The sequence below is a fragment of the Stenotrophomonas sp. TWI700 genome, from assembly GCF_039673645.1.
GTDB lineage: Bacteria > Pseudomonadota > Gammaproteobacteria > Xanthomonadales > Xanthomonadaceae > Stenotrophomonas > Stenotrophomonas maltophilia_AA.
Genome location: NZ_JBDJMB010000028.1, coordinates 1 through 41,900, shown reverse-complemented (window position 1 = coordinate 41,900; position 41,900 = coordinate 1). Strand labels below are relative to the sequence as shown.

The window sequence follows — 41,900 nt, the reverse complement described above, 5'->3', positions numbered from 1 at the left end:
CCCCGGAGTCGATCACCGCGCGAGGAGCCGGCCAGCGGCCGGCACTACCGATGGCGTTACTTCGCTTTCAGGACCACCTTGGTGCTGATCGCGGTCTCGTTAGGGATCGTTTTGGTGTCGGCCCAGTCGCCGCCGCCCACGCCGAAGTCGAGGCGCTTGACCGTGGCCTTGCCGGCCAGCACGGGCTGCGCGCCCGGCGTCCAGGTGAAGGTCAGGGTGACCGGCTTGCTCACGCCGCGCAGTTCCAGCGTGCCGTCGGCGGCGTACTGGTTGTTGCCCAGCGAGCGGAACTTGGTGGCGCTGTACTTGGCCTGGGCGAACTTGCCCACGTTGAAGAAGTCCGCGCCCTGCAGGGTCGAATCGCGGTCGCTGTTGCCGCTCTTGGCGCCGGCCAGCGGAATGGTCACTTCCAGCTTGGCGTCATCCAGCTTGGCCGGATCGAAGCTGATCTTGGTATCGAAGCCCGGGAAGGTGCCGGTGAACACTTCGCCGTCGTACTTGGTGGCGAAGGCCAGTACCGAGCCAGGTGCCTGCACGTAATCGGCGGCCAGGACCGGGGCGGTGGCCAGCAGGCCGGCCAGGGCGGCGGCGACCGCGGCGGGGGAGGTGAGCTTGATGTTCATGGTCAATCCTTCTGGGGGGAGGCAAGCCAGCGCTGCGGGAGCATGCGCGCAAGCGTGGCATCGCGTTGGTAAAAATGGTGATAAAGCGCGGCACCGGCATGGGCCACGACCACGGCGATCAGCAGCCAGAAGCCCCACTCATGGATGGCGTGCGAGATCTGGGTGACGCGTTCGTCCGGTGGGCTCAGCTTCGGCACGTCGATCAGGCCGAACCAGCGGAACGGGCGCAGGCCGCTGGCCGAGTCGTACAGCCAGCCCGACAGTGGAAGGGCGAACATCAGCACGTACAGCAGCCAATGCGTCGCCGAGGCGATGCGCTCCTGCCAGGTCGGCGTGCCCGGCACCGGATGGGGTGCGCCGGCGTACAGGCGCCACAGCAGGCGGGTCACGACCAGCGCCAGCACGGTGATGCCGATCGATTTGTGCAGGGTGTAGACCCAGAAGTACTTCGGGGTCCTGGGCAGTTCGCCCATGGTCAACCCGACGATGCCGAGGGCGAGGATCAGCACGGCGATCAGCCAGTGCAGGGTCTGGCTGACGCCGCCCCAGCGGGTCGGAGTGTTCTTGGCGGTCATGGCGTGGTCTCCTGGACCGGCTGTGGGGTGTCTGAGTCGGCCGGGGCGGCCGGAGTTCCCGGCGCATCGGTGGGCGCGGCATCAGCCGGATCGCCGGCGTTGCGATCACGCACGGCTTCGGCCTCGATCCGCAGCTGCACCTCATCGCCGATCATCGAGGCCCAGCCATCCACGCCGAAGGCACTGCGGCTGAGCGTGGCGGTGGCCGAGAAGCCGGCGGTACGGCGGAACGGTGGCAGCGGGTGGCGTTTGAGCGCATTGAGGGTCACCGCCAGGGTGACCTCGCGGGTGACGCCACGCACGGTGAGCTGGCCGATGACGTTGGCGTGGGTCGGATCGATCGGTTCGACCCGGGTCGAGACGAACCGCGCTTCGGGGAAGCGCTCGCCATCGAGCAGGTTGCGCGCCAGCGTGGCCGTGTTCCATTTGGCGTCGCCCAGGTCCAGGCGCTGGATCGGCACGCTGACGTCCAGCCGCGCCGTGCGCCAGTCGTCCGGATCGAACACCAGCACGCCTACGCTGCCGGACACGGTGCCGAGTGCATGCGAGAAGCCGGCATGTTCGACCGCGAACAGCACGCGGGTGTGCACCGGATCGAGCCGATAGCGGTCAGGGGCGGCGATGGCCAGCAGCGGGGTGGCCGCCAGCAGCAGGGCAAGGGTCAGGCGCGTGAGCAAGGCGCTGGCTCCGTCGGGGTCTGGGGCGATCATACGCACAGCCGTGTGCCGGGATGCAGCGCATGGCTGCAACAGATCGTGGTGCGGCCGACAACAGCCGTTCCATCCACGGCAGCGCGGCCAGGATGCGGACACCGTCCTGATCGCTGTGTGACAATCCGTACCAACAGGGAGACCGGATCGATGAGCACGCGCCGCTGGGGTGCAGGCATCGTGCTGTTGGGGCTGTGGTTGTGCGCAGTGCCGTCAGTGTTGGAAGCCGCAGGGACATCGGCAGAAACGCCACGCTTGCGCCGCCTCGGCGCGGCCGAGGGCATGCCCTCGCGCATGGTGCTGGCCTTGGCCCAGGATCGGCAGGGATATATCTGGGCCGGTACCGATGATGGCCTGGCCCGGGTGGATGGCGTGGGCCTGCGGGTCTGGCGGAATGATCCGGCCGACCCGGGTTCGCTGCCCGGCAACGAGGTGGAAACGCTGCTGATCGATCCACTGGATCGCGTCTGGGTGGGCAGCAACGGGGTCGGCCTGAGCATGCTCGGTCCCGACCGCGCCGCGTTCACCCGCTTTCCTGCGTTGGGCGAGGCCTGCGAAGGCCAGTTCTGGTCGCTGGCGTATGCCTCGCAATCGTTGTGGATCGGCACCAACCAGCACGGCATCTGCCGGCGCGGCGAGGACGGCACCCTGGTCAGGTACCAGGCCGCCCCGGACGATCCGCGCAGCCTGCCCGACAACACCATCTACAGTCTGTTGGCCGATCCGCAGGGGCGGGTCTGGGTGGGCACCTCCAACGGCGTGGCCCGCTGGGATGGCGACGGCTTCACCCGCATCGCGCCGGCGCTGCTCGGCGGCAAGAGCGTGTTCCGCCTCACCCGTGAGCCCGACGGCACGGTCTGGGCGGGAACCGAAGGCGGCCTGTTCCGGATCGGTGCCGATGACCAGGTCCGGCCCGCGCCCTGGACGCTCAGCGCGGACGTGCGCGCGGCCACCGTCATCCACGATCGCAACGGCGGCTACTGGCTGGGGACGGCCGATGGCCTGTACCGCGGTGATGCGCGCACCGCACGCTTGCTTGCGGGCGATGCCGGCAGTGGCTTCCTGACCGCCCGCAGCGGCGTGCTGGACATGCTGCAGGACCACGAAGGCGGCCTGTGGGTGGCGATGCTGACCCAGGGGCTGGCGTATCTGCCACCGGACTGGAAGCGCTTCTCCAGCTGGTACCAGCTCGACGGCAAACCGCTGGACAGCGTCTATCTGCTCGGCGCGGCAGCGCTCGGCGACACCTATTACATCTCCGGTGCGCACGGCCTGTACACGTTGGATGCGCAGGGCCAGCTGCGGCAGATCGCCGACGACACGCAGATCGGTGTGGGCGCGACGTGGTCGCTGCTGCCCCGCGAGGACGGCGCGGTATGGCTCGGCCGCGCCGGTCGGTTGAGCCTGTACCAGCCCGCGACACGCACGCTGCGCGACTGGAAGATCGGGGGCGGCGCCGATGTGCGCCAGCGCATCGACCTGATCCGCCAGGCGCCCAACGGCGAGCTGTGGCTGTCGGTGATGAACTTCGGCATCCAGCGCCGCGATGCACAGGGCAACGTGCTCGATACCATCCGCAATGACCAGAACCGCGGATTGACCGAGAATCCGGTCGAGCAGATGGTGTTTGATCCGCGCGGGCAGCTCTGGGTGATGGGCGACGCGATGGGCCTGATGCGATGGCACAACGACCGCTTCGAGCAGGTGCCGGGCATCTCCCGCGGCAGCATCTACGACGCGGCGTGGACCGGCCAGGATGAACTGTGGCTGGCACGCCAGGGTGCGCTGGAGCGTTATCGCTGGGATGGCCTGAGCATGAGCCTGCGCGAACGCGTCGGGGCGGCCGAGGGACTGCCCGCGGTTTCGATGGGCGGCCTGGCGCTGGGTAGCGATGGGCAGGTATGGGCGACCACGCCACGCGGCCTGATCCGCTGGAACAGTGCCGAGCGGCGGCTGCGCCTGTATGGCGAGCGCGATGGCTTGCCGGACGTGGAGTTCAGCAATCGCCCGCCGGTGCAGGCGCGCGATGGCCGGGTCCTGGCGGTGACCGCGACCGGGCTGGTCGGCTTCGATCCGGATGCGGCGGACAGGGTGCTGCCGCCCTCGCAGCTGGTGATCGACAGCGTGCAGGTGCGCCGCGACGATGCCGAAGGCCAGCAGATGCTGCCGACCCAGGCGCCCATCGTGCTGGGACCGCAGGACCGCGACCTGATCGTGTCCGCCCGCCTGCTGTCCTTCGCCAATCCGCAGGGCAACCGCTACCGCTACCGGGTGTCCGGCTACGACCAGAATTGGGTGATGCAGGCCGCCGATGGGGAGCGGATGCTGTCGCGCCTGCCGGCGGGGCATTACCGCATCGAGGTGCAGGCGGCCACGTCGCAGGGCGCGTGGACGCCGCCGAGCACGCTGGAGCTGGAGGTGCGCCCGCCGTGGTGGCGCAGTGGCTGGGCGATCGTGGGCTACGTGCTGCTCGGCCTGGTCGGCATCGCGGTGCTGGCCTACGTGGCGCGTGCGCGCCTGCGCCGTCGCCAGCAATGGCAGTTGACGGTGCACAAGCAGCAGTTGGCCGAGCAGGCCTCGCAGGCCAAGAGCCGGTTCCTGGCCACGCTCGGGCATGAAGTGCGCACGCCGATGACCGGGGTGCTGGGCATGAGCGAACTGCTGCTGTCCACGTCGCTGGACGAGGTGCAGCGTGGCTATGCCGGGTCGATCCAGCACGCCGGCAAACACCTGCTGCGGCTGGTCAACGATGCGCTGGATCTGGCCCGGATCGAGGCGGGGCGGCTGGAGCTGGATCTGCGGCCGTTCGATCTGATGTCCCTGCTCGACCAGGTCGAGGCGCTGATGGAACCGATGGCCCATCACCGTGGGCTGGCCTTCGAACGCAGCTTCAATCTGCCCGGTCCGGTGCAGGTCAGTGGCGATGAGATGCGCGTACGCCAGATCCTGATGAACCTGCTCGGCAACGCGATCAAATTCACCGAGCACGGCCATGTCGGGCTCGGTGTCGAGCTGGCCGACGACGGCCGCACGATCATCTTCGAGGTCTCCGACACCGGGCCGGGGATCAACCAGGACCAGCAGGAGCGGCTGTTCCATCGCTTTGAACAGGCCGACGGTCCGCGGACCGCCTCGCGCTATGGCGGCAGCGGCCTGGGCCTGGCGATCTGCCAGGAACTGGCGGTGGCGATGGGCGGCCGCATCCAGATCGACAGCCGGCTCGGCGATGGCGCCCGCTTCACGGTATCGCTGCCGCTGCCCTGGACCGTGCAGCCGCTCGGCACGCCGCGTGATCCGGGTCAGGAGACGCGCACGCAGTTGCCGCCGCTGCGGATCCTGCTGGTCGAAGACGATGCCACCGTCGCCGATGTCATCGCCGGGCTGCTGCGCTCGCGCGGGCACGAGGTGGTGCATGTGCTGCACGGCCTGGCGGCATTGTCGGAGGTGGCAGCCGGCAGCTTCGATGTGGGTCTGCTCGATCTGGATCTGCCGGCGCTGGATGGCCTCGCGATTGCCGGGCAACTGCGCGCCATGGGCTATGAACTGCCCTTGATCGCGGTGACTGCGCGCTCGGATGCGTATGCCGAGCAGCAGGTGCTGGCGGCCGGATTCAATGGCTTCCTGCGCAAGCCGGTGACCGGCGACATGCTGGTCGATGCGATCGCACAGGCGCGCGCGGGCAAACCTCCCCGGTATTGAGCGGTCGCATGCTGTTGCGATTGCCGATTCGTCTTGATTCCTGATTGTTGATCTGAAACTTCACTGGTCATCATGTGACGTGGTCCCGTTCTGGACGGCTGCGTTCGCGCGGCGTTGACGTACCGTGCTGTTCAAGCAGCGGAGGCGGTCGGGGTGCGTGTGGCAGGAGGCCGATCCGAACCGGTGGGCCGGCGGTGGGTGGGGGTGATGCTGGGGGTCATCCTCTGGCTGCCAGCGCTTGCCGCCGCCGGCACCCTGGTCACGTTGCCGTGGCCGCGGCCGATGGGCCCTGCAGACGCGCTGCCGACCTCGGCCATCCGTGCGATCGGCGAAGACCGCGTCGGCTACCTGTGGTTCGCCAGCGATGACGGCCTGCTGCGTTTCGATGGCCATCGCTTCCGCGCGTGGCGCCGTGAGCAGGGGTTGCCGGACGTGGACCTGCGCGCGCTGCATGTCGATGCACAGGATCGACTCTGGCTGGCGACGGCCTCGGAGGGACTGGTCATGGTCTCCGCCGATCGGCGCGTGATCCAGCCGGTGCCGGGCGACGCGAGCGTGCTGTTGCCGCGCACCGGGATCGTGCAGATCACCAGCACGCCGGAGGGGATGCTCTGGGTCGGGACCAACGGAAACGGGCTGTTCGCGCGGCATGCCGATGGCCGTTGGCAGGTCGTGCCGCTGCAGCCGCAGGCCGTTCCGGTCGCGCGGGTGACCGCCCTGGTCACCGATCGCGATGGCCGGCTCTGGGTCGGTACGCCCGAGGGCGTGCTGCGGCGCGAGGGCGACCGCTTCCTGGCCGTGCCGTTGCCACCGGATGCGCGCGGTGATGTTCACTCGCTGTGGCCCGATCCCGACGGGGGCGTGTGGGCGAAAACGCGAGGGGGCGTGTATCGCTGGACGGCCGACGGTGCAGTACTGCCCCGGCCCGCGCACCCCGACATACCCCTGCTGCGCAGTACGGCGGGAGAACTGTGGACCAGCGGAGCTGCGGGCCTGCTGCGCCATGCGCGCGGCAAAGCGCCGCAGCCCGTGCCATTGCGCGGGCACGATGGCACCACGCTCAAGGCCGCCGCGGTCGGTCAGGCCCTGGAAGACCGGGTCGGGGGCCTGTGGTGGATCGGTCGCAGCCAGGGGCTGTGGCATCTGCCCGCGCGCTGGCACCAGTTCACGCTGCTGCCGGGCGCACGCGACGGCGGACCGGGACTGGACGGCGACCATGTCCTTGCGCTGGCACCCGCCGGCGACGCGCAGGTGTGGGTGGCCAGCGAGAGCGGCAGCGTGCAGCGCGTGGACCTGCGTACCGGGCGCGCCGACCGTGGCTTCGACTACCGCCCCGCGCGTCTGCGCACGGGTGCCGTGGGCATGGCCGAAGATCGCCGCGGCCAGGTATGGGTGACCAGCGGCAACACGTTGTCCCGTTACGTGCCCGGTACCGGCCGGTTGCGGCACTGGTTGCTGGGGTGGGAGGGCGGTACGGGCGCGGTGGACCTGCAGGCCTGCGGCGACGGCTCGCTCTGGCTGGCCCGCTCGGACCGCATCCAGCGACGCGATGCCGAGGGCGCGCTGCAGTGGTCCGCCGTGCCACAGACACTTGGCCTGGTGCCGCCGGCGCACGGCCCGCAATTGCTGTGTACCGACGATGGCGAGCTGTGGGCGGTGGATCGCAGCGGCGTGAAGCGCTGGCTGCCTGCACAGGAGCGCTTCGCCTCCGTCGAAGGCGCACCCCGTGACGAGGTGGGTGCGATCGCACGCGGCGGGCACGGCCACTATTGGATCAGCAGTCCGGGCATGCTGCGCCGCTATCGGTGGGATGGGCAGCGGCTGCGCATGACGCACGGTTTTGGTCCGGCGCATGGGTATCCGCAGCTGCTTGCACGCGCGCTGGTGATCGACGCGCGCGGTGTGGCATGGGCCGGCGACGCGCGTGGCCTGGTCCGCGTCGATCCGCATGCGGGCGGTGTACGTCGTTTCGGCAGCGACGATGGCCTGCCGGCGCATGATGTGTTGCCACGTCGGCTGGTGCGAACCGCCGGCGACCATGTGGTCGCAGCGGTGCATGAGGGCGGTGTGCTGTTCTTCGACCCGGTGGCCGTGCTGCGTCCGGCACGAACGCCGGGCCTGGTAATACACGCCATTACCGCCCGTCGCGGCAACGCGCAGATCAGCGTGCCGGTCGGCACCGGGCCAGTGCCGCTGTCGGGGGCGGACAGGCACATCCGCGTCGCCGCGCGCCTGCTCAGCGATGGCGATCAGGCCCATGTGCGCTACCGGTTCCGGCTGCAGGGGCATGATCCGGAGTGGCAGGAAAGCGGTGCCGCCGGGCTGCGCGTGTTCGAACGTCTCCCGGCAGGTCTGCAGGTGCTGGAGGTACAGGCCCGTCAGGGCGACGGAAGCTGGTCGCCGTCGCGCCGGGTCACCTTGCAGGTCGCGCCGGCGTGGTGGCAGACGCCGCTGGCGCGGTGGGCCGCCGCAGCCGCCGCGATCGGCGTGGCGTGGCTGGGGGCGTGCGGCTATAAAACGCGTCGCCGGCGGCAGCGGCGCTGGCGCTGGCTGCACGGTCGGCAGCAGCATGCCGAACGCGCATCCGTACAGCACACCCGCTTCCTGACCGCGCTGGGCGCGCGCATCCGCGTGCCGATGACCGCCGTGCTGGGCTGGAGCGAACTGCTGCTGCGCGCGCCGCTCGCCGCGATGGAGCGCAACCGGATCAACAGCCTCCATTACGCCGGCGAACACCTGTTGCGGCTGGTGGATGATGCGCTGGACATGGCCAGCATCGAGTCGGGACAGCTGCAACTGCAGCCGGCACCGTTCGCGCTCCAGGATCTGATCGAAGAACTGCATGCGCTGTTGTTGCCGGTGGCACAGGCCAAGGCGTTGGTGCTGGAGTGGTCCAGCACCATGCCGGCGTCGATCTGCTTCATCGGCGATGCGCGACGCCTGCGCCAGATCCTGCTCAACCTGGTGGGCAATGCTCTGAAGTTCACCGCGCAGGGCACGGTCCGGCTGGAAGCGCGGTGGGCGGACGGGCGTGATGGCGTGCTGCTGCGGGTGCTCGATACCGGTCCCGGCATGACGTCCGCGCAATGCCAGCGGCTGTTCCAGCGCTTCGAACAGGCCGAAGGTGCACGGACGGCCGCAGGCCATGGCGGTAGTGGCCTGGGGTTGTCCATCTCCCGCGATCTGGCGCTGGCCATGGGCGGCGACATCACCGTCAGCAGCCGTCCCGGCGAGGGCGCCTGCTTCGACGTCTGCCTGCCGTTGCCCTGCGTTGAGGCCGGTGAGGCAGGCACGCCGTTGTACGCGCGTGCAGAACCCATCGGTGCCGGACAGTTGCAGGTGCTGGTGGTGCATCCGTTGCCGGTGGTCGGCCAGGTGCTGCCGGCAACGCTGGCATCGCTGGGGCATTCGGCGCGATATGTGCCGGGGCTCGATGACGTGCCGAGCGCAGCGGGCGAGGGCATGGGCTGGGATGTGATCGTGGTCGACCCCGACCTGCGCGTGGGCGGTGAACGGGCGGGTGCGCGATTGTCGCGCTGCTGGCCGGGGGTGCCACGGATCGCCTTGACCCCGCGCGCGGATGCCGGGGCCCAGCGTGAGGCCATGGCAGCAGGTTTCGATGTGTTCCTGCGGCTGCCGGTGAGTCGGGCGGCGCTGGCCGATGGCCTGGCACGCTGCAGGCGCGTCGCATGAAGCACGGGCTGCGACGGCGATGGGTCGGTGTGCTTCTATGCGGGCTGCTGCCGGCGGTGTCGGCACTGGCGCTGCCGAGCCACGGTGCGCGCGTCACCACCGTGGACGGCCTGCCATCCAATGTGGTGCATCAGATCGTCGAGGACCGGCAGGGTTACCTCTGGTTCGCGACCGGCGATGGCCTGGCCCGCTACGACGGGAGTGGCTTCCGGGTGTGGCGCATGGAGCACGGCCTGGCCGACAACGAGGTGCGCAGCATGGCGCTGGATGCCCGCGACCAGCTCTGGATCGGGACCGCGAATGGCTACCTGCAGCGACTGTCGGCCGATCGCCAGCAGTTTGAGCGGTGGGCCGGGCCACGCGCGTCGGCCGCCGCGACCAGCCCGGTGCTGGCGATCCTGCCGATGGACGAGGGCAGCGTCTGGTTCGGCACCCGCGACGCCGGACTGTTCCGGCTGGGACCTGATCGCCGGCTGCGCCAGTACCTGCCTGGCGCCGGGGGCGGCGGCCTGCCGTCGGCACGGGTGAACCACCTCGCGGCCGATCCGCAGGGGGGGGTATGGATCGGCAGTGCGGCGGGTCTGGCGCGGTGGCATGACGATCGGTTCCAGACGCCGGCGATGCTGGGCGCCTCCCTGCTGCCGGTGACGGCGCTGGGGCGCGATGCGCAGGGCGCGATGCGTGTGAGTACCGCCGACGGCACCGAGGTGCGGTACCCGCCCTCGTTGCAGCCGGCACCCCGGCCCCGCGAACCGGCACGGTGGCTCGGCCCGAGCCGGGCTGGCGGAGACTGGTTTGCCGACGGCGGGCAGCTGTGGTGGCAGGACCGGCACGGGCAGGACCGCCATGCAATCACGCTGCCCCACCTGCACGGGCGCAGCATGCCGCGCATCGTGCGGGTGGTCGAAGACCGGCAGGGACGGGTCTGGTTGCTGGGCAGCCATCAGGGGGTGTGGCGGCTCGGCGCGCAGTGGCGGCACCTCGAGCGGTTCACGGCACCGGGCGATCCACCGGCCGCTGCGTCGGGCGGGCTGGCCGCCGCGACCGATGGGCAGGCGTGGTGGGCGCGAGGCGGGTGGCTGGGCAAGGTCTCACCGGTACACGGGTTTTCGCGGGCCCGGTGGTCCTACACGCAGAATCCTCTGCGTCCCGATCGCCACGCGGTGGTCGAAGACGCACAGGGCAGGGTGTGGGTGTTCGCGGCCCCGTGGTTGACCCGGATCGATCCGGCGCGGGGGGTGCGGCGGCGCTGGCGGGTGGGTGCGGACGATGCCGGGCCGGCGACGTCGACGCAGGCCGCCCTGCTGGCCTGCGATGGCGGGGTGTGGCTGGCCGGCAATGGTCGGCTGCAGCGGCGTGCGGAGGACGGCCAGGTCCTGCTCGAGCGCACGTATGAGGCAGTGCGGCTGCGTCCGGGAGGCACCCCGTTTGTCCTGCAATGCGACCCTGCCGGGCAGTTGTGGCTGGGCGACAGCGACGGACTCAAACAGTGGCAACCGGGGCACGCTCGCTTTGATCTCGTGCCGGGCGGCCCACGCCGCGCGGTCGGGGCGCTGCACCTGGCCGCCGACGGCCAGCTGTGGGCGGCTGATCCGGACGGCTGGACCGCCTTCCGGCGCGCGTCTGCTCGCCTGCATCGCTCCACACGCATCGACGCGACGCAGGGGCTGCCGGGGGTGCTGCCGCGGGGATTGGCCGATGCAGTTGATGGGGCGCTGTGGGCCACCACCGCGCGTGGCGTGGTGCGGCTGGCGCCCGACCGCCGCAGCGCCCGGTTGTACACGGTCGATGATGGCCTGCCGCCGATGGTGTTCGACCTCGGCCTGGTCGCGGTCGGCGGTCATCTGCTGGCGATGGATCTGGCCGGCGACGTGCTGGCACTGGATCCGGCCGGCATGACCGCGACCACCGACCCTCCGCTGCTGGTCATCGATCGTGTGCAGGTGCGTCGACAGCGGCGATGGATCGAGCTGCCTGTGGGCGATCCACTACGGCTCAACGCCGACGATCGCGACATCCAGCTGTCGGCAAGGCTGCTGTCCGGCGGCCAGCGTGGCGTGACCGACTATCGGTTCCGGCTGCGCGGGCAGGACCCGGCGTGGGTCCGCGCGGGACAACGCGGGACGCGTGGGTTTCCACGCCTGCCGGCCGGTGCCCATGTGCTCGAGTTCCAGGCGCGTGGCGTGGACGGAGAGTGGACGCCGCTGCAGCAGGTACGCCTGCAGGTGGACCACAACGGCTGGGCCCATCCGGGCGCATGGGCGTTGTTCTGCCTGGTCGCCATGGGCGGCGCGGTGCTGCTGGCAGGCGCTGTGCGACGCCACCAGGCGCGGGCGAACGCCCGGCGCGCAGCGACACGCCGGCAGGCGCGCGCCGAGCGGGCCGCGCAGGCCAAGGAACAGTATCTGGCCACGCTCGGCCACGAAGTGCGGACGCCGTTGACCGCCGTGCTGGGGATGAGCGAGCTGCTCCTGGCCGGGCCGCTGTCAGCGCACGCGCGGAAGCAGGTACTGCACATCGAGCAGGGAGGGCGCGCCTTGCTGCAGGTGGTCGACGAAGCGCTGGAGAACGCCCGGCTGCAGGCCGGAAAAGTACGTCTCCAGCCGCGTCGTTTCGCCATCGGACCCTGGAGGATGGACATGGAGGCCGCGCTGGCTGCCTGTCTGGATCTGCACGGTTGCCGGCTGTCGCTGGGCCCTCCACTACCGGCGGGTGCCTGTCGCACCGGCGATCCGGACCGGCTGCGACAGGCCGTCCACCTGCTCGCGCGGGAGCTCGCCCTGCAGGTCGGGGCGCCCCGCGTGACCCTGCGCATGGCCTGGCTGCCGGGCGGCACCGGCCTGCTGCTGGATATCATCGCGGTGCCCGGTGCGCTTCCATCGCCGGCGCTGGAAGCGGTGCGCGAGAGGTTGGCCGACGTGGACGTGCTGGCTGCTGCGATGCAGGGACAGCTGCGGGTGCTGCAGTTGCCCGATCATCGCTGGCAGGCCGTGTTGAGCCTGCCGCTGGCCGGTTGCGGCACGCAACTGCCCGATCCGCAGGTGACGGTGGCTGACCACGATGGCCTGCAGGTCCTGCTGGTGGAAGACGATCCTCTCGTGGCCGAGGTCGTCACCGGCCTGCTGCGCATGCGGGGTCACGCGGTGGTTGCTGCCGGGCATGCGCTGGCGGCGTTGACTGCGCTGGCCCGGCCAGGCACGCAGCTGATGCTGCTGGATCTGGATCTGCCGGGCATGGACGGACTGTCGCTGCTGCGGCTGCTGCGCCAGCGCGACCAGCGCCTGCCGGTACTGATCCTCACGGCCCGTCGGGATCCGGACCTGGAGGCCACGGTCACTGCTGCCGGGGCCGACGGTCTGCTGCACAAGCCGCTGCAGGGCGATGCACTGCACGCGGCGATGCAGCGGATCATGGCAAGGAACGTGGATCGTGCCGGCCCGGGGAACGGTTTACTATGCGGGGCGTTGCCCGATGACCGGGGTGGTCGGGGGTGACAGGCCCATTCCGGGCGACGGCAGTGAATCCACGGACAGACCCGGGAGAGCCATCAGGTGTTGCGTGTGCTGTGGCCGTTGCTGATCGGCCTGTGTGTGCTCTGGCCGGCGGTCGCGTCGGCCCAGCCGGTACCGCCGACGCCGCGGCAGCTGACCGTGTTCGATGGTCTGCCGTCCAACACCGTCAACCGCATGGCCGAGGATCGCTACGGCTACCTGTGGATCGCCACCAACGATGGCCTGGCCCGTTACGACGGCCGCAACTACCGGATCTGGCGCGCCGAGGATGGCCTGCGCGACAACCATGTCTGGAGCGTGCACGTGGATGCGCGCAACCAGTTGTGGATCGGCACGGAGAATGCCGGCCTGGCGATGATGTCGGCCGATCGGCGCGACATCCGCTTCTACGACCGCAACAGCCATCCCGGGATCGGCAGCAACACGATCTGGAGCGTGGCCTCCACGCCCGACGGCGCGATCTGGTTCGGCACCTACCAGGGCGGGCTGCATCGGCTCGAGCGCGACGGAACGCTGACCCGCTTCATGCCCGAGCCCGGCAATCCACGCAGCCTGCCGGCCGCCTCGGTCGGCTATCTCACCACCACGCTCGATGGCACGTTGTGGATCGGATCGCAGGCGGGCCTGGCGCGCTGGACCGGGCACGATTTCGAACGGGTGCCGAGCGCGCAGTTGTCGGCGCGCGTCATCACCGGGCTCACCGCCGAGCCGGACGGCAGCCTGTGGATCAACAGCAATGCCGGGGTCACCGTGCGCCGCCCGGACGGTCGCTTCGCGCCGGCGCCGTGGACGGTTGCCGAAGGTGATCAGATCCTGGGGATGATGCTGCGCGACGAACAGGGCGGGTACTGGCTCGACACGCGCTCCGGGTTGGGGCGCGCCATGGACGGTCAGTTCCAGCAGGTGCCGCTGTACAGCGCGATCGCCCGTGGCCAGGTGCGGCCGAACTGGACCGGCGCCTACGAAGATCGCGAGGGCGGCATCTGGTTGGCCAGCACCAACGGCGGGCTGTGGCACCTGCTGCCACGCTGGTGGCAGTTCTCGGTGCTCTCGCGGCTGGAAGATGATCCAGCATCACTGCGCAACGCCTATGTGCTGGGCATGGGCGCGGCCGCCGACGGGGGCGTGTGGACGGTCGGTACGCATGGCGCGTTGGACAAGTTCGACCCGGTGAGCGGGAAGGTCGAGCAGCACCGGACCTGGGTGGATGGCACGCAGTGGCTGCAGTCGGTGCTCGAGGACCCGCGTGGTCAGGTCTGGATCGGGTCCTGGGATGCGCTGCTGCGCTACGACCCCGGCCAGAAGCGGATCCGGCGTTGGGGGCGCGATGCAGCGGTCGATGCGCCGATGGAAGGCCCGATCGAATCCTTGGCACTGTGCGATGGCCAGCGCCTGTGGACAGCGTCGGCCAACGGACTGCAGCAACGTGATCTCGACGGGCGCGTGCTGCACCGGGTCGCCCTGGGCCATGCCGGGCTGAAGATCGGCCAGGGCGTGCTGGACATCCAGTGTGGCCCGCAGGATCGCCTGTGGGTGGCCACAGGGCAGGGTCTGCTGGAGTGGGTGGCGGCGGAGTCGCGTTTTGCGCCCTTGCCGGGCGGCCCTTCTGCCGGCGTCCACGCCATGGCGCTGGCCGGCGATGACAGTGTGTGGCTGTCCGAAGAAGGCAAGCTCTCGCACTACGGCTGGCAGGGCGATCGGCTGACCCTGCAGGAGGTGATCGGTAGCGGTGCGGGCTATCCGGCGATCACCGCGAACGGCGTAGTGGTGGACCGGCAGGGCGTGGTATGGGCGGCCAACGCACGTGGGCTGGTGCGGGTCGATCCGCAGGTCGGCAGCGTGCGCCAGTATGGCGTGCACGATGGCCTGCCCAGCCAGGAATTCCGTCGCCGCACGCTGACGCTGACCGCGAGCGGGCGCATCGTCGGCGGCACGCCAGCCGGGGTGGTGATGTTCGATCCCGCGCAGGTCAAGCCCGCCACGCGCCGTGCGCCGCTGGTGATCGAGCGGGTCGAGGTGCGCCGCGGCGAGCGCGTGCTGGACCTGACCCATGCGGTGCCGCTGGACATCGCCGATGGCGACCGCGATCTGCGGATCGTGGCGCGGCTGCTGTCGTTCGCCGATTCCACGTCCAACAACTACCGCTACCGCCTGGCCGGCTACGACCCCGATTGGGTGGAAGTGGGGCCCGGGGGCGAGCGTCTGTTCTCCCGCCTGCCGCCGGGCCGGTATCGCCTGGAGGTGCAGGCACGCTCGGCCGACCAGATCTGGTCGCGTGTGCAGGTGCTGGAGTTCCGGGTGCTGCCGCCGTGGTGGCGGAGCCTGTCGGGGCTGTTGCTGCTGACCTCCGTCGTGCTGCTGCTGCTCAGTCTGTTCGCCTGGCTGTACCGGCGCCGGCTGCAGCGCCGGCATGCCTACCAGCTGGCGCTGCAGAAGCAGGAGCTGGCCGAGCAGGCCTCGATGGCCAAGACGCGTTTCCTGGCGAACCTGGGCCACGAAGTTCGGACGCCGATGACCGGGGTGCTGGGCATGAGCGAACTGCTGCTGTCCTCGCCGTTGAACGCGCAGCAGCGCGGTTATACCGAATCGATCCGGCATGCCGGTGAGCATCTGCTGCACCTGGTCAACGATGCGCTGGACCTGGCGCGGATCGAATCGGGGCGGCTGGAACTGCAGGCGCAGCCGTTCCAGCTGCAGCGGCCGATCGACGATGTCTGCGCGCTGATGGCCGCGCTGGCGGGGCAGAAGGGAGTGCGGTTCGTGGTCGACAACACGGTGGCGCCCGGTACCCGCACCGTCGGCGATGAACTGCGTGTGCGCCAGATCCTGCTCAATCTGCTCGGCAATGCCGTCAAGTTCACCAGCCACGGCGAAGTGCGTCTGACGCTGCGCGCGATCACGCCCGGCCGCGGGCTGCATGTCGAGGTGTCCGACACTGGGCCGGGGATCAGTGCCGATCAGCAGGAGCGGCTGTTCCGTCGCTTCGAGCAGGCCGATGGCGCGCGCACCGCGGCGCAGTACGGCGGCAGTGGGCTGGGACTGGCGATCTGCCGCGAACTGGCGCTGGCGATGCAGGGACAGATCGGCGTACAGAGCCAGCTCGGCGTGGGGACCCGCTTCACGGTGACGCTGCCGTTGCCGCTGGAGCCGGGCACGACCGGCGCGCCCGGTGCCGCCGAGGGCGCGCAATGGGTGCTGCCGCCGCTGCGGATCCTGCTGGTGGAGGACGATCTGACGGTGGCGGAAGTGGTCAGCGGATTGTTGTCCGCGCGCGGGCATGAGGTGGTGCATGCCGAGCACGCATTGTCGGCGTTGCGCGAGGTCAGCGAGGCGCCGTTCGATGTGGCGCTGATGGACCTGGACCTGCCGGGCCTCGGCGGCATCGCGTTGGCCGGGCATCTGCGCAGCCAGGGCTTCGAGATGCCTCTGATCGCGGTGACCGCGCGGACCGATCCGTCGATCGAGCAGCAGGCCCGCGACGCCGGCTTCGATGCGTTCCTGCGCAAGCCGGTGACCGGCGACCTGCTGGTGGAGGCGATCGCGTTGGTCCTGCACGCCCCCCGGTAGCAGCGGACCGTTGCTCCGCTGAGGGTGACCCCGTCTCCCCGCGGTTACTCGGCGACCTCTTCGACGTCGCGCGGCGAGGGCCGCGTATCGGGCAGCTGCCAGAAGATCAGCGTGGAGGTCAGGGTGATGGCGCCGACACAGACGAAGGTCGCGTGCAGCGCGGCGGTGGCGCCGTGCGAAGCATCGAGGTGATTGAAGGCGGCCAGCAGGCTGCCGGCGGCGGCCGCACCGAACCCGGTGGCGAGCATCATCACCATCGACAGCAGGCTGTTGCCGGCGCTGGCGAAGTCGCGCTCGAGATCGCGCAGGGTGACGGTGTTCATGACGGTGAACTGCAACGAGTTGACGGCCCCGAACAGCGCCAACTGGACGATGCGGATCCACAGGGGCTGCCCCGGTGTCATGAAGATGAAGCTCGCCATCGCCAGACCGACCAGCACGGTATTGACCATCAGCACGCGGCGATAGCCGAAGCGTTCGACCAGTTTGACCGCGTAGCGTTTGGAAACCATGCCGGCGGCTGCCACGGGGATCATCAACAGGCCGGCGTTCATCGGGCTCATGCCCATGCCGACCTGCAGCAGCAGTGGGATGAGCAGGGGCATGGCGCTGCTGCCGATGCGCGAGAACAGGTTGCCGAGAATGCCGATGCGGTAGCTGGGGACGTGGAAGAGGGCGAGCGAGAACAGCGGCGCCGTCGAGTTGGCGGCGTGCAGCCAATAGCCGACCAGGGCGGCGAGGCCGGCGACGGTCATCAGCATGACCAGGGCATGGGGGGTGGCCATGCCGGAGATGCCGTCCAGCGCGAGCGAGAGCACGACCATGCCGAAGGCGAGCATCAGATAGCCGGCGATGTCGAAGCGGGTGCGGTGTTCGGCGTAGTGGTCGGGCATGATTTTCATGGCCGCGACGTAGCCGATGATGCCGATCGGGAGGTTGATCAGGAACACCCAGTGCCAGGAGGCGACTTCGACCAGCCAGCCGCCGAGCGTGGGCCCGATGAGCGGGCCGATCAGGGCGGGGATGGCGATGAAGCTCATGGCGCGGAGGAATTCTTCGCGGGAGACAGAGCGCATGACGGCGAGGCGGCCGACCGGCAGCAGCATGGCGCCGCCGATGCCCTGCAGGACGCGGGCGCCGACCAGCTGGTGCAGGGTCTGGGCGAGGGCGCAGGCGAGCGAGCCGAGGGTGAACAGGATGATGGCGACGAGGAAGGTGCGTCGTGTGCCGAAGCGGTCGGCGATCCAGCCGGAGGCAGGGATGAAGGTGGCGACGGCAAGGGCGTAGCTGAAGACGACGGACTGCATCTGCAGGGGGCTTTCGCCGAGGCTGCGGGCCATGGCCGGGAGGGCGGTGTTGACGATGGTGGAGTCCAGCATCTGCATGAAGATGGCCAGCGATACGAGCCACAACAGGGGCCGGATCGAGGCGTAGCTGCTGGTGGTCATGGTGCGGGCCTTCGTCAACGAGGTCGATATGATCGCCGATGTGGGATCAGGGTGTGGTCAAGAGCCGAAGCCGAAGCCGAAAACGTGATGCCGGGAATGCCATGGGTAGATCCACGCCATGCGTGGATGGCCGCGCGCAGCGCGGCAATGATCGGGGCCGATCAGCTGCGGACGGCGTGCTCCGTCCGTCTCGAGGGTGCACACGAGCGCAGGCGTTTCTGGATGCAGAACGCCTGCGTCGGTCATGCCCGGGTAGTGCCGGCCGCTGGCCGGCTACCTGCCGACGCCGATCAGCGTCGGCTCAAGCGATGCACTGCTTCCACCAGGACCTGCACGTGCTCGGGGTTCATGTCGGGAGACATGCCGTGGCCCAGGTTGAAGACGTGGCCTTCGCGGGAGCCGCCGTTGCCTTGGGCGTAGCTGTCGAGCACCTGCCCGGCGGCGCGTTCGATGGCAGCGGGGTTGCCGTACAGGGTGGTGGGATCGAGGTTGCCCTGCAGGGCGACGCGGCCGCCGGTGCGCGCGACGGCGTCGGCGAGGTCGAGGGTCCAGTCGACGCCGAGGGCGTCGGCGCCGGTGTCCGCCAGGGCGCCGAGGTGCAGGCCGGTGCCTTTGCCGAACAGGATCAGCGGGGTGCGCTCGGCGCCTTCGCCGCGCTCGAGTTCCTGCGCGATGCGGGTCAGGTAGCGCAGGGAGAATTCGCGGTACATGGAGGGGCTGAGGACGCCACCCCAGGTGTCGAAGACCTGCAGGACCTGGGCGCCGGCCGCGCGCTGGGCGGCGAGGTAGGCGATCACCGCGTCGGTGACGACCGAGAGCAGCTGGTGCAGGGCGGCCGGTTCGTTCAGGGCCATCGCCTTGATGCGGGCGAAGTCCTTGCTGCCGCCACCTTCGACCATGTAGCAGGCCAGCGTCCACGGGCTGCCGGAGAAGCCGATCAGGGGCACGCTGCCGTCGAGTTCGCGGCGGATCACGCGGACGGCATCCATCACGTAGCGCAGTTCGGTTTCCATGTCCGGCACGGCCAGCCTGGCGATGGCAGCCGCGTCGCGCACCGGATGGCGGAACTTCGGGCCTTCGCCTTCGACGAAGTACAGCTCCAGGCCCATCGCGTCGGGGATGGTGAGGATGTCCGAGAACAGGATCGCGGCGTCGAGGTCGAAGCGGCGCAGCGGCTGCAGGGTGACTTCGCAGGCGATGTCCGGGTTCTTGGCCATGGCCAGGAAGCTGCCGGCCTTGGCGCGGGTGGCGCGGTACTCGGGCAGGTAACGGCCGGCCTGGCGCATCAGCCAGACGGGGGTGCAGTCCACCGGTTCGCGGCGCAGGGCGCGCAGCAGGCGATCATGGCGGGAGGGGCTGGTCACGGAACGCTTCCTTGGGATCTGGTGGCGCAGGGCCGGAGGGGGGTGTGGCGGCGGTGGCCGCTCAGGGCGGCGCATCGCCGCTGGTGTAGGTCACGTCGTAGCCGCGATGCAGGTGTGCGTCGCGCGCTTTCTCGAATGCAGCCAGCGCCAGGTCTTCCTGCAGGTACAGCTCGCGGCGCAGTTGCCCGCGCCCGCCGATCGGGCCGGACTCGTGCAGCAGCTCCCAGCCCCCGAACAGGTCCGGTTGCAGGGTGAGCTGGAGATAGCGGGCCGGATCGGCACCGCGGGCGTGTTGGTGCAGGAAGACGCGCATGCCCCGATTGTAGCCGTGAACGCCGGACGCGGCCGTCAGCGACGGCGCGGGTGCGGCGTAAGGTCGCAGGCTCAGCCGGCGGCGAGCACGCGCAGGACGTCGGCCTCGTCGACGTCGGCGACGACCTCCGCGCGGCCGATGCCACGCCACAGCACCAGGCGGAGCCGGCCGGCGACGTTTTTCTTGTCCAGCCGCATCCGGGCCAGCAGCGCTTCGGGCTGCAGGCCGGTGGGAATGGCGACCGGCAGTTCGTAGCGTAGCAGCAGGTCGCGCAGCTGCGCGGTGTCGGCGTCCGCGCTCATGCCCAGCTGCGCGGACAGGCGTGCGGCCAGCACCATGCCGACCGCGACGGCTTCACCGTGGTTGAGGTTGTCGTTGCCCGGTGCGCCGTAGCCCTGTTCGGTCTCGATCGCGTGGCCGAAGGTGTGGCCAAGGTTGAGCAGGGCGCGCTCGCCTTTTTCCAGCGGATCGCGCGCGACGATCTCGGCCTTGTGCTCGCAGCTGCGCGCGATCGCCTGGGCCAGCGCCGTGTCATCACCCGCCAGCAGCGCGGTGTGTTCGGCCTGCAGCCACCGGAAGAACAACGGGTCGCGGATCGCGCCGTACTTGATCACCTCGGCCAGGCCGGCACGCAGCTCGCGCGGCGGCAGGGTGCGCAGCGCGGCGGTATCGGCGATCACGGCACGCGGCGGGTGGAACGCACCGACCAGGTTCTTGCCTTCGGGAATGTCCACTGCGGTCTTGCCGCCGACCGAGGAGTCGACCATCGCCAGCAGTGAGGTCGGCAACTGCACGCAGTCCACGCCGCGCATCCAGCAGGCGGCTGCGAAGCCGGCCAGGTCGCCGGCAACGCCGCCACCGAGGGCCATCACGCAGGCATCGCGGGTGGCGCCGAGGGCGGCCAGCGCGGTGATCGCGTCGCCGAAGTGGGCCAGCGTCTTGGAGGCCTCGCCGGCGGGAAGGACCAGCTCACCGATCAGCAGATCCGGGCGCACGGACAGCAGCGCCGACTTCACCCCGGCCAGATACAGCGGGGCGACCGACGAATCGCTGAGCAGCAGCACATGGCGGCCGCGCACGTGGCGGGCCAGCAGCTCGCCCTGGCCGAGCAGGCCCGGGCCGATGTGGATGGTGTAGGGGGTGTCGCCGCTGACGGCAACGGTACGCGGGGAGGCGGTCATTCGGGTGTTTCCTGTCGCTGCCACTGCGCGGCCAGGCGCAGCACCAGCTGCGCGGTGGCCTCGGCGGGCGTGTAGAGATCGGTATCCAGGGTGAGATCGGCCAGGCCCTGGTAGAGCGGGTCGCGGGCAGCGGCCATCTCGTGCAGGACCTGCTCGCGGTCCGGGCGCTGCAGCAGCGGGCGGCCGCGGTCGCGGGCCAGCCGCTCGAGCTGGGCCGGCACGCTGACCCGCAGGTAGACCACGAAACCGCGCCGGGCGATCGCCGCGCGGTTGTCCGGGTCCAGCACGGCACCACCGCCGGTGGAGACCAGTTGGCCGTGCCCGTCCAGCAGCGCGTGCAGGACCTGGCGCTCGTGCTGGCGGAAGCCGGCTTCCCCGGAGTGCTCGAAGATCGCCGGAATGCTGGCCCCGGTGCTGTCCACGATGGCCTGGTCGGCATCCACGAAGTCCAGCGTGAAGCGCTCGGCCAGCCGACGCCCGATGCAGGTTTTGCCGGCGCCCATCGGGCCAATCAGGATGAGGTTCGGAGCGGGATTCATTACCCTCGATCCTAACATCTCCGTGCCACCGCCTTTACGCGCCGGCCCCCATGGTGGGACGGCGCGGACTGTTCCGCGCGCCACTGGAGCGACCCATGTCCGTAGCCAAAATCATCGAGATCAACGCCTCCTCCAAAACCAGCGTCGAGGACGCGGTGCGCAGCGGCCTGAAGAAGGTGTCCGAGACGGTCAAAGGCATCCAGGGCGCCTGGATCAATGAAACCAAGGTCGTCACCGATGGCGAGGGCAACATCACCGAGTGGCGGGTGAATCTGCGGGTGACCTTCCTGGTCGGCTGATCACTGCGTTTCCCTCGCTGCCGCCGTCAGCGCGGCGCGACGATCCGGCGCTGTTCGTCTAGCACGATCACCGTGTCGGCCAGCGCCGGCAAGGTACGCAGCGCCTGCCGGCTGACCCGTTCGTAGTACTGCACGAAGCGCTCCAGCTGGGCGCGGCTCATGCTGCTGCGATCGGGTTGGGCGGCCTGCAGGTTCTGCTCCTGCTGCCAGCGCCAGCGCGGGATCACCGAGAAGTCCGGCGGCTGCAGGAACCACAGCAGGTCGCAACGCTGCCACAGCGCGGGGTAGTCCTGCGCGAGCGCGTGATTGCACCAGCGGCGCCAGCGGCCATCGGCATCGGCGTCGCGTTCAAGTGCGTTGAGGGGAGGATCCAGGTCGGCCTCGTCCTGTGCCGGCGTGCCGAGGAACCAGCCTTCGAACACCAGCAGGTCGAGCGGGCGGTCGATGCGCGGCCAGTCCTTTTCGGGCTGGCGCTCGTCGGCCAGTTTGTCGAAACGGGGCAGGGCGACCGGGCCGCCGGCCGCGACCGCGTCCAGGGTGGCATGGGCCAGAGCCAGATCGTGGGTGCCCGGCGGGCCGCGGGTCAGCAGCAGCGGGTGCACCTGCCGCGCCAGGCGCTGGCGCTGGGCGCGGGTCAGGTAGACATCATCGATGGAAAGCATCGCCGCGTGCAGGCCGCGCGATTCCGCGAGTGCCACAACCTGCGCGGCCAGCGTCGATTTGCCGCTCCCCTGCAGGCCGCTGATCGCCAATACTGGGATGGCCGCGGCGCAGCTCAGTGCGTCGTCCAGCGCCTGTGCCACCAGTGCATCCGGAAAACCTTTCGTCGGGGGCATGTACGCAGGTGCAGGCATGCAGCGACAATAAACCCAAACCGCGTGACAAGAAAACCGCCATGACCGATCTGTATGCCGAAGCGTTGTCCACCTTTGCCGGGCTGTTCGAAGAAGCCAAGGCAAGCCGCGAAGTCGAACCGAATGCGATGACGGTGGCCACGGCCGACCCTAGCGGCCAGCCCTCCGCGAGGACCGTGTTGCTGAAGGCCTTCGACGAACGCGGGTTCGTCTTCTACACACACCTGGACAGCCACAAGGGGCGTGAACTGCAGGCCAATCCACGCGCCGCGCTGCTGTTCCTGTGGCGCAGCCTGCGCGAAGCCGGCATCCAGGTGCGGATCGAAGGCGGGGTGGAGAAGGTCAGCGACGCCGAGGCCGATGCGTACTTCGCCTCGCGCCCGCGCATGAGCCAGATCGGCGCGTGGGCGTCACTGCAATCGAAGACGCTGGCCTCGCGCGAAGAATTCGACGCGCGTGTGGCGGCCACCGAGGCCAGTTTCGAAGGCCGCGACGTGCCGCGTCCGGAAGGCTGGAGCGGCCTGCGCGTGGTGCCGCAGCGGATCGAGTTCTGGTACGGCGCGCAGTTCCGCCTGCACGAGCGCTGGTGCTATGAGACCGGTGTGGACGGGCAGTGGAGCAAGCGGATGTTGTTCCCGTAATCAGGCCGGCGGAAGCTCGCGCAGCCACCGCCACAGCGTCGTCCGCGATACGCCCAGCTGCGCACACGCCTGCTCGCGGTTGCCGCCGCAGTCGGCCAGCAGTCGCCGCAGCGCGGCCGCATCCGGCCGCGCCGCCGAGGCAGCGGTGAGGGCTGCCGGGGCGCCGGCGCCTGGAACCGCCAGTGGCCGCTGCGCCGCGTGCAGCTCCGGCAACCAGTGCAGCATCTGCGGCAACGTCAGCTCGCCCGGCTGTTGCTGCCAGTGGATGCGCAGGCGGTCGACCATGTTGCGCAGCTCACGCACGTTGCCCGGCCACGCGTAGTCGTGCAGTCGCGCCATCGCCTCGGCGGACAACGGTGCGTCCGTACCCGCGAGCTGCCGGAAGAAATGGCTTACCAGCAAGGGGACATCCTCGCGCCGTTCGTGCAGCGTCGGCAGCGCGATGCGCAGCGCGGCCAGGCGGTAGTACAGATCGCGGCGGAAGCGTTGTGTGTCCACCAGCGATTCCAGTGTCTGCAACGTGGCCGCGACCACGCGTACGTCCACCGGCGTCGGCTCGGTGGCGCCGACGCGCAGCACTTCGCGCTCTTCCAGTACCCGCAGCAGCCGGGTCTGCAACGGCAGCGGCAGTTCGCCGATTTCATCGAGGAACAGGGTGCCGCCCTCGGCAGCTTCGACCAGACCGACACGACCGCCGCGCCGCGCGCCGGTGAACGCACCTTCGTTGTAGCCGAACAGCTCGGCCTCCAGCAGCGACTCGCTGATCGCCCCGCAGTTCAGCGCGACGAAGCGGCCGCGTCGACCGCTGGCGGCGTGCAGTTGCCGCGCCACCAGTTCCTTTCCGGTACCGGTGGCGCCGGTCACCAGCACCGTGCTGTCGTAAGGTGCATACAGCGCGATGTGCCCGCGCACCTGCTGGATCGGCGCGCTGTCGCCGAGCAGGGCGTGATCAGCATCGCGTGGCCTGGCCGGTGTGCGCCGCCGCGGTGACGGCGCACCGGAGCGCGCCAGGGTCTGGGTCAGCTCCAGTGCGTGTTCGAACGCCTGTCGCACCGAATCGGCCGAGTACAGCAGCACGCCAGGCAGCCCGACCTGTTCGGCATGGTCGATCGCCATGCCGGTGCCGACGATCACCTCGATGCCGTTGGCGCGCAGGTCGGCGATGCAGTCGCGCGCATCCTCGCGGGTGACGAAGCGGCGGTGCTCGATATCCAGCCCGAAGCTGTGCTGGAAGCTGCCGAACGTCGGCACGTCGGTGGCGTGCGTGACCAGGCCGATCCGCGGCGCGATCCGGCGCGCGCGCGCCAGCGCTTCCATCAGGTCGAAGCCATTGGCCTGGATCGGGACCAGCGGTACTTCCAGCCGGCTGCGCAGGTAGGCCGCGTTCGAGCCACCGGCAATCACCACATCGCAGTGTTCGCGGCGCAGGCGCTGGCCGATGACATCCACTGCCTCCTCGAAACCGAGGTTGATCGGCACGATGCGGGCGCGGCGGTCGAACTCGGGGATCACATCCCCCAGCAGGCCGGTCAGGCGCGACACGCTGACGGTCCAGATCACCGGCAGCTGGCCGGCATCGGGATCGGACAGGCGGGCGCGGTGGCGGGGCAGGCTGATCGACATGGTCGTGTTTCAATGTTTCAGTTGCAGCCATGTTACAGATGTTTCAATGTTTCAAGGTGAAACATCGCAGCCACCTCGCTGCATCAATGAAATCAGACACTTGCCATCTGGCACGGCCCTTGCGCTTATCAACCGGTCAATCACGATGGAATGCCGCATGAGCACCCCCGTTTCTTCCGCTGGCGCCCGTTTCCGCGCCGCACTGGCCGCCGAATCGCCGTTGCAGGTGATCGGTGCGATCAACGCCAACCACGCGCTGCTGGCCAAGCGCGCCGGCTACCGGGCGATCTACCTCTCCGGCGGCGGCGTCGCGGCCGGCTCGCTGGGCCTGCCGGACCTGGGCATCAACACCCTGGAAGACGTGCTGATCGACGTGCGCCGCATCACCGATGTGTGCGACCTGCCGCTGATGGTGGATATCGACACCGGTTTCGGTCCCAGCGCATTCAACATCGCCCGCACGGTCAAGTCGCTGATCAAGGCAGGCGCGGCTGCCTGCCATATCGAAGACCAGGTCGGCGCCAAGCGCTGCGGTCACCGCCCGGGCAAGGAGATCGTGTCGCAGGGGGAGATGGTGGACCGGGTCAAGGCCGCCGCCGATGCGAAGACCGATCCGGACTTCTTCCTGATCGCGCGCACCGATGCCATCCAGGTCGATGGCGTGGAGGCCGCGATCGAACGCGCCATCGCCTGCGTCGAGGCCGGTGCCGATGGCATCTTCGCCGAGGCGGCCTACGATCTGGAGACCTACCGCCGCTTCGTCGATGCGGTGAAGGTGCCGGTGCTGGCCAACATCACCGAGTTCGGCGCCACGCCGCTGTTCAGCCGCGATGAGCTGGCCTCGGCCGGCGTCGCCATCCAGCTGTTCCCGCTGTCCGCGTTCCGCGCTGCCAACAAGGCGGCAGAGAACGTGTATGAGACCATCCGCCGCGAGGGCCACCAGCGTAATGTGGTGGAGGCGATGCAGACCCGCGAGGAACTCTATGACCGTATCGGTTACCACGCCTTCGAGCAGCAGCTCGATGCGTTGTTCGCCGCCAAGAAGTAAGACCGCACACTGTTTTCTGGAGGGATCATGAGCGACACCACTACCGCCCCCGGCTTCAAGCCGAAGAAATCCGTCGCCCTGTCGGGCACCGCCGCCGGCAACACCGCGCTGTGCACCGTCGGCCGCAGCGGCAACGACCTGCATTACCGCGGGTATGACATCGCCGATCTGGCCAACACCAGCGAGTTCGAGGAAATCGCGCATCTGCTGGTCCACGGCAAGCTGCCGACGCGTGCCGAACTGGTCGCCTACAAGACCAAGCTGAAGTCGCTGCGTGGCATCCCGGCCGCGGTCAAGGCCGCGCTGGAAGAACTGCCGCCGTCCGCGCACCCGATGGACGTGATGCGCACCGGCGTGTCCGTACTCGGCTGCGTGTCGCCGGAGAAGGACGACCACAACCATCCGGGCGCGCGCGACATCGCCGACAAGCTGATGGCCTGCCTGGGTTCGATGCTGCTGTACTGGTACCACTGGAGCCACAACGGCCGCGCGATCGACGTGGAAACCGACGATGACTCCATCGGTGGCCACTTCCTGCACCTGCTGCACGGCGAGAAGCCGCAGGATTCGTGGGTCAAGGCGATGCACACCTCGCTGATCCTGTACGCCGAGCACGAGTTCAACGCCTCGACCTTCGCCTGCCGTGTCATCGCCGGCACCGGCAGTGACATGTACAGCGCGATCACCGGCGGCATCGGTGCGCTGCGCGGTCCCAAGCACGGCGGCGCCAATGAAGTGGCCTTCGAAGTGCAGAAGCGCTACGACAGCCCGGACGACGCCGAAGCCGATATCAAGGCCCGCGTCGAGCGCAAGGAAGTCGTGATCGGTTTCGGCCACCCGGTCTACACCGTCAGCGATCCGCGCAACAACATCATCAAGGACGTGGCGCGCGACCTGTCCGCCGAGCAACAGAACGTCAAGATGTACGACATCGCCGAGCGTCTGGAATCGGTGATGTGGGACATCAAGAAGATGTTCCCGAACCTGGACTGGTTCAGCGCGGTCAGCTACCACATGATGGGCGTGCCGACGGCGATGTTCACCCCGTTGTTCGTGATTGCCCGCACCTCCGGTTGGAGCGCGCACATCATCGAGCAGCGCATCGACGGCAAGATCATCCGCCCGAGCGCGAACTACACCGGCCCGGAAGACCAGGCCTTCGTGCCGATCGACCAGCGCAAGTAAGACAGACGTACCGCACCCGTTCGCGGGTGCTTTGCGGAACAGGCCGGCGCGATGCCGGTCTGCTCCGTTGCGGCGTCGCTACTCCTTCTTCGCCGGTGTCACGACGCCCCGGCCCGCCAACAAGCAGCTATCGCCAGCCATGAATACTCAGTACCGCAAGAACCTCCCCGGCACCGCGCTGGACTATTTCGATACCCGTGCCGCCGTCGACGCGTTGCAGCCCGGTGCCTATGCCACGCTGCCGTATACCTCGCGCGTGCTGGCCGAAAACCTGGTGCGCCGCTGCGATCCGGCCACGCTGGAGGCCTCGCTGCGCCAGCTGATCGAACGCCGCCAGGACCTGGATTTCCCGTGGTTCCCGGCCCGCGTGGTCTGTCATGACATTCTCGGCCAGACCGCCCTGGTCGATCTGGCCGGCCTGCGCGATGCCATCGCCGATGCCGGCGGTGATCCGGCGCAGATCAATCCGGTGGTCCCGACCCAGCTGATCGTCGATCACTCGCTGGCGGTGGAATTCCCCGGCTTCGACAAGGCTGCGTTCGAGAAGAACCGCGCCGTCGAGGACCGTCGCAATGAAGACCGCTTCCACTTCATCAACTGGACCAAGAAGGCGTTCAAGAACGTCGACGTGATCCCGCCGGGCAACGGGATCATGCACCAGATCAACCTGGAGAAGATGTCGCCGGTCGTGCAGGTGCGCGATGGCGTGGCCTTCCCGGATACCTGCGTGGGCACCGACAGCCACACCCCGCACGTGGACGCGCTGGGCGTGATCGCGATCGGCGTGGGCGGCCTGGAAGCAGAGAGCGTGATGCTCGGCCGTGCCTCCTGGATGCGCCTGCCCGACATCATCGGCGTGGAGCTGACCGGCCGCCCGCAGCCCGGCATCACCTGCACCGACGTGGTGCTGGCGCTGACCGAGTTCCTGCGCAGGGAGCGCGTGGTCGGTGCGTGGATCGAGTTCTACGGGGAGGGCGCCAACGCGCTGACCATCGGTGACCGCGCCACCATCTCCAACATGACGCCGGAGTTCGGTGCCACCGCGGCGATGTTCTACATCGACCAGCAGACCCTGGACTACCTGCGCCTGACCGGCCGCGAAGATGCCCAGGTCGCGCTGGTGGAAACCTACGCCAAGGCCACCGGCCTGTGGGCCGACGATCTGGTCACCGCGCAGTACGAGCGCGTGCTGCAGTTCGACCTGTCCACCGTGGTGCGCAACATGGCCGGCCCGTCCAACCCGCACAAGCGCGTGGCGACCACCGACCTGGCCGCCCGCGGCATCGCCGATGAAGGCAAGCTGGCCTCGGGCAAGCTGGAACAGGCCGACGGCCTGATGCCCGATGGCGCGGTGATCATTGCCGCGATCACCAGCTGCACCAACACCAGCAACCCGCGCAACGTGATCTCCGCGGCATTGCTGGCGCGCAATGCCAACCGTGCCGGCTTGACCCGCAAGCCGTGGGTGAAGAGCTCGCTGGCGCCGGGGTCCAAGGCCGTGCAGCTGTATCTGGAAGAAGCCGGCCTGCTGACCGAGCTGGAACAGATGGGCTTTGGCATCGTCGCCTTCGCGTGCACCACCTGCAACGGCATGAGTGGCGCGTTGGACCCGAAGATCCAGCAGGAAGTGATCGACCGCGACCTGTATGCCACCGCCGTGCTCTCGGGCAACCGCAACTTCGATGGCCGCATCCACCCGTACGCCAAGCAGGCCTTCTTGGCCTCGCCGCCCCTGGTGGTGGCGTACGCGATCGCCGGTACGGTGCGCTTCGATATCGAGAAGGACGCGCTCGGCCATGACGCCGACGGCAACCCGATCACGCTGAAGGACCTGTGGCCGAGCGATGCCGAGATCGACGCGGTGGTCAAGGCCTGCGTCAAGCCCGAGCAGTTCCGCAAGGTCTACGACCCGATGTTCACCTTCAAGGTGGAACACGGCGCCCCGATCAGCCCGCTGTACGACTGGCGCCCGCAGAGCACCTACATCCGCCGCCCGCCGTACTGGGAAGGCGCGTTGGCCGGTGCGCGCAGCCTGACCGGCATGCGACCGCTGGCGGTGCTCGGCGACAACATCACCACCGACCATCTGTCGCCGTCCAACGCGATCATGGCCAGCAGCGCGGCCGGCGAGTACCTGGCGAAGATGGGCCTGCCCGAGGAAGACTTCAATTCCTACGCGACCCACCGCGGCGATCACCTCACCGCGCAGCGTGCCACCTTCGCCAACCCGAAGCTGATCAATGAAATGGCCGTGATCGACGGCCAGGTCACGCAGGGTTCGCTGGCGCGCGTGGAGCCGGAAGGCCAGGTCACCCGCATGTGGGAAGCGATCGAAACCTACATGTCGCGCAAGCAGCCGCTGATCATCATCGCCGGTGCCGACTACGGCCAGGGCAGCTCGCGTGACTGGGCCGCCAAGGGCGTGCGCCTGGCCGGCGTGGAGGCGATCGCCGCCGAAGGCTTCGAGCGCATCCACCGTACCAACCTGATCGGCATGGGCGTGCTGCCGCTGGAGTTCAAGGAAGGCGTCAACCGCAGGACGCTGGGCATCGACGGCTCTGAAACCTTCGATGTGCTCGGCGACCGCGTGCCGCGCGCCGAGCTGACCCTGGTCGTCCACCGCCGCAACGGTGAACAGCTGCGGGTGCCGGTCACCTGCCGCCTGGATACCGCCGAAGAGGTGTCGATCTACGAGGCCGGCGGCGTGCTGCAGCGGTTCGCCCAGGACTTCCTGGAATCGGCGCAGGTGATGTGACGGTATGCCAGGCCCGCCGCGAGGTGCGGGCCTGGCGCGTCGCTGGCATGGGGCCATCGGCGCGTAGGTGCGACAATAACCGGGACAGCCGGCGACATGTTTTACACCGTGGCGGGCGCGATCAATACCGCCTTCATCCTGCTGAGCCTTGTGGGTGTGTGGGCCCAGCTGCGCAAGGTGTGGCAGCGCCGCGCGAGCGCGACGGCGGGCGCAATCGCCACCGATATCCTGTCGCTCAACCAGTTCACGGTCAGTTTCCTCGCCTACCTGTCGTTCTTCGTCTACGGCTACAGCATCCAGCCGTTCAACCACTTCATCGTGTGGCCGCGCCTGCTTGCCTCGGTGCTTGTGCTGCTGATCCTGAGAGAGATCTGGACGGACCGGCGCAGCCGCGCTGCGACCGCCAGCCTTGTCGTGGCGTGCGTGGCGCTGTTGTGCGCACTGCTGGGCCTGGTGTGGGGGCAGCGTCACGTGGATGAGGGTCGCGTGCTCGCCTCGGCGATGATCGTGGCCGTTACCGCGCTGCTGGCCCAGGGCTATGCGCACCAGATCCTGCTGATCTGGCGCTCCGGCCGCACCGGCGCGGTGTCGCTGCGGATGAGCCAGCTGATCCTGCTGATGGACATCTCCACCATAGTGTTCGCCTTCGCCATGGGCTTGCGTCTGGGCTGGCCGTTGCTGCTGCTGGCCGTGGTCAGCGGAAGCACCAAGCTGATCATCCTGTGGCTGTTTCGCTGGGAGCGTCGTAGTGCGGCGGCCGAAATAGTGGAGCGGCGGGATGAACGAGGCGGAGTTGCGATCAATGAGATGTAAGTGCACACTTTTATGGCAAAAATTGCCAAAGAGGTCTGGTCATGGCCACGATGAACATCTCGCTCACCGATCCGCTCAAACAGTTTGTCGATGAGGAAGTGAGCCAAGGGGGGTACTCCAGTACGTCCGACTACGTGCGCGACCTGATCCGCCAGCGCCAGCGGCAAAAGGCCGAAGAGCTGCTGCGCCGGTTGATTGCGGAGGGCTTGGCGTCTGGCCCAAGTGTCCCGGTCACCCCGGCAACCTTCGAGCGCATGCGCCAGGAACTGGCGGCACGGTTGGACCGTGACGCCGATTGAGTGGCGGCCACGCGCGGAACAGGACGTGGCCGACGCTGCGCTCTGGTTCGCGCGCCAGGGCGGGTTGGCGCTGGGCGAACGTTTCATTGCAGCGGTGGGTGCCGCGTTGGTGCGGATCGCAGCGTTTCCCGGGGCCGGATCGGCTGGGCATGCCTGGGTCAGTGAGGAGCTTCCGGTCCCGCTGCGCTTCGTGGTGTTGCCCGTCTTCGATCGCTATCTGATCTATTACCTCGAGCACCCGGACCGCGTTGACATCCTTCGCGTCTGGGATGCCTCACGCGGGTTGGATGCATTGATGGATCAGACGCCATGACCGTCCTCCGATGCACTGCATCGCTCCTCAAACGGATGAAGTATCCGGCCAAGCCAGAGGAGCCCGAACCCCAACGAAATCCGCTGGGCGAGTGGTACGCGGATCTCCTGATATGGAAGCGGCACCCTCATGTGGTGCTGATGAACGCGGACACTGGCGTGGTCATGGTCCTCCCGGGGCTGGCGGCCGACCTCGTCAGACTGAGTCTTCATGCACAGCTTCACTTCGAGGTGCTGTGCAATCAATTCGACTTGCAGGGAAAAGCCGTCGAGGCCGAGATTCGAGGCTTCAAGGGCGGCTTTCACTGTGGTGCCACGCGTGATCGCAGTCTGGTGGGGTCGCTGAAGGAGCGAAAGCTTGACCTCGCCGAGACCTTCGATCATGGAACAAAAAGCAAATTCGACGCTGCGGCTCATTGTTGGGAAGGGCTATTCCTTCCTTCCAAACATTCTTCCCATCCGCCGTCCGGGCCACACGATTACAAGACCCCGTTGGCGTTGGCCCGAGAGCGGTTGATGCCACAGACACCTCTCTTCCCCGTCAATCCTGCACGGACATGATTCCATGACCCATCTCCCCCAGCTCCGCATTCCCGCCACCTACATGCGCGGTGGCACCAGCAAGGGTGTGTTCTTCAAGCTGACCGATCTGCCTGCCGCGGCGCAGGTGCCCGGTCCGGCGCGCGACGCGCTGCTGATGCGCGTGATCGGCTCGCCCGACCCGTACGCCAAGCACACCGATGGCATGGGCGGCGCGACCTCCAGCACCAGCAAGTGCGTGATCATCTCCGCACCGTCGGTGCCGGAGCACGACGTGGATTATCTGTACGGGCAGGTTTCGATCGAGACCGCGTTTGTCGACTGGACCGGCAACTGCGGCAATCTCAGCACGGCGGTGGGCCCGTTCGCGATCAGCAACGGCCTGATTGATCCGGCGCGGATGCCGCACAATGGCGTCTGCACCGTACGCATCTGGCAGGCCAACATCGGCAAGACCATCCTGGCGCACGTGCCGATCGTGGACGGCCAGGTGCAGGAAGATGGCGATTTCGAGCTGGATGGCGTGACCTTCCCGGCCGCGGAGATCCAGCTGGAGTTCCTGGATCCCTCCGATGACGGCGAGGGCGGGGCGATGTTCCCGACCGGCAACCTGGTCGACACGCTCGACGTGCCCGGCGTGGGCAGCTTCCAGGTCACGATGATCACCGCCGGCATTCCCACCATCTTCCTCAACGCGGCTGACCTGGGCTACACGGGCACCGAGCTGCAGCCGGCGATCAACGAGGACAAGGCGGCTCTGGCGCGTTTCGAAGCGATCCGCGCGCACGGCGCGGTGCGCATGGGCCTGATCGAGACGATCGAACAGGCGGCGACCCGCCAGCACACGCCCAAGGTCGCCTTCGTCGCGCCGGCGCAGGACTACGTGTCGTCCAGCGGCAGGCAGATCGCCGCCGGCGAGATCGACCTGCATGCGCGCGCGCTGTCCATGGGCAAGCTGCACCACGCGATGATGGGCACTGCCGCGGTCGCCATCGGCACTGCCGCCGCGATTCCGGGCACGCTGGTGAATCTCGCCGCCGGCGGTGGTGAGCGTGAATCGGTGAGCTTCGGTCATCCCTCCGGCACCTTGCGCGTGGGTGCACAGGCGATGCACGTTGACGGTCAGTGGACGGTCACCAAGGCCATCATGAGCCGCAGCGCCCGCGTCTTGATGGACGGTGCGGTACGGGTGCCTGCCACTACCTTGTAATACCCAACAGGAGAAACGCGATGTCCGGTCACGACAGCCACAGCAACCAGCGCCCGCCATGGGACACGGTCCTGACCGACATCGTCGATTACGTCCGCGACTACCAGGTCAGCTCGCCGCAGGCGTACACCACCGCGCGGCACTGCCTGATCGATACGCTGGGCTGCGGACTGGCGGCGCTCTCGTTCCCGGCCTGCAGCAAGCTGCTCGGACCGCTGGTGCCCGGCATGCGGGTGATCAACGGCGCGCGCGTTCCCGGTACCCGCTTCGAGCTCGATCCGGTGCAGGGCGCCTTCAACATCGGCGCGATGATCCGCTGGCTGGATTTCAACGACACCTGGCTGGCGGCGGAGTGGGGGCATCCCTCCGACAACCTCGGCGGCATCCTCGCCACCGCCGACTGGCTCAGCCGCAATGCCGAGGCGCTGCGCCGGGCGCCGCTGACCATGCGCGATGTGCTGGCCGCGATGGTCAAGGCCCATGAGATCCAGGGCTGCCTGGCGCTGGAGAATGCGTTCAACCGGGTCGGGCTGGACCACGTGGTGCTGGTCAAGGTCGCCTCCACCGCAGTCGTCTCGCACATGCTGGGCCTGGATCGCGAGCGCATGCTCAATGCCCTGTCGCTGGCCTGGGTGGACGGGCAGTCGCTGCGCACCTACCGGCACGCGCCCAACACCGGCTCGCGCAAGAGCTGGGCGGCCGGTGATGCCACCAGCCGTGCGGTGCGCCTGTCGCTGATGGCCGCGGCCGGGGAGATGGGCTATCCGAGTGCGCTGACCGCGCCGACCTGGGGCTTCTACGATGTGTCCTTCGGCGGGCAGCCGTTCCGCTTCCAGCGGCCTTACGGCAGCTACGTGATGGAGAACGTACTGTTCAAGATCAGCTATCCGGCCGAGTTCCATGGCCAGACCGCGGTCGAGGCGGCGATGCAGCTGCACGCGCAGATGCGCGCCAGCGGCAAGCGCAGCGATGACATCGCGCAGATCACCCTGCGCACCCAGCAGGCCTGCCTGCGCATCATCGACAAGCCCGGCCCGCTGCATAACCCGGCCGACCGCGACCACTGCGTGCAGTACATGGTGGCGATCGGCCTGATCTTCGGCCGCCTGGTCGCCGAGGATTACGAGGACGACGTCGCTGCCGATCCGCGCATCGATCCGCTGCGGGCGAAGATCACCTGCGTGGAAGATCCCCGGTTCACCGCGGATTACATCGACCCGGACAAGCGCAGCATCGCCAACGCGCTGCAGGTGACCTTCACCGATGGCAGCACGATGGACGCGGTGGTCGAGTACCCGCTGGGCCATGCCCGCCGCCGCGCCGAGGGCATCCCGCTGCTGGAGGACAAGTTCCGCCGGCACCTGGCCGGGGTGTTCCCGACCGTGCAGCAGCGCCGGATCCTGGAGGCGTCGCTGGACCCGGTGGCGCTGGAGGCGATGCCGGTGCACGAGTATGTGGACCTCTACGTGGCCGGGTAGACGCCGACCGTTGGTCGGCTGCCCTTGGCCGTGGCCCTGGCCGCCGCCCATGACGCCCGGATCGCCCGGGGTCGCCCGCGAACGAGCGGGGACGCCCCGTATACTGGCGGCCTTGTTCAAGGAGTGACGTCATGGGTAGCCTCAGGCGGTTCGGGCAGTGGAGCTGGAAAGGAATCGCGGGCCTGGCGCTGGTCGCCGGCCTGGCCATCGGCGTCGGGGGCTGCAAGCGCAACGACAGCGGCCAGCTGCCGGCGCCGTCCGGCGCGCCGATCACGGCCAAGGCCGAGGCGGTCACCGAGTTCACCCTGGTCCGGGCCTACCCCGATCAGAAGAGCGATGGCCTGTCGCTGGCGCTGGAGTTCTCGCGCCCGCTGGTCGGCACCCAGGACTTCGACACGCTGGTCCGCTTCGCCGAGAAGGTCGGCACCGAGGACAGCAGCTGGTCGCTGTCCGATGACGGCAAGACCCTGCGCTATCCGTTCGTGGAGGCGGCCAAGGAATACGCGCTGATCGTCTCGCCCGACCTGCTTGCCGCCGATGGCAGCCGGATCGGCAAGGAGCTGCGCCAGAAGGTCTTCACCGGTGAGCTCAAGCCGGTGGCCGGGTTCGCCTCGCAGGGCAGCGTGCTGCCGGCCAAGGACAGCCGCGGCCTGCCGGTGGTCTCGGTCAACGTGCCGGAAGTGGACGTGGAATTCCTGCGCGTGCGCGAAAAGGAACTGCCGAACTTCTTCAGCCAGTACCAGCGTGGCGGCCGCCGCGGCAGCTGGGAGCTGGACAGCGATTACGGCGACAAGACGCCGATGTCGAAGCTGGCCGAGCCGGTCTACGTGAACCGCTTCGTCATCGGCGGCAAGCAGAACGAGCGCGTGCTCACCTACCTGCCGACGCAGGACATCAAGGAGCTGCAGCAGCCCGGCCTGTATTTCGCGGTGATGAAGCGCAGCGGTTCGTTCGAAGGTGAGTACGACACCGCCTTCTTCACCGTCAGCGACATCGGCCTGCATACGCGCGCCTACAAGGACAAGCTGTTCGTGCACACGGCCTCGCTGCAGAGCGGGGCGTCGCTGAAGAAGATCGAGCTGCGCATCCTGGATGGCAAGGGCGAGGTGGTGCTCAAGGGCGCGACCGACGGCAACGGCAATGCGCTGCTCAATTACACGCTGGATGCCAGCCATGTGCTGATCGCCAGCAGTGGCGGCGATACCTCGATGCTGCCGTTCAACCAGCCCGCGCTGGACCTGAGCGAGTTCGCCGTGGCCGGGCGCGACAATGCCTGGTTCGACGTGTTCACCTGGTCGGGCCGCGACCTGTACCGCCCCGGCGAGACCGTGCGCATCTCGGCCCTGCTGCGCGACAACGACGGCAAGCCGGTGAAGCCACAGCCCGTCTTCCTGCGCCTCAAGCAGCCGGACGGCAAGACCTTCCGCGAGACCCGCCTGACCCCGGGCGAGCAGGGCTACTTCAGCTTCGAGCAGCTGATTCCGGCCGAGGCGCCGACCGGGCGCTGGCAGGTGGAGTTCCGCACCAATCCGGCCAGCAAGGAAGCGATCCAGGGCATGACCCTGCGCATCGAAGAGTTCCTGCCCGAGCGCATGAAGCTGGACCTGGACAGCGCACAGAAGACGCTCAAGCCGGGCGAGCCGCTCAAGCTGCAGGCCGACGCCGCGTATCTGTACGGCGCGCCGGCCGACGGCAACCGCTTTACCGCTCGCCTGGCCGTGGCGGCCGAGCAGTCGCCGGTGGAGTCGCTGCCGGGCTATTTCTTCGGCGATCCGACCACCGCGCTGCCGCGCGAGGCGCGCGACGTCATCGATACCGAGTTCCCGGCAGACGGCACGCTGCGCCAGGACGTGGAGCTGCCGGCCGAGGTCAAGCCGACCGCACCGATCGCCGTGGTGCTGTCCGGCAGCGTGTATGAAACCGGTGGCCGCACCGTGACCCGCACCCTGAAGCGGGTGATGTGGCCGGCCGCGGCCCTGGTCGGCGTGCGCCCACTGTTCAACCCCAAGGATGGCGCGGATGCCAACAGCAACGCGCGCTTCGAACTGATGCGCGTGGACGCGGCGGGCAAGCCGCAGCCGGCCAAGGGCCTGAAGGTCACGCTGGTGCGCGAGCTGCGCGATTACCACTGGACCTTCAACGACAACCGCTGGGATTACGACTTCACCCGCCGCTTCGAGAACAAGGACACCCGCACCGTCGATGCCGGCAGCGCGGCGGTCGGTGTTGATGTCCCGGTGGAGTGGGGTGAGTACCGGCTGGACGTGTTCGACCCGGCTACCGGGCTGACCAGCCGCTATCCGTTCAACGCCGGCTGGAGCTGGAACGACGACAACCGCGGCCTGGATGCGCGCCCGGACAAGGTCAAGCTGGCGCTGGACAAGACCGGCTACAAGGCCGGCGACACCGTGCGCGTCACCGTGACCCCGCCGCATGCCGGCAAGGGCGTGCTGATGGTCGAGAGCGACAAGATGCTCTACGTCCAGGACATCGATGCCAAGCCAGGCAGCACCTACGACATTCCGGTCACGGCCGAGTGGGAACGCCACGACGTCTACATCACCGCGCTGGTGTTCCGTGGTGGCAGTGCGCCGAGCAAGATCACCCCGGCCCGTGCGGTCGGCGTGGTGCATGTGCCGATGAACCGCAAGGCCCGCCAGATCGCGGTCGGCCTGGTGGCACCGAAGCAGATGCGCCCGGAGCAGACGCTGCCGGTCACCGTCAGTGCCCCGCAGCTGGCTGGCAAGGTCGCGCATGTGACGGTCTCGGCCGTGGATGTGGGCATCCTCAACATCACCCGCTTCCCGGTTCCCGATGCCGCCGCGCACTTCTTCGCGCAGCGTCGCCTGGGCGTGGATGCGTATGACATCTACAGCCGTGTGATCGAAAGCTTCGACGGCAGCAGCGGCAAGCTGAAGTTCGGTGGCGACATGGCCCTGGCCGCGATGCCGCAGGCCAAGCGTCCGACCGCGCGCGTGCAGACGGTGGATCTGTTCTCCGGCCCGGTGAAGCTCGATGCCAAGGGCATCGCGCGGATCGCGCTGAAGGTGCCGGATTTCAACGGCACCCTGCGCGTCTCGGCGCTGGTGTACGCCGATGACCAGTACGGCAAGCGCGATGTGGAGACCGTGGTGCGCGCGCCGATCCTGGCCGAAGCCAGCATGCCGCGCGTGATGGCGCCCGGGGATACCAGCACGGTCACCCTGGACGTGCAGAACTTCACCGGCAGGCCGGGCGAGTTCAAGGTGCAGGTAGATGGCATCGGGCCGCTGACCCTGGGCGACTCCAGCCGCACGCTCAAGCTCAACGCCGACGCCAAGAGCACGCTGAGCTTCCCGTTGACCGCGCGCGAGGGTTACACGGTAGCCAAGGTCCGCGTACGCGTGGACGGCAACGGTTTCAAGGTCGATCGCCGCTATGACCTGCCGGTCCGTGCGGCGTGGCCGCAGGTGCTGCGCGCACAGACCCGCACGCTGGATCCGCTGGCCGCCGTCACGATGGAAGCCGGGCTGGCCGACGGCTTGATGAACGACTCGGTGACCGCACGCATGCTGGTCAGCGCGCTGCCGCCGATTCCCTTCGCCAGTGCCCTGAACGGCGCGCTCAACTATCCGTATGGCTGCGCCGAGCAGACCACCAGCAAGGGCTATGCCGCGCTGATGCTGGATGAAGCGACCTCGGCCATGCTGGGTGCGGACGGGCTGGATGCCAAGACCCGCCGCGAGCGCATGGAAGGTGCGTTCGGCCGCCTGGCCTCGATGCAGGTGGCCAACGGCAACTTCTCGATGTGGGGCGACGACGGCTACATCAATCCGTGGCTGACGCCGTACATCGCCGAGTTCCTGCTCGACGCCAAGGACGCCGGCTTCGCGGTACCGGACAACGTGCTGCAGAAGGCGCTGAACCGCCTGAGCGAAGACCTGCTGTCCGGCGGCAACCAGTTCTATGGCGAGGACCGCCGCGAGAACCTGAAGTTCGCCAACCAGGCCTATTCGGGCTACGTGCTGGCCCGGGTCAACCGCGCGCCGCTGGGTACCCTGCGTGCGCTGTACGACAACGAGCGCAGCAAGTCGCTGACCGGCCTGTCGCTGGTGCACCTGGGCATCGCCCTGTCCCTGCAGGGCGACCACAAGCGCGGTGATGCGGCCATTGCCGCCGGCTTTGCCAAGAGCGCGGACGACCGTCCGGCCTACTTCGGCGATTACGGCAGCGCGGTGCGCGATGACGCGTTGATGATCGCGCTGCTGCACGAACGCAAGCTGTCCAAGCCGGCCTACGATGCACGCGCGGTCGATCTCGGCCGCGCGCTGGACGCCCGCCGCAACAGCGGCTGGATGTGGTTGAGCACCCAGGAGCAGGTAGCGCTGGCGCGCATGGGCAAGGCGCTGTCGGCCAACCAGAAGAAGCTGGTGTCCGGCGAGCTGGTGGTCGGTGGCGAGAGCGAGAGCATCTCGGCGCGCCGCATGTTCGGCCGCAGCTTCGACTACGCCGCGCTGGCCAAGGGCGTGCGCTTCACCCCGCAGGGGGAGCCGCCGATGTTCGCCAGCCTGGAAGTGGCCGGCATTCCGCGCAACCCGCCGGAACCGGACAGCCGCACGCTCGGCGTGGAGCGCAGCTGGTACACCACCGACGGCAAGCCGTGGACGCCGCGTCCGCTGAAGGAAGGCGAGGCCCTGATCGTGCGGGTCAGCGTCACCCCGAACGTGGACATGCCCGATGCCCTGCTGACCGATCTGCTGCCGGCCGGGCTGGAGATCGAGAACTTCAACCTGGGCGATGCCAAGCAGTGGGCGGATGTCGTTGTCGACGGGTTGAGCGTCAACGATCGTGGCGATGCGGCCAACATCAAGCACGAAGAGTTCCGCGACGACCGCTATGTGGCCGCGCTGAAACTCTCGCGTGGCAGCACCGCCAAGGTGTTCTACCTGGTGCGTGCGGTCACGCCGGGCACGTATCGCGTGCCGCCGCCGCTGGTGGAGGACATGTACCGTCCCGACCTGCGCGGCGTGGGTCGCAGTCTCCCGGCCTCGCTGACCGTGGTGCAGCCCTGATCGCAGGGCGGGCCGTCGCGATGACGGCCCGCCTGCCTCGCTGCTGAATGGACATGACGTCTCATTTTTCCAAGCGGTCGTGGGCCTCCGTACGACGCAACGTGCTGCCCTGCCTGCGTTGGGGCACGGCGGCGGTGCTCGCGCTGCTGCTGGTGATGGATCTTGCGTTCCCGCCACCGCTGCCCAGGCAGCGCGACACCAGCACCCTGGTCGTCGCGCGCGATGGCACGCCACTGCGCGCCTTCGCCGATGCCGACGGGGTGTGGCGCTACCCGGCCTCCGCCGACAGCGTCTCGCCGCTGTACCTGCAGGCGCTGCTGAACTACGAAGACCGCTGGTTCTGGCGGCATCCGGGCATCAATCCGTGGGGACTGCTGCGCGCCGGCAAGCAATGGCTGTTCGAACAGCGGATCGTCTCCGGCGGCTCGACCCTGACCATGCAGGTCGCGCGCATCCTCGATCCGCATACGCGCACGCCATGGGGCAAGACCAAGCAGCTGCTGCGCGCGCTGCAGCTGGAACTGCACCTGAGCAAGGCGCAGATCCTGGCGCTGTATCTGGAACGCGCGCCCTACGGCGGCACCATCGAAGGCGTCGAGGCGGCGAGCTGGGCCTATCTGGGCAAGCCGGCCTCGCAGCTGTCACATGCCGAGGCGGCGTTGCTGGCGGTGCTGCCGCAGTCGCCGAGCCGGCTGCGTCCGGACCGGCACCCGGAAGCGGCGCAACGTGCGCGCGACAAGGTGCTGGAGCGGATGGTGTCGCTCGGCGTGTGGTCACGCGAGGAGGTCGACGATGCGCGCATCGAGCCGGTGGTCACGCGTGCCCTGCAGCCGCCGCTGCATGCGGCGTTGCTGGCCCAGCGGCTGCGCTCGGCGCAGCCGCGGGTGGCGCGGATCGAGAGCACGCTGGACATCGGCCTGCAGCGCACGCTGGAGGAACGCGTGTCGTCGTACTTCTCGCAGTTGCCCGAGCGCACCTCGGCCGCGCTGCTGGTGGTGGACAACCGCACGCTGGAGGCGCGTGCCTATGTCGGCTCGGTCGCCTTCGGCGACAAGCAACGGCTCGGCCATGTGGACATGGTCCAGGCCTGGCGCTCGCCGGGCTCGACGCTGAAACCGTTCCTGTACGGCATGGCGCTGGATGATGGCCTGATCCATTCGGAAAGCCTGATGGTGGATGCGCCGCAGAGTTTCGGCGGTTACCGGCCGGGCAACTTCGATGCGGCTTTCAACGGGCCCGTCAGTGTGGCCACGGCGCTGCGGTTGTCGCTCAACGTGCCGGCCGTGGACCTGCTGGACCGGGTCGGCTCGGCGCGCTTCGCGGCACGCCTCTCGCATGCGGGCATCAACCTGCGCTTTCCGCACGGAAGTGCGCCGAACCTGTCGCTGATACTGGGCGGTACCGGCGCGCGGCTGGAGGACCTGGTCGGTACCTTTGCCGCGTTCAATCGCAACGGCATCGCCGGGCGGGTGCGTTACACCGCCGAGGATGCGGTGATCGAGCGTCGCCTGATGTCACCGGGCGCGGCCTGGATCACCCGCGAGATGCTCGAATCCAATCCCCGCCCGGGGTATGGCGCGGGCACCTTCGACGTCACCGGCCGCCCGCGCGTGGCCTGGAAGACCGGCACCAGCTACGGCTACCGCGATGCCTGGGCGATCGGCACGACGCGGCATTACACGGTGGGCGTCTGGGTCGGGCGTCCGGATGGCACGCCGCTGCCCGGGCAGTACGGCGCGGTGACCGCGTTGCCGCTGATGTTCGAGGTGATCGACAGTCTGCCGCGCCAGGCCGGCGATGCCAGTGCGGCGCCGATGCCGGCGAGCGTGGCGCAGGCCGATATCTGCTGGCCCACCGGGGGTCTGGCCGAGCAGACGGCGCCCGCGCTGTGCCAGCGGCGGATGCCGGCGTTCGTGCTGGACGGCGCGGTACCGCCGACCTTCGCCGAGCGCGATGCGCGGCTGTGGCAGCCGGGCCTGCAGCGCTTCCAGGTGGATGCGCGCACGGGGCTGCGGCTGTCGCCGGAGTGCAGCCGGCCGCATGAGGCGGAGTCGCGTGAGATCGCACGCTGGCCGGCGTTGTTGTCGCCGTGGCTGCCGCAGGCGCAGCGCCAGGCCTCGCAACTGCCGGTGCTGTCGCCGGATTGCAGCGCGGACGGCCGCGACAGTGGCGGCACCCTGCACATCGAGGGGCTGAACGACCGCGCGACCCTCGCACGCGCGCCGAATGCCGAACACGGCGTGCGCCTGCAACTGCGTGCGCTGGGCAATGAGACCACGGTGGACTGGCTGCTGGATGACCGCTGGATCGCCCGCACCGAAGGCGCGCGGCTGTTCCAGCGCGATTTCGATGAGGTGGGCGAGCACACGCTGACCGCATTGGCCGCGGATGGTGCGTGGACGCAGGTCCGGTTCCGGATCCTGCGCTGACGTCGCGCTGCCCAGGACCTGGTAGTGCCGGCCGCTGGCCGGCATCACGCCATGAGCGGTAGTGCCGGCCGTTGGCCGGCATCACGCCATGAGCGGTAGTGCCGGCCGTTGGCCGGCATCACGCCATGAGCGGTAGTGC

The 41,900-nt window shown here is 68.8% G+C and carries 27 protein-coding genes; 17 read left to right on the top strand and 10 right to left on the bottom strand.

All coding sequences use genetic code 11. The features are described from left to right. Nucleotides 1–56 precede the first annotated feature (56 nt). Genes ABE473_RS16090 through ABE473_RS16080 form a run of 3 tightly spaced genes read right to left on the bottom strand, consistent with a single transcriptional unit; the run spans nt 57 to nt 1,908 of the window. Nucleotides 57–623, bottom strand: coding sequence for a YceI family protein (locus tag ABE473_RS16090; RefSeq protein ID WP_176990591.1), 567 nt, complete (start codon nt 621–623; stop codon nt 57–59). A gap of 2 nt (nt 624–625) precedes the next feature. After that, a complete protein-coding gene (locus tag ABE473_RS16085) occupies nt 626–1,198 on the bottom strand; it encodes a cytochrome b (RefSeq protein WP_346490199.1) in 573 nt (190 codons plus the stop codon). Then, nucleotides 1,195–1,908, bottom strand: coding sequence for a YceI family protein (locus ABE473_RS16080; protein WP_346490198.1), 714 nt, complete (start codon nt 1,906–1,908; stop codon nt 1,195–1,197). The genes ABE473_RS16085 and ABE473_RS16080 overlap by 4 nt, the downstream gene beginning before the upstream one ends. A 150-nt stretch (nt 1,909–2,058) precedes the next feature. Here ABE473_RS16080 and ABE473_RS16075 point away from each other — a divergent pair, with 150 nt between their 5' ends. The 4 genes from ABE473_RS16075 (at nt 2,059) to ABE473_RS16060 (ending at nt 16,379) form a co-directional block, all read left to right on the top strand. Beyond that, nucleotides 2,059–5,607: an ATP-binding protein gene (locus ABE473_RS16075; protein ID WP_346490197.1), complete on the top strand. Its 3,549-nt coding sequence runs from the start codon at nt 2,059–2,061 to the stop codon at nt 5,605–5,607. Nucleotides 5,608–5,814: 207 nt separating this feature from the next. Continuing rightward, a complete protein-coding gene (locus tag ABE473_RS16070; protein ID WP_346490196.1) occupies nt 5,815–9,300 on the top strand; it encodes an ATP-binding protein in 3,486 nt (1,161 codons plus the stop codon). Continuing rightward, a complete protein-coding gene (locus tag ABE473_RS16065; protein WP_346490195.1) occupies nt 9,297–12,794 on the top strand; it encodes a two-component regulator propeller domain-containing protein in 3,498 nt (1,165 codons plus the stop codon). Before ABE473_RS16070 ends, ABE473_RS16065 begins: the two co-directional genes overlap by 4 nt. A 57-nt stretch (nt 12,795–12,851) precedes the next feature. Beyond that, nucleotides 12,852–16,379 (top strand): ATP-binding protein, encoded by a 3,528-nt coding sequence (locus ABE473_RS16060; protein WP_346490194.1) that lies wholly within the window; start codon nt 12,852–12,854, stop codon nt 16,377–16,379. Nucleotides 16,380–16,423: 44 nt separating this feature from the next. Here ABE473_RS16060 and mdtD read toward each other — a convergent pair whose 3' ends face one another. The 5 genes from mdtD to ABE473_RS16035 form a co-directional block, all read right to left on the bottom strand. Beyond that, entirely contained in the window at nt 16,424–17,827 is a 1,404-nt protein-coding gene (gene mdtD / locus ABE473_RS16055; protein WP_346490193.1) for a multidrug transporter subunit MdtD, read from the bottom strand. A gap of 290 nt (nt 17,828–18,117) precedes the next feature. Continuing rightward, complete coding sequence (gene hemE, locus ABE473_RS16050) at nt 18,118–19,191, bottom strand: uroporphyrinogen decarboxylase (protein WP_346490192.1); 1,074 nt, start codon at nt 19,189–19,191, stop codon at nt 18,118–18,120. A gap of 61 nt (nt 19,192–19,252) precedes the next feature. Next, nucleotides 19,253–19,504 carry a WGR domain-containing protein gene (locus ABE473_RS16045; RefSeq protein ID WP_346478769.1) on the bottom strand — a complete coding sequence of 84 codons (252 nt, stop codon included), beginning with the start codon at nt 19,502–19,504 and terminating at the stop codon, nt 19,253–19,255. 71 nt (nt 19,505–19,575) lie between these two features. Continuing rightward, nucleotides 19,576–20,685, bottom strand: coding sequence for a 3-dehydroquinate synthase (aroB, locus tag ABE473_RS16040; protein ID WP_346490191.1), 1,110 nt, complete (start codon nt 20,683–20,685; stop codon nt 19,576–19,578). Continuing rightward, nucleotides 20,682–21,224, bottom strand: a complete 543-nt coding sequence (locus ABE473_RS16035; protein WP_179460337.1) for a shikimate kinase — start codon at nt 21,222–21,224, stop codon at nt 20,682–20,684. The genes aroB and ABE473_RS16035 overlap by 4 nt, the downstream gene beginning before the upstream one ends. Nucleotides 21,225–21,319: 95 nt before the next feature. On the opposite strand from ABE473_RS16035, the gene ABE473_RS16030 reads away from it, so the two are divergent. After that, entirely contained in the window at nt 21,320–21,523 is a 204-nt protein-coding gene (locus ABE473_RS16030) for a dodecin family protein (protein WP_121038908.1), read from the top strand. Between the two features lie 26 nt (nt 21,524–21,549). Here ABE473_RS16030 and ABE473_RS16025 read toward each other — a convergent pair whose 3' ends face one another. After that, nucleotides 21,550–22,377 (bottom strand): kinase, encoded by an 828-nt coding sequence (locus tag ABE473_RS16025; protein ID WP_346490190.1) that lies wholly within the window; start codon nt 22,375–22,377, stop codon nt 21,550–21,552. A 41-nt stretch (nt 22,378–22,418) separates the two neighbouring features. Here ABE473_RS16025 and pdxH point away from each other — a divergent pair, with 41 nt between their 5' ends. Beyond that, nucleotides 22,419–23,018, top strand: coding sequence for a pyridoxamine 5'-phosphate oxidase (pdxH, locus tag ABE473_RS16020; RefSeq protein WP_346490189.1), 600 nt, complete (start codon nt 22,419–22,421; stop codon nt 23,016–23,018). Here the strand turns inward: pdxH and prpR are convergent, their stop codons facing one another. Beyond that, nucleotides 23,019–24,641: a propionate catabolism operon regulatory protein PrpR gene (prpR, locus tag ABE473_RS16015; RefSeq protein WP_346490188.1), complete on the bottom strand. Its 1,623-nt coding sequence runs from the start codon at nt 24,639–24,641 to the stop codon at nt 23,019–23,021. It abuts the gene before it with no gap. A gap of 157 nt (nt 24,642–24,798) precedes the next feature. Here prpR and prpB point away from each other — a divergent pair, with 157 nt between their 5' ends. The 11 genes from prpB to pbpC all read left to right on the top strand — a co-directional run bounded on the left by prpB (nt 24,799) and on the right by pbpC (nt 41,761). Further along, a complete protein-coding gene (prpB, locus tag ABE473_RS16010) occupies nt 24,799–25,689 on the top strand; it encodes a methylisocitrate lyase (RefSeq protein ID WP_176990577.1) in 891 nt (296 codons plus the stop codon). A gap of 27 nt (nt 25,690–25,716) precedes the next feature. Next, a complete protein-coding gene (gene prpC, locus ABE473_RS16005; protein ID WP_346490187.1) occupies nt 25,717–26,874 on the top strand; it encodes a 2-methylcitrate synthase in 1,158 nt (385 codons plus the stop codon). A 139-nt stretch (nt 26,875–27,013) separates the two neighbouring features. Then, the gene (gene acnD / locus ABE473_RS16000) at nt 27,014–29,629 is read left to right on the top strand and encodes a Fe/S-dependent 2-methylisocitrate dehydratase AcnD (protein WP_346490186.1); all 2,616 of its coding nucleotides are present in this window, start codon (nt 27,014–27,016) and stop codon (nt 29,627–29,629) included. A gap of 108 nt (nt 29,630–29,737) precedes the next feature. Next, complete coding sequence (locus tag ABE473_RS15995) at nt 29,738–30,442, top strand: hypothetical protein (RefSeq protein WP_346490185.1); 705 nt, start codon at nt 29,738–29,740, stop codon at nt 30,440–30,442. 41 nt (nt 30,443–30,483) lie between these two features. Beyond that, entirely contained in the window at nt 30,484–30,741 is a 258-nt protein-coding gene (locus tag ABE473_RS15990; RefSeq protein WP_346490184.1) for a type II toxin-antitoxin system ParD family antitoxin, read from the top strand. After that, nucleotides 30,728–31,054, top strand: coding sequence for a type II toxin-antitoxin system RelE/ParE family toxin (locus ABE473_RS15985; RefSeq protein ID WP_346490183.1), 327 nt, complete (start codon nt 30,728–30,730; stop codon nt 31,052–31,054). The genes ABE473_RS15990 and ABE473_RS15985 overlap by 14 nt, the downstream gene beginning before the upstream one ends. Continuing rightward, a complete protein-coding gene (locus tag ABE473_RS15980; protein ID WP_346490182.1) occupies nt 31,051–31,614 on the top strand; it encodes a hypothetical protein in 564 nt (187 codons plus the stop codon). Before ABE473_RS15985 ends, ABE473_RS15980 begins: the two co-directional genes overlap by 4 nt. Before the next feature lie 4 nt (nt 31,615–31,618). Then, complete coding sequence (gene prpF, locus ABE473_RS15975; protein WP_346490181.1) at nt 31,619–32,803, top strand: 2-methylaconitate cis-trans isomerase PrpF; 1,185 nt, start codon at nt 31,619–31,621, stop codon at nt 32,801–32,803. Nucleotides 32,804–32,823: 20 nt separating this feature from the next. After that, nucleotides 32,824–34,281, top strand: a complete 1,458-nt coding sequence (locus tag ABE473_RS15970) for a bifunctional 2-methylcitrate dehydratase/aconitate hydratase (RefSeq protein WP_346490180.1) — start codon at nt 32,824–32,826, stop codon at nt 34,279–34,281. A 131-nt stretch (nt 34,282–34,412) separates the two neighbouring features. Continuing rightward, complete coding sequence (locus tag ABE473_RS15965) at nt 34,413–39,332, top strand: alpha-2-macroglobulin (RefSeq protein ID WP_346490179.1); 4,920 nt, start codon at nt 34,413–34,415, stop codon at nt 39,330–39,332. A gap of 53 nt (nt 39,333–39,385) precedes the next feature. Further along, nucleotides 39,386–41,761: a penicillin-binding protein 1C gene (gene pbpC / locus ABE473_RS15960; RefSeq protein ID WP_346490178.1), complete on the top strand. Its 2,376-nt coding sequence runs from the start codon at nt 39,386–39,388 to the stop codon at nt 41,759–41,761. Nucleotides 41,762–41,900 lie beyond the last annotated feature (139 nt).

Bases quoted from the DNA above. Each gene is read 5' to 3' on its own strand.
- ABE473_RS16090 (WP_176990591.1), bottom strand. From the start codon at position 623: ATGAACATCAAGCTCACCTCCCCCGCCGCGGTCGCCGCCGCCCTGGCC.
- ABE473_RS16085 (WP_346490199.1), bottom strand. From the start codon at position 1,198: ATGACCGCCAAGAACACTCCGACCCGCTGGGGCGGCGTCAGCCAGACC.
- ABE473_RS16080 (WP_346490198.1), bottom strand. From the start codon at position 1,908: ATGATCGCCCCAGACCCCGACGGAGCCAGCGCCTTGCTCACGCGCCTG.
- ABE473_RS16075 (WP_346490197.1), top strand. From the start codon at position 2,059: ATGAGCACGCGCCGCTGGGGTGCAGGCATCGTGCTGTTGGGGCTGTGG.
- ABE473_RS16070 (WP_346490196.1), top strand. From the start codon at position 5,815: ATGCTGGGGGTCATCCTCTGGCTGCCAGCGCTTGCCGCCGCCGGCACC.
- ABE473_RS16065 (WP_346490195.1), top strand. From the start codon at position 9,297: ATGAAGCACGGGCTGCGACGGCGATGGGTCGGTGTGCTTCTATGCGGG.
- mdtD (WP_346490193.1), bottom strand. From the start codon at position 17,827: ATGACCACCAGCAGCTACGCCTCGATCCGGCCCCTGTTGTGGCTCGTA.
- ABE473_RS16045 (WP_346478769.1), bottom strand. From the start codon at position 19,504: ATGCGCGTCTTCCTGCACCAACACGCCCGCGGTGCCGATCCGGCCCGC.
- aroB (WP_346490191.1), bottom strand. From the start codon at position 20,685: ATGACCGCCTCCCCGCGTACCGTTGCCGTCAGCGGCGACACCCCCTAC.
- ABE473_RS16035 (WP_179460337.1), bottom strand. From the start codon at position 21,224: ATGAATCCCGCTCCGAACCTCATCCTGATTGGCCCGATGGGCGCCGGC.
- ABE473_RS16030 (WP_121038908.1), top strand. From the start codon at position 21,320: ATGTCCGTAGCCAAAATCATCGAGATCAACGCCTCCTCCAAAACCAGC.
- ABE473_RS16025 (WP_346490190.1), bottom strand. From the start codon at position 22,377: ATGCCTGCACCTGCGTACATGCCCCCGACGAAAGGTTTTCCGGATGCA.
- pdxH (WP_346490189.1), top strand. From the start codon at position 22,419: ATGACCGATCTGTATGCCGAAGCGTTGTCCACCTTTGCCGGGCTGTTC.
- prpR (WP_346490188.1), bottom strand. From the start codon at position 24,641: ATGTCGATCAGCCTGCCCCGCCACCGCGCCCGCCTGTCCGATCCCGAT.
- prpB (WP_176990577.1), top strand. From the start codon at position 24,799: ATGAGCACCCCCGTTTCTTCCGCTGGCGCCCGTTTCCGCGCCGCACTG.
- prpC (WP_346490187.1), top strand. From the start codon at position 25,717: ATGAGCGACACCACTACCGCCCCCGGCTTCAAGCCGAAGAAATCCGTC.
- acnD (WP_346490186.1), top strand. From the start codon at position 27,014: ATGAATACTCAGTACCGCAAGAACCTCCCCGGCACCGCGCTGGACTAT.
- ABE473_RS15990 (WP_346490184.1), top strand. From the start codon at position 30,484: ATGGCCACGATGAACATCTCGCTCACCGATCCGCTCAAACAGTTTGTC.
- ABE473_RS15980 (WP_346490182.1), top strand. From the start codon at position 31,051: ATGACCGTCCTCCGATGCACTGCATCGCTCCTCAAACGGATGAAGTAT.
- prpF (WP_346490181.1), top strand. From the start codon at position 31,619: ATGACCCATCTCCCCCAGCTCCGCATTCCCGCCACCTACATGCGCGGT.
- ABE473_RS15970 (WP_346490180.1), top strand. From the start codon at position 32,824: ATGTCCGGTCACGACAGCCACAGCAACCAGCGCCCGCCATGGGACACG.
- ABE473_RS15965 (WP_346490179.1), top strand. From the start codon at position 34,413: ATGGGTAGCCTCAGGCGGTTCGGGCAGTGGAGCTGGAAAGGAATCGCG.
- pbpC (WP_346490178.1), top strand. From the start codon at position 39,386: ATGACGTCTCATTTTTCCAAGCGGTCGTGGGCCTCCGTACGACGCAAC.